Annotated in this window: 52 protein-coding genes, 1 pseudogene and 1 riboswitch (1 of these 54 cut by a window edge); of the genes and pseudogenes, 18 read left to right on the top strand and 35 right to left on the bottom strand. The window is 44.5% G+C overall.

The features are described from left to right. Positions 1 to 615 precede the first annotated feature (615 nt). From ACJJIK_RS02205 to ACJJIK_RS02145, 13 genes are all read right to left on the bottom strand, one after another. Positions 616 to 972 carry an energy transducer TonB gene (locus tag ACJJIK_RS02205; RefSeq protein ID WP_444896929.1) on the bottom strand — a complete coding sequence of 119 codons (357 nt, stop codon included), beginning with the start codon at positions 970 to 972 and terminating at the stop codon, positions 616 to 618. A 63-nt stretch (positions 973 to 1,035) separates the two neighbouring features. Then, complete coding sequence (locus ACJJIK_RS02200) at positions 1,036 to 1,434, bottom strand: hypothetical protein (protein WP_444944057.1); 399 nt, start codon at positions 1,432 to 1,434, stop codon at positions 1,036 to 1,038. 84 nt (positions 1,435 to 1,518) lie between these two features. Further along, positions 1,519 to 2,727: an IS91 family transposase gene (locus ACJJIK_RS02195; protein ID WP_444944056.1), complete on the bottom strand. Its 1,209-nt coding sequence runs from the start codon at positions 2,725 to 2,727 to the stop codon at positions 1,519 to 1,521. Between the two features lie 130 nt (positions 2,728 to 2,857). Further along, complete coding sequence (locus tag ACJJIK_RS02190) at positions 2,858 to 3,280, bottom strand: hypothetical protein (RefSeq protein ID WP_444944055.1); 423 nt, start codon at positions 3,278 to 3,280, stop codon at positions 2,858 to 2,860. A gap of 462 nt (positions 3,281 to 3,742) precedes the next feature. Continuing rightward, positions 3,743 to 3,988 carry a hypothetical protein gene (locus ACJJIK_RS02185; RefSeq protein WP_444896931.1) on the bottom strand — a complete coding sequence of 82 codons (246 nt, stop codon included), beginning with the start codon at positions 3,986 to 3,988 and terminating at the stop codon, positions 3,743 to 3,745. A gap of 402 nt (positions 3,989 to 4,390) precedes the next feature. Then, a complete protein-coding gene (locus ACJJIK_RS02180; protein WP_444942768.1) occupies positions 4,391 to 4,870 on the bottom strand; it encodes a hypothetical protein in 480 nt (159 codons plus the stop codon). A 118-nt stretch (positions 4,871 to 4,988) separates the two neighbouring features. Continuing rightward, on the bottom strand, positions 4,989 to 5,261 hold the full coding sequence (locus ACJJIK_RS02175; protein ID WP_444944054.1) for a hypothetical protein: 273 nt from the start codon (positions 5,259 to 5,261) through the stop codon (positions 4,989 to 4,991). Between the two features lie 414 nt (positions 5,262 to 5,675). Then, positions 5,676 to 6,902, bottom strand: a complete 1,227-nt coding sequence (locus ACJJIK_RS02170) for a hypothetical protein (protein WP_282933772.1) — start codon at positions 6,900 to 6,902, stop codon at positions 5,676 to 5,678. 94 nt (positions 6,903 to 6,996) lie between these two features. Further along, complete coding sequence (locus tag ACJJIK_RS02165) at positions 6,997 to 7,392, bottom strand: hypothetical protein (protein ID WP_444944053.1); 396 nt, start codon at positions 7,390 to 7,392, stop codon at positions 6,997 to 6,999. 127 nt (positions 7,393 to 7,519) lie between these two features. Then, the gene (locus ACJJIK_RS02160) at positions 7,520 to 8,038 is read right to left on the bottom strand and encodes a hypothetical protein (protein WP_444944052.1); all 519 of its coding nucleotides are present in this window, start codon (positions 8,036 to 8,038) and stop codon (positions 7,520 to 7,522) included. Between the two features lie 293 nt (positions 8,039 to 8,331). Further along, positions 8,332 to 8,652 carry a hypothetical protein gene (locus ACJJIK_RS02155; RefSeq protein WP_444909960.1) on the bottom strand — a complete coding sequence of 107 codons (321 nt, stop codon included), beginning with the start codon at positions 8,650 to 8,652 and terminating at the stop codon, positions 8,332 to 8,334. 102 nt (positions 8,653 to 8,754) lie between these two features. Further along, entirely contained in the window at positions 8,755 to 9,618 is an 864-nt protein-coding gene (locus ACJJIK_RS02150) for an abortive infection family protein (protein ID WP_444944051.1), read from the bottom strand. A 1,262-nt stretch (positions 9,619 to 10,880) separates the two neighbouring features. Continuing rightward, complete coding sequence (locus tag ACJJIK_RS02145) at positions 10,881 to 11,285, bottom strand: secondary thiamine-phosphate synthase enzyme YjbQ (protein WP_444944050.1); 405 nt, start codon at positions 11,283 to 11,285, stop codon at positions 10,881 to 10,883. A 53-nt stretch (positions 11,286 to 11,338) separates the two neighbouring features. Here ACJJIK_RS02145 and trmA point away from each other — a divergent pair, with 53 nt between their 5' ends. The 3 genes from trmA (at position 11,339) to ACJJIK_RS02130 (ending at position 17,533) form a co-directional block, all read left to right on the top strand. Then, positions 11,339 to 12,430, top strand: coding sequence for a tRNA (uridine(54)-C5)-methyltransferase TrmA (gene trmA, locus ACJJIK_RS02140; protein WP_444944049.1), 1,092 nt, complete (start codon positions 11,339 to 11,341; stop codon positions 12,428 to 12,430). A gap of 2,097 nt (positions 12,431 to 14,527) precedes the next feature. Next, positions 14,528 to 16,255 (top strand): S8 family peptidase, encoded by a 1,728-nt coding sequence (locus ACJJIK_RS02135; RefSeq protein WP_444944048.1) that lies wholly within the window; start codon positions 14,528 to 14,530, stop codon positions 16,253 to 16,255. Positions 16,256 to 16,546: 291 nt separating this feature from the next. Then, complete coding sequence (locus ACJJIK_RS02130; protein ID WP_444944047.1) at positions 16,547 to 17,533, top strand: transposase; 987 nt, start codon at positions 16,547 to 16,549, stop codon at positions 17,531 to 17,533. Between the two features lie 208 nt (positions 17,534 to 17,741). Here ACJJIK_RS02130 and ACJJIK_RS02125 read toward each other — a convergent pair whose 3' ends face one another. Then, positions 17,742 to 18,533, bottom strand: coding sequence for a hypothetical protein (locus tag ACJJIK_RS02125; RefSeq protein ID WP_444944046.1), 792 nt, complete (start codon positions 18,531 to 18,533; stop codon positions 17,742 to 17,744). A gap of 817 nt (positions 18,534 to 19,350) precedes the next feature. Here ACJJIK_RS02125 and ACJJIK_RS02120 point away from each other — a divergent pair. Continuing rightward, the gene (locus ACJJIK_RS02120; RefSeq protein ID WP_444944045.1) at positions 19,351 to 20,187 is read left to right on the top strand and encodes a transposase; all 837 of its coding nucleotides are present in this window, start codon (positions 19,351 to 19,353) and stop codon (positions 20,185 to 20,187) included. A gap of 608 nt (positions 20,188 to 20,795) precedes the next feature. Here the strand turns inward: ACJJIK_RS02120 and ACJJIK_RS02115 are convergent. Then, a complete protein-coding gene (locus ACJJIK_RS02115; protein ID WP_444944044.1) occupies positions 20,796 to 22,175 on the bottom strand; it encodes a hypothetical protein in 1,380 nt (459 codons plus the stop codon). Between the two features lie 783 nt (positions 22,176 to 22,958). Then, on the bottom strand, positions 22,959 to 23,552 hold the full coding sequence (locus tag ACJJIK_RS02110) for a hypothetical protein (protein ID WP_444944043.1): 594 nt from the start codon (positions 23,550 to 23,552) through the stop codon (positions 22,959 to 22,961). Between the two features lie 858 nt (positions 23,553 to 24,410). Here ACJJIK_RS02110 and ACJJIK_RS02105 point away from each other — a divergent pair. Further along, the gene (locus ACJJIK_RS02105; RefSeq protein WP_444944042.1) at positions 24,411 to 25,391 is read left to right on the top strand and encodes a LysR family transcriptional regulator; all 981 of its coding nucleotides are present in this window, start codon (positions 24,411 to 24,413) and stop codon (positions 25,389 to 25,391) included. A gap of 959 nt (positions 25,392 to 26,350) precedes the next feature. Further along, a complete protein-coding gene (locus ACJJIK_RS02100) occupies positions 26,351 to 27,748 on the top strand; it encodes a serine/threonine-protein kinase (RefSeq protein ID WP_444944041.1) in 1,398 nt (465 codons plus the stop codon). Between the two features lie 381 nt (positions 27,749 to 28,129). Here the strand turns inward: ACJJIK_RS02100 and ACJJIK_RS02095 are convergent, their stop codons facing one another. The 15 genes and pseudogenes from ACJJIK_RS02095 to ACJJIK_RS02025 all read right to left on the bottom strand — a co-directional run bounded on the left by ACJJIK_RS02095 (position 28,130) and on the right by ACJJIK_RS02025 (position 43,953). Beyond that, positions 28,130 to 29,101: an FHA domain-containing protein gene (locus ACJJIK_RS02095; protein ID WP_444944040.1), complete on the bottom strand. Its 972-nt coding sequence runs from the start codon at positions 29,099 to 29,101 to the stop codon at positions 28,130 to 28,132. Between the two features lie 436 nt (positions 29,102 to 29,537). Then, positions 29,538 to 30,041: pseudogene (locus ACJJIK_RS02090) on the bottom strand (IS30 family transposase); the annotation flags it as partial. Between the two features lie 620 nt (positions 30,042 to 30,661). After that, positions 30,662 to 31,489, bottom strand: coding sequence for a hypothetical protein (locus tag ACJJIK_RS02085; RefSeq protein ID WP_444944039.1), 828 nt, complete (start codon positions 31,487 to 31,489; stop codon positions 30,662 to 30,664). Next, the gene (locus tag ACJJIK_RS02080) at positions 31,486 to 31,875 is read right to left on the bottom strand and encodes a DUF4280 domain-containing protein (protein WP_444944038.1); all 390 of its coding nucleotides are present in this window, start codon (positions 31,873 to 31,875) and stop codon (positions 31,486 to 31,488) included. Before ACJJIK_RS02080 ends, ACJJIK_RS02085 begins: the two co-directional genes overlap by 4 nt. A 3-nt stretch (positions 31,876 to 31,878) precedes the next feature. Further along, complete coding sequence (locus tag ACJJIK_RS02075) at positions 31,879 to 33,543, bottom strand: hypothetical protein (protein ID WP_444944037.1); 1,665 nt, start codon at positions 33,541 to 33,543, stop codon at positions 31,879 to 31,881. Between the two features lie 75 nt (positions 33,544 to 33,618). Further along, positions 33,619 to 34,626, bottom strand: coding sequence for a type VI secretion system protein IglI family protein (locus tag ACJJIK_RS02070; RefSeq protein WP_444944036.1), 1,008 nt, complete (start codon positions 34,624 to 34,626; stop codon positions 33,619 to 33,621). After that, entirely contained in the window at positions 34,608 to 35,507 is a 900-nt protein-coding gene (locus tag ACJJIK_RS02065) for a hypothetical protein (protein ID WP_444944035.1), read from the bottom strand. Before ACJJIK_RS02065 ends, ACJJIK_RS02070 begins: the two co-directional genes overlap by 19 nt. Continuing rightward, positions 35,507 to 36,211 carry a DotU family type IV/VI secretion system protein gene (locus tag ACJJIK_RS02060; RefSeq protein ID WP_444944034.1) on the bottom strand — a complete coding sequence of 235 codons (705 nt, stop codon included), beginning with the start codon at positions 36,209 to 36,211 and terminating at the stop codon, positions 35,507 to 35,509. The genes ACJJIK_RS02065 and ACJJIK_RS02060 overlap by 1 nt, the downstream gene beginning before the upstream one ends. Positions 36,212 to 36,231: 20 nt before the next feature. Next, complete coding sequence (locus ACJJIK_RS02055; RefSeq protein ID WP_444944033.1) at positions 36,232 to 37,851, bottom strand: type VI secretion system baseplate subunit TssF; 1,620 nt, start codon at positions 37,849 to 37,851, stop codon at positions 36,232 to 36,234. A 26-nt stretch (positions 37,852 to 37,877) separates the two neighbouring features. Continuing rightward, positions 37,878 to 38,267, bottom strand: coding sequence for a hypothetical protein (locus tag ACJJIK_RS02050; protein ID WP_444944032.1), 390 nt, complete (start codon positions 38,265 to 38,267; stop codon positions 37,878 to 37,880). Positions 38,268 to 38,317: 50 nt separating this feature from the next. Next, complete coding sequence (gene tssK, locus ACJJIK_RS02045) at positions 38,318 to 39,640, bottom strand: type VI secretion system baseplate subunit TssK (protein ID WP_444944031.1); 1,323 nt, start codon at positions 39,638 to 39,640, stop codon at positions 38,318 to 38,320. A gap of 174 nt (positions 39,641 to 39,814) precedes the next feature. Beyond that, a complete protein-coding gene (locus tag ACJJIK_RS02040; protein ID WP_444944030.1) occupies positions 39,815 to 40,441 on the bottom strand; it encodes a hypothetical protein in 627 nt (208 codons plus the stop codon). 55 nt (positions 40,442 to 40,496) lie between these two features. Further along, positions 40,497 to 42,386, bottom strand: a complete 1,890-nt coding sequence (gene tssC, locus ACJJIK_RS02035; RefSeq protein ID WP_444944029.1) for a type VI secretion system contractile sheath large subunit — start codon at positions 42,384 to 42,386, stop codon at positions 40,497 to 40,499. Continuing rightward, positions 42,383 to 42,910 carry a type VI secretion system contractile sheath small subunit gene (tssB, locus tag ACJJIK_RS02030; RefSeq protein WP_444944028.1) on the bottom strand — a complete coding sequence of 176 codons (528 nt, stop codon included), beginning with the start codon at positions 42,908 to 42,910 and terminating at the stop codon, positions 42,383 to 42,385. The genes tssC and tssB overlap by 4 nt, the downstream gene beginning before the upstream one ends. 407 nt (positions 42,911 to 43,317) lie before the next feature. Then, positions 43,318 to 43,953, bottom strand: coding sequence for a hypothetical protein (locus tag ACJJIK_RS02025; RefSeq protein ID WP_444944027.1), 636 nt, complete (start codon positions 43,951 to 43,953; stop codon positions 43,318 to 43,320). Between the two features lie 447 nt (positions 43,954 to 44,400). Further along, a riboswitch (TPP riboswitch) is annotated at positions 44,401 to 44,516 on the top strand. A 55-nt stretch (positions 44,517 to 44,571) separates the two neighbouring features. On the opposite strand from ACJJIK_RS02025, the gene ACJJIK_RS02020 reads away from it, so the two are divergent. From ACJJIK_RS02020 to ACJJIK_RS01995, 6 genes are all read left to right on the top strand, one after another. Continuing rightward, positions 44,572 to 46,713 carry a TonB-dependent receptor gene (locus tag ACJJIK_RS02020; RefSeq protein WP_444944026.1) on the top strand — a complete coding sequence of 714 codons (2,142 nt, stop codon included), beginning with the start codon at positions 44,572 to 44,574 and terminating at the stop codon, positions 46,711 to 46,713. 60 nt (positions 46,714 to 46,773) lie between these two features. Then, positions 46,774 to 47,037: a hypothetical protein gene (locus ACJJIK_RS02015; RefSeq protein ID WP_444944025.1), complete on the top strand. Its 264-nt coding sequence runs from the start codon at positions 46,774 to 46,776 to the stop codon at positions 47,035 to 47,037. Then, a complete protein-coding gene (gene pnuC, locus ACJJIK_RS02010) occupies positions 47,030 to 47,695 on the top strand; it encodes a nicotinamide riboside transporter PnuC (RefSeq protein WP_444944024.1) in 666 nt (221 codons plus the stop codon). The genes ACJJIK_RS02015 and pnuC overlap by 8 nt, the downstream gene beginning before the upstream one ends. 7 nt (positions 47,696 to 47,702) lie before the next feature. Continuing rightward, the gene (locus tag ACJJIK_RS02005) at positions 47,703 to 48,584 is read left to right on the top strand and encodes a phosphotransferase (protein WP_444944023.1); all 882 of its coding nucleotides are present in this window, start codon (positions 47,703 to 47,705) and stop codon (positions 48,582 to 48,584) included. A 105-nt stretch (positions 48,585 to 48,689) separates the two neighbouring features. After that, complete coding sequence (locus ACJJIK_RS02000; RefSeq protein ID WP_444931396.1) at positions 48,690 to 49,151, top strand: nuclear transport factor 2 family protein; 462 nt, start codon at positions 48,690 to 48,692, stop codon at positions 49,149 to 49,151. A 159-nt stretch (positions 49,152 to 49,310) separates the two neighbouring features. Further along, entirely contained in the window at positions 49,311 to 49,754 is a 444-nt protein-coding gene (locus ACJJIK_RS01995) for a YtoQ family protein (protein ID WP_444944022.1), read from the top strand. Positions 49,755 to 49,803: 49 nt separating this feature from the next. Here ACJJIK_RS01995 and ACJJIK_RS01990 read toward each other — a convergent pair whose 3' ends face one another. Beyond that, positions 49,804 to 50,103 carry a hypothetical protein gene (locus ACJJIK_RS01990; protein ID WP_444944021.1) on the bottom strand — a complete coding sequence of 100 codons (300 nt, stop codon included), beginning with the start codon at positions 50,101 to 50,103 and terminating at the stop codon, positions 49,804 to 49,806. Between the two features lie 105 nt (positions 50,104 to 50,208). Here ACJJIK_RS01990 and ACJJIK_RS01985 point away from each other — a divergent pair, with 105 nt between their 5' ends. From ACJJIK_RS01985 to ACJJIK_RS01970, 4 genes are all read left to right on the top strand, one after another. Further along, positions 50,209 to 51,120 carry a LysR family transcriptional regulator gene (locus ACJJIK_RS01985; protein WP_444931399.1) on the top strand — a complete coding sequence of 304 codons (912 nt, stop codon included), beginning with the start codon at positions 50,209 to 50,211 and terminating at the stop codon, positions 51,118 to 51,120. 195 nt (positions 51,121 to 51,315) lie between these two features. Continuing rightward, positions 51,316 to 51,984, top strand: a complete 669-nt coding sequence (locus tag ACJJIK_RS01980; RefSeq protein WP_444944020.1) for a class I SAM-dependent methyltransferase — start codon at positions 51,316 to 51,318, stop codon at positions 51,982 to 51,984. A 24-nt stretch (positions 51,985 to 52,008) separates the two neighbouring features. Next, entirely contained in the window at positions 52,009 to 52,737 is a 729-nt protein-coding gene (locus ACJJIK_RS01975) for a hypothetical protein (protein WP_444944019.1), read from the top strand. Between the two features lie 41 nt (positions 52,738 to 52,778). Continuing rightward, positions 52,779 to 53,258: a low molecular weight protein-tyrosine-phosphatase gene (locus ACJJIK_RS01970; protein WP_444944018.1), complete on the top strand. Its 480-nt coding sequence runs from the start codon at positions 52,779 to 52,781 to the stop codon at positions 53,256 to 53,258. Between the two features lie 20 nt (positions 53,259 to 53,278). Here the strand turns inward: ACJJIK_RS01970 and ACJJIK_RS01965 are convergent, their stop codons facing one another. From ACJJIK_RS01965 to ACJJIK_RS01955, 3 genes are all read right to left on the bottom strand, one after another. Further along, positions 53,279 to 54,226 carry a DUF5996 family protein gene (locus tag ACJJIK_RS01965; RefSeq protein WP_444944017.1) on the bottom strand — a complete coding sequence of 316 codons (948 nt, stop codon included), beginning with the start codon at positions 54,224 to 54,226 and terminating at the stop codon, positions 53,279 to 53,281. A 194-nt stretch (positions 54,227 to 54,420) separates the two neighbouring features. Then, complete coding sequence (locus tag ACJJIK_RS01960; protein ID WP_444944016.1) at positions 54,421 to 55,416, bottom strand: zinc-dependent alcohol dehydrogenase family protein; 996 nt, start codon at positions 55,414 to 55,416, stop codon at positions 54,421 to 54,423. A gap of 278 nt (positions 55,417 to 55,694) precedes the next feature. After that, a complete protein-coding gene (locus tag ACJJIK_RS01955) occupies positions 55,695 to 56,459 on the bottom strand; it encodes a hypothetical protein (RefSeq protein ID WP_444944015.1) in 765 nt (254 codons plus the stop codon). A gap of 368 nt (positions 56,460 to 56,827) precedes the next feature. Between ACJJIK_RS01955 and ACJJIK_RS01950 the strand changes: the two genes are divergently transcribed. Then, the gene (locus ACJJIK_RS01950; RefSeq protein WP_444944014.1) at positions 56,828 to 57,514 is read left to right on the top strand and encodes a hypothetical protein; all 687 of its coding nucleotides are present in this window, start codon (positions 56,828 to 56,830) and stop codon (positions 57,512 to 57,514) included. 31 nt (positions 57,515 to 57,545) lie between these two features. Continuing rightward, positions 57,546 to 57,671: the 5' portion of a hypothetical protein gene (locus ACJJIK_RS01945; protein WP_444944013.1), read on the top strand. 27 nt of this gene lie beyond the right edge of the window; the window shows 126 of its 153 coding nt (coding positions 1-126); it begins with the start codon at positions 57,546 to 57,548; its stop codon lies beyond the right edge, outside the window.

Raw genomic sequence — 57,671 nt, 5'->3', positions numbered from 1 at the left:
GCTGGTCCGACTCCCAAGACACCATCGTTCGTCTCGCTTATTCAGCTACACTACCCTACCCATTCCTTTGGGAGTTACCTTGGGTCTCACAAGTTCTCATTACATCTCTGTATGCATGCCACGGCTTAAGAACTCCGCTAGGTCTCCACAATCTTGCCATTCAGGTAGCGAAAACAAATTCACTCCTGAGTCGATTGCTTTGTATGGACTTCGACCGCGTTACAAGCCTCGTCACCTAGAATTTGCATTTCGAAGCGATACCAGCACTTCAGGAGCGCGCACTCCCTGTGGCCTACATATTTCTCTGTCTACGCTTCACGTTGATTGTTCGCTCGTGCATCCTGCCTCTCAAATACTCCTAATTTAAAGCTCCGCACAACGCGCAAGACTCGATACTGGTGAGTGGCTAACTCTTACCAGGCTGGGACTTTCACCCAGCAAGATGCAACAAGCTTCGCTTGTCGCACTAACGCCGCCAGCAGGGGCAGCTTACCTTGTGCGCGTTTTGCGCAAAAATGGGAGCGCAGTGACCTGCGCAAAAAGTGCACAAGGTAAGCTGTCTCGCAGAGGGCCCAAAGGCCCGGAGCATCCTGCCTGGCTTTGTTAAATTTCGGACTACCTGGAGATCCAAAACTCAATTAGAGCTTTGGTTTTATTATCTGGGGTCAGAGAGCCAGGCTTGTATACCCATTTATTTACGGCACTTAGTGCAGCTTGATTGAATCCAGATTCGGGACTCGCATCTATTACTTTTGATGAAATCACCTTTCCTTGATCAGAGACTGTTACTTCCATTAGAACCCACCCTTCCACACCACGGCTGAGAAGGTCCTTAGGGTAGTATGGATTGACTTTAATTAACGGCTTATGAGTAATTTGTTGATTCGGAGCCGCAATAGGCGCAGGAATAATAGGATTGGACTTGCAACCAGCCAAAACCATAACAAATAGGAAAAATACTAAATATCTCATTGCAACTCCTAGAAATTTAACGCTTTTAGCACCAGCGCCGCAGGCGTCGGGTGCCTAAACTTGTTATACGGCTCCTGCGCTAGCTGCCTGGATCGGGCTCACAAGATCTGAGGGATCTTCATAGAAAATTACTTCTTGCAGGTCTGAATCAGTTTCAATTTTTACAACCCATCTAGCACCCATAAAGGCTATTTTCCACCAAAAACCTAATTTTTCTACTTTTACAGACTTGATGCTCTCGAGTGGAATGTCGATTCTTATTTCTTTTTCAAACATTGCCGCTGGGCAATCATTTGGGCTATAAGACCAATGAACGATCGATTCTCTATCTACATACAATGCACCTGGCCTCGAGCGAAAACATAGACCGTAATAAGCTCTGCTCGTACCAAAGCTGACATCTTCCGGAATATTTCGCTCTTCTTTCCATTGCCTAAATTTTTCTTTGCTCATTAATTTCAATGAAATTACTCCTTCACTTCATAGACGTATAACGCTAAGATAACCTGCACTGCAGGCGGCAAAAAAAATGACTTGGCATTGAGTTTAGGCCGAACTAAAGAGGCCCATTCCTGCAGTGTCTGGTTCATCGCCGTGTTGTACATTCCCGCCGGCACTATCTTGCCGAGCCGCCCCCTTTATAAAGGAAATTCCTTTTTTCGCCTTAGACCACATCCTGCCACTCAGTTTTGTGGGCTCGTGGCACTGACCACACTCTACCACCAGATCTTGGATTTGCAATCCAGCCGGGAGTGGTTGATCTTTCATTAAACCCACGAGATTGCTACATAGGTCATGCTTTTTCTTATTGCATCCAGCATATAATCCATAACCCCGTACCATATGCTTACCTATCGGGGGTATATGCTGCAAAACACGTCTTAAGAGCTCCTGAGGCTTTAACCGAAGTTGCTTACGTCGCTGGTCGCGGTGATCAAAATAACGAAACTCCACCCCCTTATGATCCACATTTAATATCTGCTTTGGCTTCAGCGGGCCACCTTTGATATAGCGTGAAAAATACAGCAGAACACCTCGACCATGCTCATATCGTTCCTGAATACGAACCGACCATTCTTTGCGATAGCAAGCTTTAAAGAGAATATCAAATTGGCCAGTTGACCAACTGGGAGGGAACTTGAGTAACCCGGCACGATACTGCTCTAATAAAAGCGCTTGGAACTTCCCTCTATAAAGACTCTTAACCACTCTCACAGGTAATAAATATTTACCTGTTTCTTTCCAACTTTCTCTTAAAGTCAAACCGCCAGCGGTTATCAGGCAGTGTATATGTGGATGTAAAGTTAACTGCCTCCCCCAAGTATGCAGAGCCATAAGCACCCCGGGGGTTACGCCGTGATAGTCCTTACTCGCCATCAATTCAAATAGCGTTTCTTTACTTGATAAAAAGAGTATATCTGTAAGCCTTTCTTCGTTGTATTGCCATAATTGCAGATACTCATGAGGAATAGTAAAGACCACATGAAAATGCTCCGTATCAAATAATTTACGACGCTGCTGATCAACCCACTGCAGCTGTTTTCGACCTGAACAGAGAGGACAGCTTCTGTGTCTGCAAGAATGATACTGTTCAGTTACATGGTTGTGCTTACAGCGATAATAACTGCTTCCCATCGCTTTTGTACGGCACTCCTGAATCGATGAGATAGCTTTCAAATTTTTTAGTGGTTGCGCAGTTTTAGATAAATAACCACTGTACGCAGAAAATATATTTTGCAATACCCGGTTATGCATTCTCTAAAACTCCTCTTATAATTTAAAAGTGGCACCACTCCCGCGCAGCGGGTTTGTGCAACGCCGCAAGCAAAGGCGAGCGCTTGCGCGAGTCCAGTAGCACGAAGTGCTACGATTTTGGCTTGCTTTGTTAGGCATTTTTACGGCCTTTAGTTAAATTTTGAAGAACCCATTTTGCCATGTTTTCGTCTTCTGGAAGCTCAAACTCTGCCTTTGGTAATATAGCCCCGTGATAATCTTCTATATCTTCAATGTCATTGTCCGTAATTTTAATGGACCAGTACCTATCAAATACGTTTTCCGAAATCAGCGATGCTTGGTAGATTTTCGAAATAAATGCAGCACCACCCCACTCATTCTTTATTTCAACTTGATGGGCATACTTTATTGCTACCAAATTGTTTTTTCTGTGAGATTCTTCGTTATGAGTATTATATCCAGATCTATAAATAGTGACTCTTGAAAGCTCTTCACGTAGGTAAGCGTCATCTGCGATATCTAATAATGCAGGTCGCGCATTTACCAAATAATACTCTGTAACACAAAATGACACAGATATCTCCCTTGATGCCTAACGCCGCCAACACGGGCCGAAATAGAGCAGCGAAGCTGCGGAATGTAGGTCCAGCCAGCTTTGCTGGCGAGCGTGCTTGGCTTTGTTATGGCTTTTAGCTAGAAGCATCCTCGAACCTTGGCTTGTATATGCGGGCGTGTTTGTTGATTTTTTTGAAGCACTTAATGTGACAGAAGAAACGCTGGAGATCTAGCTTGTCCGTGGGTTGATCAATGTTAGCGATAAGATCGACTGCACATGGATCTAGACCTCCTTGATTATCGATGTGCTCACCACATAGAAAGCATTGATATCCTTTATCGTCACTCATAGATATTTATTCTTTAGGGCCATAACGTTTAAAATAAATAGCATAAATAGATTGACTATACTGCGCGAAGCGCCAGCCAAGCTATTTATGTCCAAGCCCACTTGTGGGCAATTTTGATTTTGTTTGCTAGGTTACTTTAAACCTACAAAATAATTCCTATAGCAATAATGTAAAACATAGGCGGATACACAGGCGGGAACCGCAATAGAACTTAGCAGCTTGACCGCAAGACCTGTAGATGGAGTTAATAAAAATAGATTAACTAGCACACCCAGCCCTATTGCAAATAAAATTAACAATAAAGCAACACCAAACAATACAACTTTGCGCTCTACATCTGACTCACGCTTTTCAAACTCTTTGACGGCACTTTTCATTGATTCTCCTTAGTAACATAACGCCCGGCCTAAGTTTTATACACAAGTGAACCAGTGAAAATTACTACTCTGATAAGCTCTACAAGAGTATTGAGAGCTTCAACTCTATCTACTACAGGCAAGATCAGATACCTAAGTAGAGAGGGATACTGGTGATTGTTTAATCAATATGCGCTCTACTCCAGGGAAAGCGCTAGATTTAGCGTAAAACTCAAGCGCTTTTGGTCTTATAGACGGTTAAATTTCATTCATTCCAGTCGGGAAATTAGGCTATTTCTCTGTATGAGACTTTGAATAGGATTCAAATATGTGTATAAAACACAGCGCCCGGCTCTGCGGCTGGTAAAAGTGGAGGCGAAGCCGGAGCTTTTGCCAGTCCGACAGCAGCCGCTTGTTAGAAATTTACTCCGCCGAAACCTTTGCACTCAACTCACCTATTATTTCGCTGTACGGCTGATCAGATAGCTTCAACACTAAATCTTTAGCGATACACTCAAAAGTACTGTCATGGAAGAATATGATAAAGTGCCTAAAATCAGCATAGCTTGTATTTGGAAACGAATAGTTATTGAGATTTTCTAATTCTTTTACCCATTCCGAATTTTTCACTACGCAAATATCGTAACCAAAGTCTTTATACTTTGGGATACCCATAGCTGCCTCATCATTAGGGTAACCAAACTTACTGATTAGACAACCTTGAAATTCCACTATGGCGGTACCAGCATCGGCTGTGTAGAAGCCACCGTATGGACTTGGCTTATCGGTATCCTTCTGTGCATTGAAAGTAAGATAAGAACTGTATTCCGATTGCAGTAAAACAGCTCCAGAAACTGCCGCCTCTGGCCTTACGCCCAACTTTAATTCTTCAATACTCTCCATGACTACCTTTGATTTCTAACGCCGCGATGTGCGGCCGTAGTGTAGCTGCGAAGCAGCGAAACGGAGGTCCAGCCCCAGCTTACTGGGGCGACGCACCATTGCCTTGTTATACCATGCGCTAAAACTGTACATTCTTACTTTGAAAGAAAGATACGATATTTTTAGCCAGCTCAGTGTGATCGAAAGGCCCACCTCCACCAACAAGAACGACTTCCCCTTTCTCTTCGTAAGCCTTAGCTAAAGACCTTATCTCTGACTGCACATCATCAGACATCACGTCGTAGATACTCAGATCATCCTTTTCAATCATCTCATGGCTAGCCAATAGAGCGATTACTATAGGAGGCGCTTCATTATCAATTAGCCTTTCAAGGCTATCACTTAATTTCAACATCAATCTAGGAAGGCCTCATTTGGTTTGTATAACGCCGCTAGCAAGGGCAGCCGAAGCAACGCGTAGGCTGTCCAGCCCAGCCCCGGAGGGGTTGGGCGAGCTTGACTAGCCTGGTTATGGCTGACGCGCACTGAACCACCTACTTGCTCTCTACCAGCCAACTTTGGCTGGCCACTGCCCGATAAATTTAAAGGGAAAAATACCATACTTTCCCAACCGGTTAACTATCTGATTGGCACTCCATGATGGCGTAGCTGGCTTGCAGGGCTTGCTGACTTAAAACGATGGCACTGGAGCGAAACTGCGGTACCAAATTTCAGGAAAAATCTCAGAAAAAAGTGCTCAGATAGAGATTGATGCTTGCAGCAGCTACAGAACATCTAAAAATCGACCGCCACAATAACGCCGCATTCAGCGGCTTGTCCGCTGTAATGCTTTGTTAAACGCTTTACCGGCTAAATCTATCAACTTAGATGAGTTCGTTTTGATATTTTTTATAGTGGTGAATAAGGTTTTTCTATAAATAGATTCCTCTCTACCCCCAAACAACTCTCTGCTTGAATTTGAAACCTTGATGCCGATTAGTATTGAAAATACAAAAACAAGAATAACCCATCGCTTATTTTCTTTAGTAGATTTTCCATTAATTTTATTCTTAATCTCTTTAAATTTACTCCACTCTCTTGTGATAGTCGGCATTATAGCCTCTATAGAAAGTGCATACTTTGTATAAGGATTCACATCGCCTTTAAGTAAGCCGGGATGCCTGTTCAGATCAACACTTAATGAACTGCAATAGGCTGATGTTTTACAATTATTAGTATTGTATCGCTCGATTTCAGCCTTCAAGTTAACAGCACTGATATTCTGGTTTCTGGATAATGATAATATCTCATCAATATTTGGAGCCGAGGTAAGAGTGACCTCTACATCGTTCATGTTTCTATAGCGATCAATGTAATTTTTAGATTCTTCTGACCACAAACATAGATCCTGGTATTCTTTTTTCAGATTACCGGCACATCCGTTGTTTAGGCGTCTTAACTCGTTATCCAGTCTTGAAAGTGATGTATAAAGATTACTTTTTGCTTGTGAAAGCTCATTAGATGGGCCGACTGTGCTTTGATCGCTTACATAAAAAACAATTGCTGACACACCAAAAAGGTACCAAATATGGTCAAAGAAGCTTTTAAAACTCTTGCCTGCTCGGAATGCATGAAGAGTAATTGTTGCTATCGACCAGCTAAGCACGACTACAGTAATAGAGTTTATTAGAGCCCCTTCAGGCAAGCCCATTTGATCTGGACCACCTGATCCAATGGTAAACCTCTCTGGAACTACTGGTTCAACCGTATACACCCCAAAGCTATGCAATATGCATGGAGATAGCCAGGCCGCAAAGAGCGCAAGTGCAAACCTACTAGATAGTGCTACGGAGGAAATTACATTAACTAGGCATAGGAGCAATAGAAATAAAAAATAACCTCCTGAAATAATGTTTATTGTGCCCGGCAAATCAATATATGGGCCACTCCATATACTAGTTATTCCCAATGCCTGAAGGTTCTGTAATAAAGCGTAAGAGCCTGTCAAAGCAATGAAGTAAATGGGGGATAAGAAATCTAAGATTGCTTCCATAATTATCGTTTAACGCCTCAATAACCGGCAGCTGGAACGAAGCGAAGCGTAGAGTAAGCTGTCCGGCGCCGTAGGCGCGAAGTTGATTGAATTGTTATATTTTTGCACGCAGCTCACCACTAAAAGAAACCACCGCACCAACCACCACTTCAAGTGAAATTTCTAATTCTACGTGTATGCTACCAACCTCACTGATAGCACATACAATATCTCCCTCAGAATCGATAGATTCTACTACCCCACATATCTCAGTGCCATTTTTACTTGGTAGTTGACGAATATAATGGGAAGCAAATTCTGACTGCTGGCTTATCTCATTAACGAAACAAATCGACACTGGCAGTGAAATAAGATCGCCAACAATAAAAGGCCTTTCCTCAGGGTTACTTACACTTAATTGTGAAACATCCTGGATGCTACAGCCACTCAGGGTCAGAAATGTTTCGTAAGTACCAATTTTTACATTTTCAATACGTGCTTCGATATTCATAGGGAAATATAACGCCGTTGACACAGGCCGGAGTATGTAGCACAGCTTTTGCGTGTTTTTGCAAAAGGTGTGACGCTTACGGAGGTCCAGCCCGAAGGGCGATTGTGCTCAACCTTGTTATACGCTGCTAAGCCCATACAAACCATCCGATGACTACACCTAGGATTAAACACCCAAACCCTACTTTTACGGCCATGTTACGTTCGGCCCGATCTTCCAGTATTGCACCTTGTATATATAGGTTTAAGGCTTTGTTGGCTACTTCAGACCCCGGAAACTCCTTGTAAAAATCAAGCAGAGACTTCTGCACTTTTGGCACCCACGATGATGGGTGATCATCGTCAGGGCTGTAATCAAGAGCAGTTAGAATGGATGGGGCCTGAGTTTTTGCAAGCTCTCCAACTTCCTTAGCCTTGTCGTAATACTTAGATACATCCATATTTAAATTTTCGTATAACGCCGCTAGCAAGGGCAGCCGAAGCAACGCGTAGGCTGTCCAGCCCAGCCCCGAAGGGGTTGGGCGAGCTTGCCTAGCCTGGTTATGGTTGGCGCGCTCGGGACCGACTACCAGCACTTTGCCAGCCATAGTTTGGCTGGCCGCTGCCCAATATTTACGAGGAAAGAATACCGCACTTTCCCTAACCAATTCCTATCTTACTGGCACTCTACGAAATTGCACCGGACTGCCTCTTTTTACAACACCCGAGCGAACACTCTAGGAGCGAAACTGCTTGAATAGCAATCAGAAAAATTGCTCAACACCGGATGCTATTTAGTAGCACTAAACCTTCAGTTACCACGGAAAATCAATAAAACCGACCGCCACAATAACGCTAAGCTAACCGGCAGCGAGTGCGAAGCACGCTTTTGGCTGTCCGACTCCGGCCGCTTGCGGCCGGAGTGTAGTTGAGCGCCTTGTTAAGCCTGGCACGAAGCTCGCTATTCACCATGAAACTGTTCCCACGCTTCAGATTCAAGATCACCACAATCTGATACTAAATTTCCAGACTCGTCATATACCTTAAATCTATGTTGAGTACCGCCTATGCTTCCAGAGCCATCAAGCCCCAATAGCAAGGAATAGAAGGTATCAGTAAGAACACCATCTAGGACTGATACCATCAGCTTCTGCTGGTTTGGATTTAGCTCCATATTCTTGATTATGGAAGCCACCTCAGTTTCTTCACTGCCGGAGGTATAAAGTTTCAGGAGATCTTCTTTCTCGATCTTCCAGCGTTTTACAAACTCTTTGGCATCCATACTTTTTCTCTGAGGGCTTAACGCCGCGCTCAGCCGGGGCTAACTTTGTGCGCTTTATGCGCGAAAATGGGAGCGAAGCGACCGCGCATAAAGTGCGCAAAGTTAGACGTCGGCCTGCAGCGCATTGTTAGCATTGTACGCTCCGCGCCTCTCATCCCATGTTTCTAGCACAAATAGCGCAATTGTGTGAGCTGAATGAACTGCCAAGCGAGCATGACGCGGCTTTACGTTATATAGTTTTCTTCCCTGACCATGCGCGGAACTCGCATGTGTTCGGAACGCCCCGATTCCATCCACAACAGACAGGATGCCAGATAAAATTTTCTTTAAGTCATCATCTTGTACGAGGTTTGGATCAAATCCTAGGTCACCACGCACCACCTTCCATACATTTTGTAAATCTTGCTTATTTGGTGCGGGCAGGCCTTCATCCGAAATGTAGGTTTTAAATATTGACTCTAGAATATTGCAAGCGGCGGAAACTGCCTCTCTGGGCTCGGAATTTACATTTGCTAATGCGCGAGTAAATTCTGCATCAATAGCAGGAATATCTCTTCCTTCAATAAGTTGGGCCAATGATCTGCTAGGTGCAGATCGTCCATCTGAAATATAGCCGCCTGAGATATAAGTTAGATTACACCGCGATAAAATAGACTCGAGCTTATCTTTGAATGCGTTCTTCGGATCAAGACTAGGTAGAGGTGAGCCAAACAAAACTACTGGTTCCTGAGGGTCAGGAATTTCCATATGGCTTTCAATTAGCTTCCCAAGTACAGCCAGCGGATCGCCAGACTCTTTATTAATTCTCCGCAACCAAGATTGCGTTTTGACAGATTTCGAACCTTCAGGAGGTTCTCCTGGAGCATCGGCGTGAAGAAACAAGTTATCCAAGCTGGCATGAGTCTCTAGATCCGGCAAGTGCTCTGACAACACAGCAATAATAGGTGCTGGTATTTCTTTTCTCATCTAAAGTCCGATCCTGATTCGAATGCTAACGCCGCTAGCAAGGGCAGCCGAAGCAACGCGTAGGCTGTCCAGCCCAGCCCCGAAGGGGTTGGGCGAGCTTGCCTAGCCTGGTTATGGTTGGCGCGCTCGGGACCGACTACCAGCACTTTGCCAGCCATAGTTTGGCTGGCCGCTGCCCAATATTTACGAGGAAAGAATACCGCACTTTCCCCAACCAATTCCTATTTTACTGGCACTCCACGAAATTGCAGCGGGCTGCCCACCTCTACCACACTTGAGCAAATACCCTAGGAACGAAACTGCTTGCATAGCAACCAGTAAAAAGGGCTCAATACCGGCTGCAATTTAGTGGCACTAAAGCTTCAGTTACTACGAAAAATCAATGAAGCCGACCGCCACAATAACATTTATATAGTGGTCATCATGACTACTATTATCCTGATTACTATCTCAGAATCAATTTTTCCGCCAAAGCCAAAATATTACTTTAAAATCATAAAGTTAAGCCCACCTGGCTCGATCGTACAAAATACAAAAATGATCACTTTGACTACTATCCTGCTTTTTATATCAACCTGCAACTCTTTGATTTGAAAGTTATTTTTCTATACTCCTTCGCGGTTACATAAATAACGGTCAGGATGACCAAAAATCCATAAGCTAGCGCTCACAAACCTTTGCGGGGCTGTTAGGGGTTCGAGGCTAGTGTGACCAGGGTCTAATAGGGAAAGAAGGAAGGATTTGGCTGGCAGCCCCAAAATTAATGCTTGATAACGAGGGCCAAACTATACCCAAGGAGCTGCCTTTTCAGCTGAGCTGCCACTCAGAACTTTGTACCTACTCCTCTGCACTCCCAAGGGAATATTTTCGCACCAAACTTCTATCTACCTTGAGAAAGATACGCCATTTATACGACATTGATACTTAAATCAGCCCCTCTTTTTGGAGGGCCTTCATGAACCAATAATTTAGCTATCTTCTCCCAAGAATAGGGGAAATCTGCTGCTGAACTCTGATACAAAAAGAGCAAGACTTAACTATCCAGCACCTAACCTTGCGAGGCATAATCTTAAACACCCGCAAGCTCACCGCTCCACTGACGCTTTGCATCCCACACAGGCATAAAACGCGCCCAAACCGTAAAGCAAGACAAACCCAGGTTGCCGGAAGGAATCGCCAGGCCATTGATCTACCAGCGCTGCCAGAGGCAGATGTAACGATCCCATTGCAGCGGCTATAGGCGGCCAATACCCCGCTATACTTCAGATATGTAGGATAACGTGCCGGCTACCGTGGTGATAGCGGTGCTCCCACAGATAGACCCCCTGCCAAGTACCCAGCATTAGGCGCCCTTTTTGCACCGGGATGGACAAGCTGGTCGCGGTGAGGCTGGATTTGATATGGGCTGGCATATCGTCCGGCCCCTCCAGAGTGTGGGTGTAAAGGGGGTCATTTTCCGGTACCAGCCGGTTGAGCCAGCTCTCCAGATCGCGGCGGGCACTGGGGTCGGCATTCTCCTGGATCAATAGACTCGCGGAGGTGTGCTGTATAAAAAGTGTACACAAGCCCTCATCGGGGGCCTGCTCGCTGACCCAGTCAGCTACACTGCCGGTAAACTCGTGAAGCCCCTGCCCATGAACCGGAATTTTTATCTCACCTATTGCCATACACTTTCCTATATAATTCGCGCCCGCTTTTTGTACTGACACCGCATTGTAATATGGCACTGTACCGCGTTAACACTGACGACTACCCACAACAGCTTCAAAACAAGGCCGAGCGCCTGCGAGAGGCTTATAGCAAGTTCACTGACTTGGAGCCGGAGCTCTTTCCCTCTCCGCCCATCCACTACCGACTGCGCGCCGAGTTCAAGGTGTGGCATGAGGGAGGTGTAGCCAATTACGCCATGTACCGCCAGGGTGAGTACAAAAAGCCCTTTATCATCGATGAGTTTACCGTCGGCTCCGAGCTGATGAACCAGCTGATGCCGAAGGTGCTGGCTGCTGTCAATAATAGCGAAGTCCTGCGCAAGCGCCTGTTCTCCGCCGAGTTTCTCACCACGCTAAGTGGCGATGCGTTGATTACACTGATCTACCACAAGAAGCTGGATGAAGCCTGGGAGCAGGAGGCCAAAGCCCTGCAAACACAGCTGGGATTCCCGATTCTAGGCCGCTCGCGCAAGCAGAAAGTGGTTTTAGAGCGAGATTTCGTTACCGAAAAGCTGGATATCGACGGGAAGACCTACCAGTACAAGCAGGTAGAGGGCAGCTTTACCCAGCCCAACGGAGAGATCTGCCGCTCCATGATCCAGTGGGCGAGGAGTGCCTGTGGTGATAGCGATAGCGACCTGCTGGAACTCTACTGCGGCAATGGCAACTTCACCATCCCGCTCAGCGAGAAGTTCCGCAAGGTCCTGGCCACTGAAATCTCCAAAGTGTCAGTAAATTCGGCCCAGGAGAATATTGCCAACAATCAGATCACCAATCTGGATATTGTGCGCCTATCCAGTGAAGAGTTCACCCAGGCTATCGACAAAGTGCGTCCGTTCCGCCGACTTGCGGATATAGACCTGGATAGTTACGACTTCTCCACAGTCTTAGTCGACCCTCCCCGAGCAGGGCTAGATGAAGACACCTGTACGATGGTCGCCCGCTTCCCGAGAATCCTGTATATCTCCTGCAACCCAGAGACCCAGCTGGAAAACCTGGAGTCACTGACTAAAACCCATCGTATTGAGCGCTTCGCTCTGTTCGACCAGTTCCCCTATACAGACCATACTGAAACTGGGTTATTGTTGGTGAAGAAGTCATAGTTTCAATTATTCCTGTACCCCACCCCGGCATGCCGATAATTCGGCATGCCGGGTGCTTGTAAATGAGCCGCTCTCCACTAAGCGAACCTGCGATCCAAATTAAGGGCCCCACAGCCCCGACAGTGTTTTATAAAAGTTTCCGCTATCCCCAAGGGCTCCTGGCAGCAAAAACAGCATCCCTCTCTCATAGTCAAATGATTAGCAAAATTTTTGCTGTAGAGCATGGGCAACTTAAGTTCCCTTCTCAGCGCTTTTACTAAACTTGCAGTAATACGCCCCTCAGGAAAATCCCCCGTAATTTTTTGAATGTTCGACAGGGCCTTAGCAGTAAGCTCCCAAACTTCACCACAGTGGTCACAGGAAATTACCATGTCCCAATTTACTCCGCCTTTCCAAAGATACAATTATTTTAGTCCCAAAGGCTGAAGTATTTTTTTCATCTGCTTAAAGGAAAGGCGATAAAGCAGTGAAGGGAACAGTCTTTCCTGCCACCACAGCAGCTTAAGCTTTGCTGGCACAACCAAGATTTCTTTGTTCTTGGCAATCTGAAACAAAACTTTTCTGAAAAAACATCAGAACCTGCATTCAAATCTGAACTGCAATCTTCCAATACACGGCCGAGTCTTTTCTAAGCGGAAACACATATAAATAAAGACACGAAAACAAGCATATTGGATTTTATTAGGTTTGTTTTCATATCAAAGCTGCGTGAAATTGGTAGATATTTATCGATATTTTGGCCGCAATTGAGCAAACCTGAACAGATTAAAGAACGAAAAGACCAAGAGAACCAAGAATTTTCTAAAAGACCTATTCTCTTAAAGGGAAACGATAGCGTGATATAAAAGCAAGTAAAGTCAGGAATAAATACCCCCAAATCTCTATCCGTTCACTGTAAAGAGATTTATTTGCGCATCAAACAGAAACAGGGAATTAGCACCTGAATTGGTACACCGATCAAGGGGCCACTTCACTGCATATTTTCTTGTGACCAATACTTCTGCTAACAACCGCAAGATGAAATGATGGAATAGGACATTAAACCGCTCTTTACGCTATGCTTTTGTGCGTGCGTGTAGATACTCCAACCCCGAAGATCCTACGGCTATGCTCTAAGTCGCAGTCAGGTCCGGCATAGAACGCCATTTCCTATGATTAGCCCCCTTCGCTCCACCGACCCCGCCATGCGGCACTTTCTTAGTTAGCACTTTGTTCACCGGGTTCAACGCCTCTATGGATCTATCTGACTTCCTGAAGGCGTAAATGCCCACTCTTTGCCTAGCTGGTTTCACCAGACCCAAACCGTGCAGGATGGGCACGAATCATCCGCAGGGTCTCCCGAGTTCCACTCAAAGGACACCTGTACACGCATCCGGCCAACAGGCCCCGGAGATCGATGTGGGTACTCACAACCCCTGCTGCCCTCCCCCGTCAACACTTAATCCTAGCCATTACCGAATAACGCCCATAACTCGGGACCTCAGCTACTTGCTAGGCCGTACCCGATATAGGGCTTTCACCTCCAACCTTTTACCGATTTATCTCCACGCACTGGGTGTTCAGAGTTTACCCCTCCCGTTAATTGCTTTACTGGCTTCACCGATCAACCCATACCGGACACACACAAAGAGTACAATGAGAGTATTGAAATCATATTAAGAACGAGTTGCAGAATGGTAAATTCAATAATTATTAATTTGAAATTCCAAAAATCTGACTTCTCAAAAAAAAATAGTCGCAAAAAACTCAATCCGTTACAGATAAAACTATTTCAAAGTTAAAAAACATAGACACTCCTTGAAAAACAAACCTGCCCACAAAAAAAATAACAACTTGATTTTCATCAGTTTTTAAAGAATTTGACGCAACTTACCACCCTATACTTACAAACAGCATGAGGACAATTATTTTTAAATCGTTTTTATTGTGTGGCAGATTGAAAATATAGTGCTAGCTTTCTCTAAGTGGCTGGCAAACACTTAGTCATTATTAGTCCCGCAACTATCCCATCATTTTGCCAACACAGACCAACTTGGGAGCTTCTGACTTATCAGCCTTTGACTGCCAGTTGAATAAATACAATTTCGGAGAAAAACCATGAGAAAGCCAATACTCAACTATGCATTACGCAAAACTACGTTAGTCAGCTTACTTTCGATCTTGTGCACAGCATCTTTTTTATCCCACGCAGAAGAGGAAGCTAGCTCAATAACAACTGATCGCATCATCATAAAATATAAAGACAACGCCAAGGTCGGTCGGGCGGCCACTATGGCGAAAGAAACCGTAGATAAAGCTTCTCGCAGAGTCGGCCATAAATTGCAACATTTACGCCGCACAGCGAGCGGGGCTCAGGTAATGCGCCTGGAGGAACGCAAAAGCAAAGCGGAATTAGATCAAATTCTCAGCCGTATAAAACAGGACCCGGATGTAGCATACGCAGAGCCAGATCTGATCATGCGTGCCATGGCCACACCCAATGACACCAGCTATCTCAATCAATGGCACTATTACGAATCTACCGGCGGCATAAACTTGCCAGCAGCCTGGGATATCACCCAGGGTGAGGGAGCAGTCATTGCAGTACTCGATACCGGCTACCGCCCCCACCCTGATTTGATAGACAACCTGTTACCTGGCTACGACATGATTTGGGACACTTTTGTCTCAGTAGATGGCGATGGCCGAGACAGCGACGCCACAGATCCCGGCGACTGGTATACCGATAAAGCCTGTGGTGATGACCCAGATATCCCCTCGGAAAGTGACAGCAGCTGGCACGGCACTCATGTAGCCGGCACCATCGCCGGAGTCACCAACAATAATATGGGCATTGCTGGTGTCGCTTACAAAGCTAAAATCGTCCCTGTTCGGGTGCTTGGCCGTTGCGGCGGCTACAGCTCAGATATTGCTGACGGAATAATCTGGGGCGCAGGAGGCACAGTAGATGGCCTTCCAACCAACCCCTATCCGGCCCAAGTCATAAACATGAGCCTAGGTGGTTACGGCAGCTGCGGCGCCACCTACCAAAATGCCATCGATACCGCTCGGAACCTTGGAGCAACCGTGGTTGTTGCAGCAGGCAATAGTAGCAGTAATGCAAGGTTATATTCACCCGCAAGCTGCGATGGTGTTGTCACCATTGCAGCAACGAGTCGCAGTGGTGGTCGCTCCTATTATTCCAACTACGGTAATGTGGTGGATGTCGCCGCGCCAGGCGGTGCCCAGAGTTACTACGACGACCCCAATGGCATCCTATCCACTCACAACAGCGGGGCTACAGACCCGGAGAGTGATAGCTACTTTTACAGCCAGGGCACCAGCATGGCTGCACCCCATGTAGCTGGAGTGGCAGCCCTACTCTACTCAGCGGACCCTAGCCTCACCCCAGATGAAGTCGAAACTATTCTTACCGACTCCGCCCGTAGTTTTCCCTCATCATGTAGTGGTTGCGGCGCGGGTATTGTTGATGCCGCAGCGGCTGTCGCTATGGCCAATGGTGGCGGGGGCGGAAGTGAGCCCGGTACCGGGTGGGTAGAAAGCAACCTATCCGGCAGCGCTGGAAACTGGCAAAGTTTCACTATTGATGTGGAAGCAGGGGCATCCGCTTTAAACATTCAGATGTCTGGCGGCACAGGGGATGCCGACCTCTATGTACGCTACGGTTCCTCCCCAACTTCTCGCCAATTTGATTGTCGCCCCTACCTTTGGGGCAATGATGAAGAGTGCACTTTTAGCAGTCCAGCTTCAGGCACCTGGTATATCAGAGTCTACGGCTATGAATCCTATAGTGGCGTAACCCTGGAAGCAGAAACTACGCCTTAACGTTGCTCGCAGCGATCAACACAAAGAAACCGGCAAATGCCGGTTTCTTTGTGTGAAAAGTCAGGCCGAAACTAAGCCGATTCCGCGCGCCTCCAATAGCAACAACAATAACTTATGGCTGGAGCGCACCCAGCCTTTACAAGCTGCCTAGCAACTAAACACGCCCGCCTATTCTGCGCCTATTCTGGATGGACACCCACCAAAATCGGCGCTTCAACCCACAGAGATATTGACATTGCAGAAACTGCGGGATACAAAGACTGTATAAATATACACGTAGCATTCAAATCGATGCCCCTACCCCGCAGCGCGCAAGTCTCACTAGACACTACGCCTTACTATCACTGCGTCTCCCGCTGTGTTAGGCGAGCGTTTCTGTGTGGTAAAGATAAGGAATCTGGCAATAACTATGAGCATCGCCGCGAGTGGATTGAGTCCAAAATGCACGACCTGGCTTCAATCTTTGCTCTTGATATCGCCGCCTATGCTGTAATGAGCAACCACTACCATATCGTGCTTTATATCGATAAAGAAAAAGCGCTGAATTGGCCTGATAGCGAAGTTATTCTCCGCTGGCAAAAACTGTTCAAAGCTTCCAACTTATCCCTACGCTATCTTCAAGGGGACAGCCTCGATCAAAGTGAAATGAGAAAACTAAAGGAAGTCATCGCTCTATGGAGAGACCGCTTGATGGATCTGAGCTGGTTTATGCGCTGTTTGAATGAGTCTATCGCTCGTCAAGCCAATGTCGAAGACTGTTGTACAGGCCGTTTCTGGGAAGGCCGCTTCAAGTCCCAGGCTTTACTGGATGAAAAAGCGCTTGCCGCCTGCATGGCTTATGTTGATCTCAATCCTATCCGGGCCAATATGGCAAAAGCGCCTGAAGATTCCAGTCATACCTCGATTCAACGGCGTATTCGTGCAGCAATCACAGGCGAGCAGCCCAAAGAGCTACTGCCACTGGTAGGCGGTGAGCGCCTGAATATGCCTAAAGGCTTGCCCTTTCAATTGGATCACTATTTGCAGCTTGTGGACTGGAGTGGCCGACATTTAGATCCCAGAAAACGGGGTTGTATTGCCGAGAAGACGCCTCCCATCCTAGAGCGGCTTGGTATCCCGCCCAAGCATTGGCTATATTTAAACCGCAATTTTGAAAGTCGCTTTAAAGGCTTGGTGGGTTCAGTAGAAGCAGTGCAACAAGCCTGTAACCAACTTAATAAACGCTGGGTACACGGAATAAACGACTGCCGCCACTTCCTCTCAGCTGGCCCCTGTTAATCTAGCCCTACTCCAAATCCTCTGCCTATCGCGTGCTGATTTTTATTCTAAAGCAAACTTTTTCGGATCTTGAAAAGAGAATTCCCAGTGTTTCTCACCTCTTGCGTCTAGATCAGAGGTAATGCCACTCCAGAATTTACACTTGTCATATAACTGATATCTCTTTCCAGTCTATGGGTGTCCGGCATCATAATTGTTTCAAATTTATCTAGAAAATATTTTGCTTGGCAATTTCATACCATGGAAATAACACCTTATTTTCGCTCATCTTATTTTCGCTCATCTCGGAAATATCCTGGTATATGAGGTGGATAACACCGTCTTTAAGTTTACCGATCACAGTTGCACGCCGCATATCAGCACTATATTTAGGTGATTTATCCCGGAATATTTTTAACCTTGATCCAGGACGTCTGTTAGCATCTGACTGTTTTCTTATTATAGATCCATAGTGAGTAACTTTACCATACTGATTAACCTCATTAGGGCGCACCTGGGCCTCAGCCCAGCCATTTAAGGTTTTGAAATTGCGCCCACTTAATGGACAAAGTAAATCACAACCTTTTGGATAGCGTTTTTGTATTTCGCGCTTAACGGCGAGCTCGGCATAACTCCCATTAATATGAAATATTTCACACTCTTCTTTACTAAACCCAACTATACAACCAGATAAAGTTGCTGTTATAAACCAATAATCTTCGTTCCCATTCAGTTTATGAGTTGTGAATTCACCTTCACTCCAAGGTAGCCAGTGAACTTTTTTTGTTTTATATGATTTATTAGTAGTTACTATCCTATATTTCTTTTTCTCGTCATAATCCTCAATAGTAACAGAAAGCAATCCAGCTTTAGTTTTGAGCCCATTGATATCAACGGTGTAGGCTCTGGTTTCTGGACGATGTCGATCATAATCCAACCAACTCCCATTGGGAGGGGGGCAATCACGAAAATCTAAGTTCCTATCGAGCATACAAAACACGCTCTCCAACTCATCCCACATATATCGCTCCTTTAATCATATATTTTAGCCTCAGGAGTTAAATACCAAACCAACTATCAATAATGTATATTTGCTGCACTTTTCTTAAATCTCTTTAAATTTTACTCAAAAATCTAAAGACTTTATACTCCAGCATAGAATACTCAGCCACCTCTAGATCAAAACTTCCAGAATTAATAATCCCCACCAAACAATAAATATAAAGTGCATGCTTACTGAAAACACATACAGAATATATTGCAGGGTATAAACATTCGCTATTCTAGCCAACTACAATAGCTCTTCCAACATATACCACCTAGAACGGTAATATTTTCATTGTTTTATTCCCTTAAGGCCGCCTCACCAAAACCCCTTAAAAACCCTCCATTAACTATTAAAGAGAAAACAAAAATTATATCGCTATAAAATAAACTCCACGACCAAAATTTACACTTCACTCCACAAAAAAGACATTACAAAGCGTTACAAAACATTTCAATAAAAAAGCCAGTAACAGAAAACCCAAACCGCACAACGCAGGCAGATAAAAACAAAAATTCAAATAAACCAGCCGAACAGCCACAAGCAACTAAACACGCCTATTCTGGACACCACCAAAGTCGGCGCTTTAAGCCACAAAGATATTGACATTGCAGATACTGCGGAATACAAACACCGTATAACTATACACATAACACTCAAATCGATGCCCCTACCCTGCAACGCCCAAGTCTCACACTGCGTCTCCCGCTGTGTTAGGCGAGCGTTTCTGTGTGGTAAAGATAAGGAATCTGGCAATAACTATGAGCATCGCCGCGAGTGGATTGAGTCCAAAATGCACGACCTGGCTTCAATCTTTGCTCTTGATATCGCCGCCTATGCTGTAATGAGCAACCACTACCATATCGTGCTTTATATCGATAAAGAAAAAGCGCTGAATTGGCCTGATAGCGAAGTTATTCTCCGCTGGCAAAAACTGTTCAAAGCTTCCAACTTATCCCTACGCTATCTTCAAGGGGACAGCCTCGATCAAAGTGAAATGAGAAAACTAAAGGAAGTCATCGCTCTATGGAGAGACCGCTTGATGGATCTGAGCTGGTTTATGCGCTGTTTGAATGAGTCTATCGCTCGTCAAGCCAATGTCGAAGACTGTTGTACAGGCCGTTTCTGGGAAGGCCGCTTCAAGTCCCAGGCTTTACTGGATGAAAAAGCGCTTGCCGCCTGCATGGCTTATGTTGATCTCAATCCTATCCGGGCCAATATGGCAAAAGCGCCTGAAGATTCCAGTCATACCTCGATTCAACGGCGTATTCGTGCAGCAATCACAGGCGAGCAGCCCAAAGAGCTACTGCCACTGGTAGGCGGTGAGCGCCTGAATATGCCTAAAGGCTTGCCCTTTCAATTGGATCACTATTTGCAGCTTGTGGACTGGAGTGGCCGACATTTAGATCCCAGAAAACGGGGTTGTATTGCCGAGAAGACGCCTCCCATCCTAGAGCGGCTTGGTATCCCGCCCAAGCATTGGCTATATTTAAACCGCAATTTTGAAAGTCGCTTTAAAGGCCTGGTGGGTTCAGTAGAAGCAGTGCAACAAGCCTGTAACCAACTTAATAAACGCTGGGTACACGGCATAAACAACTGCCGCCACTTCCTCTCAGCTGGCCCCTGTTAATCTAGCCCTACTCCAAATCCTCTGCCTTTCGCGTGCTGATTTTTATTCTAAAGCAAACTTTTTCGGATCTTGAAAAGAAAATTTCCAGTGTTTCTCACCTCTTGCGCCTAGATCAGAGGTGATGCCACTCTAGAATTTACACTTGTTATATAAATGGAATCTGTTTCCAATCTATGAACCAATCTATGGGTGTCCAGCAATAACCATCTCTAGTCTGTAGCCAACTTAATAAACGCTGGGTACACGGCATAAGCAACTGCCGCCACTTCCTCTCAGCTGGCCCGTGTTAATCTAGCCCTACTCTAAACCCTCTACCTTCCGTGTGCTGGTTTTTATCCCAATACAAACTTTCTCGGATCTTGGATGCGAATCCTCGGTGTTTCTCACCTCTTGCGTCTAGATCAGAAGTAATGCCACCCCAGAATTTACACTTGTCATATAAGTAGAATCTCTTTCCAATATATGGGCGTCCTGAATCATCCCTGAATCAACACTTGTCATATAATAGAATCTCTTTCCAATCTATGGGTGTCCAGAATTTGTCTTATGTAACTGGCTTCTCTTTCCAATCTATGGGTGTCCGGAATAATTAATTTATTAATAAATTATTAATTGTAATCAGAGTCAGAGTCATCAGAGTCAGAAATGTGTGGACGAGCATTATTGCCACGACGTCTACGTTTATTATCAGGCCTTGCATTCGAAGATGAACAACTACTAGAGCTAGGATGTCTACGCTTCCCATTGGGCATTGCATTAAAAGGTTCAAGTACCAATTCTTCTACACTAGAGTCAGCTCCATTACAGTCGTCTGCCATACAAGTGACACGCGAACTGATTCCTTCACTTGATTGCTTAGGTTCTAAATAAGGAACTTTAACATCTCCATTTTTTGGAACCAAATTCACCAGCATCCCTAAGTGGTCTGTAAACACAGCACACTTCATAATTTTTACACCCTCATCTGCCTTTTTCCTCTCCATCCGACGTTTAGATTTGTATTTGGCCAAATAAGTTACGTAGTTGAGCTCAGCTTTGCAAGTGGATATTTGATATACCCCAACATCATAAGGCTTTTCTCTATTGCAATTTGTTTTTCCAGTGGCTTCATTTCCACTCTCCCCCAATACCTTCGAACCTGTATCTCTAACACAAGGCGCATAAGTGATAGGAGTGCCTCCAGACTTGCCCGTTAGCCATGTATGAGTACAATCAGACTGCGGCTGGTTTGTATCACCTATAACTAGGTCGGGATGAACCTGTTCCGTATCAATCTTATGCTTTTTTGTATAAAATGGTTTGGTTTTTTTCTTTTCTCTAGCCAATTCATTTGGAACATGGACAAATGAAATTGTCGTTTTAAACTTATCACTTTGAGATTTGGATTCCTCTGCTTGCACCACCACACAACTTGCATGAGTGTCTGCTTTAATATTTTTAGTTGGACGGGTGACAGTAAGTTTAAAACCTTTCTTGTGCAAAATTAAAAATGCATGCCTACTTTCCTTTGGGGTGCAAAGATTATCCGCCACCTCATAACTATTTAAAATATCTCCTGATATAAATTTATCAGCTAGCACACAAGGAATCTCACCAAGACAAATTATATCCGGCTCCTTTTTATATATTCTTTTTGAGTGACCTATCATCCTTTTCAATGCATCATTAATCAACCCAACAAATACATCTACCAAACGTGTTTCAACCTGTAACCCCTCATCAAATGCACTCACATCGGAGCTAAATGATGCCTCACTATCATTATCACCACCCCCACCACCAACCTTTAAATTATGTTTTTTCACATACTCAATTGCTTTTGATAAAGTATTACCCTTGCCCCGGCTCACCATTTTTTCCCCCGACGAATTAAAATCTACACTTCCGCCATTTGAGCACAATGACTGATAAAATAGTATCGGCATAAAAAATCTCTCACTTGAAATTAATTGCAAATCAAAAATACACAAAATGTACAAATCACTCAATTACAGAGCATTCTTATTTATTGCAAAAAATTCACAGAAATTACAGGGAATTACACAGACCCTTTAAACCTTAAAACCAGCTCAAGAAAGGCAAACTCTTGCCTCATATAAATCGGCGTTTTAAACAACAAAAACATTCACACAGCAGAAATAGCCTTCAGCAAGCATTTTTGCATACGGAGATAAAACATAAAAATAACTATGGATCACTATCGCAAGTGCGATTAAGTGAATCCTCACCCCTAATTACTTTAGAGCATTAACCGTTTTCAATGAAACTCATTTGAGACTTACAGTATTCATACGCCAAATAACTGCAAAAAAATTACAAACCGTTACAAAACATTTCAATAAAAAAACCACCCACAAAAAACACAACAACAGAAAACCCAACCCCCACCAAGCACCCAGATAAAAACCAAAAAAAAGAAACCAGCCGAACGGCCACAAGAGCGGCGGAATACTCACCTAAAAGCAATACCCCAACCCAAAAAAGCAGAAATGGAAAGAAGAGAAAACGAGAACCTCACAACCCGGACTTGCGCTTCCTCCTCCCCTTAAGCCAAACTGAAATAGCCACCAATGCAGACATCAATAACATTATTCCCCCAAACTAGTTAGAACCACCATTCCAAAACCAATCAAACCTATCCCCAGTAGCTTCCGGCCCCAGGCTGAAATCCCAGAACCAGAAACTATAAAAATATAATGAAAAAGCATCCAGTGGCAATACATTTCTACCAGTAGCCTAACATCAAATATTTACCACCCCAATCCACTTATCTAGTCACAGTCATAGGCAATCCCACGCCCATAAATCTCAGACACCGAATATTGGTAATCCCCCTCAGAGGCAACAATTTTAATTCGATCAGTTGCAAAGGTAGGGATAGAGTCGATTGAGTTTCGTGTTGTTACGCCCCACTGGTTAGTGGGCCCCGCTTCCCAGGCGCTCTGCCAGGTATCATTTTCATCAAGGTAATAAACGGTATAAATATCGCTGTTATCTGCCTGAATCTTGAGCTGGATAATTAAGTAGGTTCTATCCAGAGTAATGATAATTTCGTTATTACTGGATTCGGCAACACGGGCATCCCACCAAATAGTATCTTGGCTCCACGGGTGCTTTTCAGAGAAGTAGGCATCGTCAGTCAGGGTGCTCGCTGCAGGTAGTGGTGTACTAAACCAGGAGCCATCGTCAGTACCGGGAGGAAGTGTTGATGTCACACCAAATGTACCCACAAGCCATACAGGCTGCTCGTAAAGGACATTCTTATATCCCTCATTAGTACACTCTGCTGCCATTCCAGCGAGTGAACACAAAGCCAGGGCTGTAGCCAGTGCAAGATGGCAAGTGGGCTTGAAAAGCTTGGTCATAATAAATCCCTCTGTGGACTATCTATTCGGAAAAGAAAATTTAAGAAACGATCAAGCTGGAACCACTCATTTATAGAAACAATATTGACTATTAGCTGCACTTATTAAGCGAATAATTTTTCCGGAGTAAGCAGGTGGAACCCAACTAGGATTCTCACTACTATACCTTTTAAAACTTCTCGTCATTATTCGATCAACACACCTAAAAATTAGTCACCAAGATTTGCCTTTGAGTAAAAACCAGCCTTATTACTGCCCTACACCCTGGAATTCTCCTGGCAAAGTTGACCTGTCGCAGTAGAGGTTTACATTTTCAGGGTAGAAGCCGCTGCATAGTTGCGTCAATTCATTATTTTGTAAATTACAATTTCGCTCAGGGGAATTTACTGCACGAACGGCGTACCCAAGAGCGCACCTGCGGAGCAGGGAGCCCCTACCAGAAAGCTCAAATTTTATTTATTAACACTAGGTGAAATCGATATTTTTCGACGTTGAGTATGCGTAGTAAACACCAACTTCCCCTTATATTCACCAATTTCCAATGAGGCCTTAGCACATCACCCTCTTGTTAAAAGTTTATTGAATAATTATTATTTTTTCTTTGCTTTACATATGCATATTCATTCGACCAAGCATCTAAGCAAAAATTTCGCAACTTCATTTTGGCGCCTAAATATGGTATCGTTACCCTGCGCAGGTTGCAGCTATCCCCTTTCCACCCGTTATTCTATTGCTGGTAGATGTTAGGCGGGGTCAGTATTTAGGTGTCCACTTTATTTGTTGGAGGAGCGCTTGTTGTGCCCGGAATACAGAGAAAGTTAAAACCTGTATGATGTTCTAACTCAATGGAATTTAAGTATGAAACGGAACCTTAGATCGATAGATCTCAATTTGTTACCGGTATTTGAAGCCATTATGGAAAATGGTCAGCTCGGCAAAGCGGGGGAATGTATTGGCATGAGCCCTCCAGCAATGAGCGCTGCCTTACAACGTTTGCGACACACCATCGGGGATGAGCTGTTTATACGCAAACGTACCGGTTTTACGCCTACCCCAAGGGCAGAGCGACTTCATGCAACTGTCAGTGAGGCACTAAATCAAATACGGGAAGAAATTGAAGAGAAAATTAACTTTGATCCCACCGTAGAGAGACGAAATTTCAACATCATTGGTGGAGACTATGCAGAAATTATTTTCCTGGGCAACCTGCTCAGGCACCTTGAATCGATAGCACCCAATATCACCATTGAGATTTCACCATTAGAGGTTGGTGGCCTGGAATCAAAGATGAAACACGGCGCGGTAGATTTCGCTCTATATTACCAGCCGGTGGACTCCAAGGAGCTACAGGCGGAACACATAGCCTCAGACCGCCTTGTAGTGGTCGCCAAGAATGATCATCCCCGGGTTAGGCTGAATATTACCAGGGAACAGTTCAACGCTGAAAAGCATGTTACCTTACATCAAAATAAAATGGGGTTGACCCATTTGGAAAATCATATGGGGGAATGGGGGAACAGCCAATCGGGGAAATCAGAAGCTCAGGCTGATCAGTTGGGGCGGAAAGTTGCCGTGCGGGTCTCTCACTTCCAGAATATGATCCCGGTAATCTTGAATACAGACTACCTCTGCACCATGCCCGAAGGTATGGCGCAACTCTTTGCCAGGAACAACCCCATCCAGATTCTCCCTTTCCCCAGCCCTATTGACCCACTGGAAATTTATTTGGTGTGGCCCAAGATCTGTAATAGTGACATAGTACACCGTTGGTTTCGCCAGCAACTAAAAATCTCCTGTAACCTCCATAAAGAGCCGCTTACCACCGATCTTGCCAGCTAGGGGCTGGCTGGTCACTACTATAAAAGTGCCGTAGTGGCCACCTATCTTCGAGTCTTTGAGTGAGCCATTTAAAAAACCACTAATCAAAAAATACTCAACCTTACCACTATAGAACCTGTAGAATTTGTCATTCTGGAAGGCAGTAATGGTCAATTTTTTGATGCTAGCTTTATTATCTGTCGAGCGTTTTATTAATTTACTTGGATCAAAAAATGGCAGCCCTAAGAACTTCATACAGTAGTTTTGCATCTTTACTACCTGAAGGAAAGCGCTGTCCCAGCATCTGAGGACCAAGGGTACCGCTTGGGAAGCATCCATACTGAAAATGCTCTACTTGGGCAGGGATTTGTATCTTATGTCTTTAAACTTCCAACGTTATTATAAGCTGTATAACACGCGTCTAGCCCATATAAACATCGGGATGAAATTATTGCCAACCGATAAAGCATTATTTGACTGCCACTACTTCGCACCCTAAACCAGCGATGCCATCCCTGTCGGCTGCCGTAGCCCCCTGAAATCCGTCTTATCCCTCCAAAATTCCTTAGTAGCGCCAGGACTAGCGAATACTTGCCTCTCAATCTCCATGCCAAAATTCAAATAATTTGGAATTAGATGAATTCAGGATTATGAAATTAAAACATACAAAATTTTGAATTGACGCTGAAGTGCAACATTTATTAAATTCACAATACCTAGGAAAAACAGTTAGGGTAGCCCGAAGGCAACAATAAAATAGTTATCATTTACACGGGGTAAATTCAACAGCTCGCAATAGCGATAAGATTTAATACAAGTAAACCCATAAATTCCCCAATCCTCCTCTCATTCAATGGAGATAGCAACCCTTATAGACCAAAGAGCTTGGGGCCCAACTCAATCAAGGAGAACCGCGCATAAGTTTTAACCCCTTCAAATTATAATACAAATAAATTTTACGCTATTAGATTATTTGACTCATGAATATAAAACAACTTCCGCTAGACCACACCCGCTATGATTTGATTGAGTTTCTCGGTAAAGGCGGGGAAGGAAGTGTGTTTAAAGCATATGACAAACACTTGAGGCGCAATGTAGCCATAAAAATTATTCAGTTCGATACATCAGCAACCTTGCTGGAAGCACAAGCCATAGCAAAGTGTGACAGCCCCCATGTGATAAAAATTTTCGATGTATTACATAATGATCGATATGTAGTCATTATTATGGAGCTTATTGACACCAGTCAACCTGTCACCACCCAGTCCATCTCAATGATGACAAGGACTGAGTTTCTGCATTTTATTCTGCAGGTTTTAGAAGCCCTTCAAGCAATACATAAACAGGGGTTGCTACACTTGGACTTAAAACCCAGTAACCTCTTGATAACACCAGAAAATCAGGTGAAAGTTGTCGATTTTGGTGTTTCCGAGAAACTCTGTACAGAACATATAAAATATAAAAGAGCCCAAACTACCAAAGGATCATGGGAGTGTCTCACTCCAGAACAAATTTTGGGGCAACCTGTAGAGGAATCTACTGATATCTTTGCTGTTGGGCTTCTAATATATGTTTACCTTTTTAAATGCCATCCATTTTTGGTGCATGACAGCCTGGAAGAAACCCGTAAAAACATATTATATGCAACTCCACCGATGCTACACAGTGTATCCAAGTTAACTACTTGTGACCTTACTTGCCTGGCAAGATACATGCTATCAAAAAAATCTAAATCAAGGCCATCATTACAGTCCGCCAGAAATACAATAAAAACACTACTAAACATTCAACTACGGCGTGAAGCGCTAATCGCAACACAGCAAATAGCCACCTACAAGCCCAAATGTAAGCGGCCAAGCTTAAAGATAATGGGAGGTTTACTGGTAAGTATCATGACCATAGGATTTTGTATGTTGATTCCAGAAAAACAGCCCCCTATCTACAGCACACTCATAATTCCGCCAGTGCAAATCAATAGTACTGATAACCTGCTTCAAGGTCCTAAATTAAGTACCTACTTGTTAATATCTGATATTATACTAGATGAAATAACAAAAGTAGTACTTCTGGACCCAAAGCGAAAATTGGCAGCTAAAAAAGAGTGGCGAGAAGTATCAACTTTGAACACAAAACCCACAAAGCTCGATATTGATGAAATCATTATAAGTGAATTGAACTGCGATGGAAGACTGTGCAATATTTCTCTGTCCATTTACCTTCAAGAAGAACAAGGTATTACAAAAACATCCACAAAAACCATATCAACCGATGATATTTACTCAATTGGAAGGACCGTAGAATATATGCTTACACACGACCTGAAACTAAACACAGAAAATATAAAAGAATATATGCCGCAAAAAGATATCACCATATAAGATATGTCACATGGTGAATTCCTGAAAGCAAATCCGCCATAAATAGATCCCTGATGGTAACATATCACCCAAAAGGCATTAAAAACATATAAGCAATAAGAAAAGCCTTACAAGGACAACTGTATAAATTGGATTTCGGACAATCCAATAACATCAGAACCTCTAATAAATCTCAACACAAATGGATGAAGTTAAAGTTAAGAAACAGATAATATCTAGTGTTGTTAAAGTGTAAGGAAAGAATATACTGCCTAGTGCTACAATATAGTTGAGCAGCAATTGCGAATTAACCGCGACATATCCACATCATATCTCCGGTCAGTATATTCTTTCCTTCTGTTCCGGTATTAACATTTTGGCATCCGAGAAAAATAATTTACCTTAACCAAATCCTGAACACATAGGCGAAGCTATGGATCCATCAATATTGGGCAGGTGTTCAACCAGATCCTCGCCTTTTTGAATAGATACCCTGCATGGTCTCAACCTTAACTCTCCCTGGCGCCGATCTATGGGCGGGTGCTTGATACCCGCCCGCTCAAATGCAGTTCTACAGCGATATATTAGAATATTCAGATAAGCAGCTTCAATCCTTAGCTCACGAAGCAGTAAATCGGTAGCTATCCAGCCACTGTCTCTTAGAGGAAAGCCACTATTACCATCACTAATCAGTCGACGAGCCAAGATAACTAATAGTTGATGGTGTACTTTATACCCCATATCCTTTTCAATTTTTCGGTTGGAGGTAACGAGCTGAACATTCTCCTCATTTAAACTGACACCAAAAAATAAATGCAGATCATCTTTGGTGTCTTGAATCTGATATACTTGGGTCTCCAACACCATATCATTAGGATAAAATACCCAGGGCTGCCCTGAGAAGTAAAGTCTATCCCCTCCCCTCAATGGCTTAACTAACTCGCCCTGCTCTATAAACCAGTGAAATGAGTCTTCCTCCCTGGTTATCAAAAGCTCAGGATGCCTTTCATTCGGGAGCGCATTACATTTATCCAACTCAATATATTGCTCACCGCCATTGAATAATAATACCGATGATGGGCTGGATGTATCCTCCAAAGTCCAATTGTTTCCCTGATCCCCAGGGAATGAAATACTATCCCCCTCCTTCAGGCGAGTGCCTCCAGCAGATAACTTGGCACCATTTAAATAGGTTCCATTCCTACTTTCATCGTAGAGATACCAAGCCGAATTCTGATAACGAATAACACACTGTAGACGTGAGCAAAGCGGGCAGTATAGGGCTGTATCACAAGATTCAGCATCCCTCCCCATTGAGTGAATTGATTTCAAATAAATTCTCTGCTTAGTTTTAGAGTTAACTAATAGTCCCATGATCCCCCCAAAATTATGATTGATATAGCTGAAACCACTATGGAGTTAAAAACAATGGCTAGATACATAAAATCCAGACATTAAACAACCGACAAAATAGCTCTAGCAAATAAACTAGTGAGAAAACCTAAACCACCAACCAATAAATAGGTGCTATTGGAAGAATTCAACTACCAAAATTAAATCACTGGCACGATTCAGAACAGTTTCTATTTAGGCCCACCTTCATCTAATATTATGTCGACCCCCTAAAACTAGCCATACAGCAAGTATAGGATACCAAGCAGGAATTCAGCAAGAAAATATTCTATAGAATAGTGATTTTTGTATGAAATATTTTCGCAACTCATGCATTCGACTTTATTTGATTTCAATTGTAACCTCTTGTAACCTGTATTCAGCTCTGAAGTGCGGCAGCCGTATATTCTCCCATGACTTATTTCGAGGTTTTATAGCCCAACATCTTTCTCGAACGATTATTTAGGCACTCAATAGTTGCTTCGATATCTGCTTGGTCCACAAGCTTGAAATCAGTTTGTTTTGGAAAGTGCTGACGCAGCAGGCCATTAGTATTCTCATTTAGGCCTCTCTCCCAAGATGAATACGGATGCGCAAAATAGACCTTCGTATCCAGAGCCTCACTAATCTTCTCGTGCAGAGCAAACTCTTTGTCGTTATCGGCGGTAATCGTGTGTACGAAGTCCCTGTATGGCTCAAGTAATACAATAGTTGCTTGAGCAACTAACTCTGCTGTCTTGCATTCAACCTGTTGAGAGAGGGTAAATTTGCTCTTGCGATCTACAATGGTGACCAGAGCACCGCTATGGCCTTTACCTATAACGGTATCAATTTCCCAGTCTCCGATGCGCGATTTATCATCGACAACCTGTGGCCGCTCTTCAATACTGATGGCGTTCTTGATGTGTCCTCGAGTTGACTTTTGACTCCAATCACTTTTATTTAGCGCCCAAATCTGACATCGTTGCTCTTCGGTCAGCTCATCACTTAATCTCTTGGCGGAGAAGAGGCGGCAGATGTTACCTTCAGCTGACTGTTCTTTTCCAGATGATTAACTGATGCACTTCAGAGTTGGATACAGGTAAGTAGTACGGAAGGTACGCACCATGAATTCAATCAAGGAATAGTTGGGCACTCTGCAGCTGGCACTTCTTTTAAGTGCCTCGAAAGGAAAGATTTCCATACCCTCGTGGCCTTATAAGGTATAGAGAAGATTTTTATATTGTAGGGATGTGTTTACGGTGCACCTTAAATACCACGCATTCGCTTCTTTTGGCCCGGTGGGCATTAGGACGTGCCAAGCATTGAAGCAGAACTTAAACAAGCATAAGAAACAAGCCCCAAACCAAAGCAAGTATTTCGAGCGCACAATTCATATTGCTACTGGCATACTTCATACTCAGATCGGCAAGCTAAAAATGGTTGGCCGTCGACATTTTTTCTTCCAAATAAATCATATATTCTTCAGTCTTAAACTTTTATAAAAAATGCCGAACAGCCTATGGAGACTAACAATAAATACCGTTTCAGGACTCCGCTGGCTTAACAAGCCAAGTCAATATCAACTCTCCGACCAAATATTACCACCAAACCCTCTAATAGATCACACACTTCCTTTTTTCTCTCCGATACTGAATTAGAGAAATCTAATAAATCAGAGAACCTCTCAGAACTAACATCAGGGAGTTGGTGCAAACTAGACTGAACCAAACTTAACAACTCAAGATCAAAAGAAGATGGATCAGTAACACTCCAAAACACCTCACTATTAAATAACTGAGTGTGAACGGTAGAATACCCCTTTATCACATCCATATTATGCACCAATATGTGCACCTCAAGCTTTTTCCCCCATGGAGAAACCTCAGAGGAAAGACTGACAATATCGTGTAGATATTTTTCTAACTCCCCATCCTGCATTGACTGTAGATGTAACACATTGAATGTTAATAATAGTCTTGGTGCAGGTAAAAACCATGCCCCTCGTAGTCGCTGCAATTGCCACTTAATCTTCGGTAATACATTGCCAATGAAATCTGCTGGGACCGACACAGGCTCGAGGCTCTCCAGGGGGAAATTCTTCTTGATATACTCATTCACAATAATATCTTTAGGCTGTGAATGTCCTATCAACAGTAATTTTCGAACAAAATGACGCCGGGATTGAAAAATTGAATAAACAGCATATCCAATAAGAAATAGGGCAATTATGCAGGCAAAGATAACCGCTATAAGGCTCAAGTGGCTCAGTAAGTTGGCTGTGATTTCAGCATCCCAGTGTAACACGAGCCTTATGATCAAGAATGTTACTGCACAAAGTAAAAATACAACTCCCAGTACAATACAACCAGTTAACATAGAACGATTCATAACACGGCCTCCACTTTCATTTGTCCAGCTTGCTGTATTGAAATTACACCACCCCACATACAAGCTAGTTTACTGTCATTCGTGAGTATGGGAATATTTGCCAGGGACACACTAGGATCACCTTTTGCCCACGGCGATAAAATAGATGGAATACAAGGCATCGGTGTCAAAGCACCCATGGCCGCTGCAGTGGCTGATGCAGTTGCAGGAAAGGACATTGAACTACAGGGTCCAAACGGCATAATATTTTTTAACGGGATACTATCTCGTATAGTTGCCGCAGGCATTGATAGTAATACTCTATTTTCTGGCGTCACCGCCAATGTACTGGGTGCCGCACCAAACGAACACTTGAGTACAGCACCGGCACAAACACACTGTGGCATAGTTTATTCCTCACAAGTTTGTAAAATTAAGGTTCCTTCTTTCATCTGAAGCAGTTCAGTATCTTTTCCCTTGGTTCTTTTAATATGAAGTTCTGGCTTACCCTGTTGATAAATATGCTTAACAGAGGTCTGGTCAGTGTCATTTTTTCCAAAAAGGAGATGATTCCCCTGAGTGTCCGGGGTTAAACGGCTATGCCGACCCCAATCAAGCACCCTCACAATTACAGCTTGATAAAGGTCCATTGCAACAAGTACTCGCGTATCTCTATATAGAGGGAAATAAAGGTGAGGATTTGCATTGTCCGTTTCAAATAGAACTCTAATTGTCTGGTCAAACAAAGGAATGTAGACCTGGTATTCAAACTGCTCGGTATTCTTATTCTTTTGCAAATCATAAGTAAGTTCACTATTTGATCCAATTCCACTCACTACTTTCCCTTCAACATAAAATGAGCTTGATGGTGTTTGAATATCTGGCATATGGATCTTAGGACTTTCGGCTTGCTCTGCATAAAATGTATAGCTTAAACGATATGTAGCATTATCTGTAATCTCAGCTTTCTTTCTAGAGCCATCAGTTTGCTCTGCAGAAATTTTGACTCGATAGCAGCAGTATTTTCTTCCTGAGTAGAGCAAATTTTGTCCCCAAGCTTTGGGCTCAACAGAAAATTCACAACCAGGAAAGTACGTCTCTAGGGGCCACTGGCTAAAAGCGCCATGAAGCTCAACTCCATGTTCTTTAAACCGTTTTTCATCTACTTTTTTCAATTCATCAAACTTTTTCTTCAGCGGCTCCCGATACAGAAAATCTTTACGTACGCCTTTCAGTGAAGTTGGTACGTTAAACAATTTACGATCTGATCCAATAGCTATACCATTCAGCATCTGCAAATTATGTCTAGGTGTTTCAGGCCAGTAGCTTCTAAGCGCCGTCACTTCGTTAGGCAGAAATGCCTTACTGCTCCTAGGTTCTGGTTTGTGGTCAGAAATTTTATAGGTGTGGGTGCTATAATCATATAGCCAAACCCCAAAAATGGAGTCTATGTAAGACATAAGGAAATCGTAAAAGCTGACAGAGTGGAATCCACCTGTACTCTGGCATTGATATGGATAAGTAAGGCCCAGTCCCAAAGTAATCATGGGTAAAACTTCTGCCAATTTTTCATACTTAAAATCTACCGACAAAATACCAAATAGCTGCTGCTCTATAACTTTACGCATACTTTTATTGGTATATAATTCACAGGGAAAGTGCTGCTTCCAAAGTACAAAGGCAGGATCAGAAAAATTAACTGTGTAATTACGAACCAGCACAGGCTGCCCTTCCAGAACTTCATTTCGCCGCTCAGCAACCGACTTCTCGGTCACCAACCCTTTAATTTTTATGGGTTCAACTTTTGACCCAAACTTGAAAACTGGAATAATTGAAATGTCAATCCAGATTGGGGCCTCAGATGAAAATGATTCAATTAAGGTATCTTGCTTAAAGTCAACGTCATAAGAAAATGATAGACTTCCTTTAAATCCATACACCTCTAGATCAGCATGAAATGAATCGATGGAAGTCCCGGACAGCTTCTCTACTCTCCCTTCGATTTTTAGAGTTGCCTCTATCAACAGGAGATCTGGATCACCATATTCTTTCTTTTCGATTGTCGATGCCAGCACATTTGCCTCCCTTTACCTGCTTGATATAGATAAATCGAACCAAATACAGGTAAGATTTATCTACTCTAACCAACGCTATTGATACACATCATCGGATTCATCTTCATAGTGCTCCAGTCTTTGAGAAGTTATCCTTGCCGGAATCACCGATAGGTTTTTAAAACTCTCCCTGTCCACCATATAACACTGCTGTAACGCTTGCCATTGACTCTCTTCATGCTCTGCAATATACCCTGCATAAACGTCCGCATTTCTTGCAATAATTTCGGTATAGTTTCGAAACAAGTCAGGGAAATACACAAGGGGATTAAAATTTGCAAGAGAATAACGAATATCTTCAACAACAATCGCAGCCTTATATTCCTCTCTGCTTTCACTTAAGTTTTTAAGAAGCGAAATTTTTTCCAACAACTCGGTAAGGTAATATGACGCCCCGCTCACAAGATCCACAGGAGGCGTACCAGAATCTGAGGTGGAAGAAGGCATCTGTCTTTCACCAACTTCCTCACCATTCGGGCAGTCTTGTACACCCTTATTTTTGGACTCCACCTCAGACAATAACGGCAAGTACAACTCTATAATTGAACTTATAGACTTAAATGAAGAAGTAAAATCTTCATTCTTGGATATTCGTTCTTGTAACTTTTCTAACAGCTCACAAATAGAAGAGATTATTTCTTCATCGCCATCAATGGAGGGAGGGAAACGTTCCAACCTTTTGGCCAATTTTTTACAAAACACCGCTAGACATTCGTAAAAATTATTGACAATTTTTTTCTCTGATCCCTTATTGAACTCATGATCCTCAAGAAATCCGTCCACTAAAGAGTAGGTAACTTCCAATATATCTAAATGAACCTCCTGCTTGGAGAGGACCCAGGAAGAGTATAGATAGTAGAAAACAATTCGGACATCGTAGATATCGTCGGGAATAATCTCATCACAAAGATCAACAATTGCTGAGAAATTACCTTTAACCCAATCGCCTGATATTTTGTCAAAGTATTCATCCAAAGTTAGGCTAGACAATTCATCGACAATACAAGCATTTTCTCTAAGGTATTCTAAGGCTGGATTTGACATACCCGGCTCCAGCTGGACTCGTCAGGCTTGGACTTATATGTATTACTTACCCCTTCGTAAATATTGATATATTTTAGTTCGCCGGTATCACTTATTATTGAGTCTCTACCTATAAGGCTATCCCCACCCAGAACAAAACCTGAATATCTAGAGTATTCTAATAACCTGACACTAACTGATAACTCCATGCCGCTGATTATTGGAAGGATATACCTATTTAGCCTCTTTTTTATTTCGTTCTGCCAATCAAAATTAGCTCTATAATTTTTTGCTTTGTGTCTCAACACAACACTTTGGGCCTGAGTTAAAGTCCTCCTCCATCCTCCCAGGGAGACAACCTGAGGGTCAAGACCCTCTCCAAAGACTACATCATTACACCTTTTGTTAATTGTTTGATTTGCGGAGCTCAACCCAACATAGAATTCTGGGAAAACAATTGAAAAGACCCAGTGAAAAGTTGCACTACAACGATACTTTTCCAAAGATAAGTGATACCTTGCTGTAGTTCTCCAATCTTTAAAAAGTGCAGTATTGATGCTTGGATAGGCAGAAGCAATGTAGTCCACTATAATAAAGTGATCCAAAAGACCAAGAACTTTTTCAGTTGCCTCGTTAACGCCTCTATATTTCTCAAGCTTTTTGATCCAGCGCGATGGCAGAACAGTCTGAGCGCCCAGCAAACCAAAATTAACTATAATGTCAACTCCGTCATCATGTATGACAACGTCTTCAACTATACGCTCTTGCGAGGTCAGGCTACTATTGCCTATAAACATAATATCTTTGCTGGAAAAACCTTTGTAATCCAACAGCTGGAGTAAAGCAAGCAAATCAAACTCACTTAACCTAGCTCTGATACTATTATTTAATATCCAGGACATTAGATTACTCCATAAGCACCAGAACGTTTACGTCGCTTCCTGTAAGGCTTTAGATTCCAGCTATTTTCTGAATTTTCTTTTTGGGGAGTCCCTTTAAAGTCTGGCCCCACAGGTGCCGTATATTCTGCAACCTCAATTTTATCGCCATGCACATCATCTACACTATTGGGGTAATATTCCTCCAAGGCAATCACTTTAGAATACTCATTTCTTTGAACTATCGATTTTATGCGTCTTTGCAGACGCTCGGAGACTTCTTTAAGCCTGCTTTCTGAATCAAAATGTTTCCCTTTGTAGCCAGATAGCAGACAGAAATAGAGGGTTTCTAACACCTCAATGCTCGGAGAGGTTTTAGCCAGCTCCTGCTCAACAAGGTCAAAAAAGTATACTCCTCCATTATTTATCCCGCCTTTTGACTCTTGTAGTAGCTTCCAGTCATTTATCGATTGCTTGCTTTCCACTCGAACAATTTCATCAGTATGGATAGCCAAGACAGTAATAATATCCCTGACAATATTGGATGCCAACAGCGCCATCAAACTACGTTCACAGCTAGCTAAATCTAAGAGCAAACTTTCAAATAGAGCTAAACGCTCACCGCCCTTATCTAGGTTACTTTTATACTCCTCTGCATTGCCACTCTCCAATCGTGTTTCCCTTGCCTGTACAAAAGTATAAATTGAATTCCATTGCTCTATATTCATATCCACACCGACTAATAAATTTAAGTAACAATTTTATGATCCAAGTCATGCCGACCAACAACACAAAAATCACCACTGAGCTTTACAGGAAGATCGGTCACCCAAATCTGCAGAATCCTTTCCACTTGATCCAGAAAATCCAAAACTAGTGGGCGAAGATATTCCTCTATGCTCTTGAAGCCTAATATATAATGAATACCAGACTTTACCCTGCCACTACTGTCGGTAAAGTCCTTATCAACATCACGTAGAGAATCCAATAATATCCGCACTGGCTTATACTCACCTTTCCATACACTCCCGAGAGAATCCAGCAATAAAAGTAGATCTTGTAGTTCGAGGCGAACTTTATTCTTAATAGCTGACAACATAATATTTTGCTCTGCTGTCAACTCAGTCATTGGCTGGTAGGGGCTTATAGGGTTCCGTACATTCGGTAGTACACCTGAAGAAACGCCACTTATATCCCGATCATAAAAACGGGTCTTTAGGGGCTTCCAAAGATGGTTGCTAAATTGGGGGGAATGCCAAAGAGCTTCAGCCACCACTTGCTCTGGCATATCAAATGCATTCGGCATTCGCAAGTTTATTTCATACAATCCAGTTTTCGTATTTTTTGACAAATCGTAAGTCTCAACATCTTCACTAACAAAGCTAGGATTAATGGCAATACGATCACTTCCATTAAGTTTAAAAATACCTTCAACTTTATAAAGTTCAAGCTCATCACTTGCATTTGGCGCCAAGATAGGGTGTTGAGACTTTGTACCATCCACTAATATAATCTCTGAATCCTCATACTGGGAATTTTCCGCAGGCACTACATTGAGCTGGAGGAGATCCTTACTGAGTCTTACATTTTTTGGCCATTCAGCTTCCATTAGAATTATAATTCTTCCATCACTCCACTCCTCAGGTGCTTGATTGAACTCTATTTTCATAAAGGAATGAAGTTGTGGCATTTGAAAGTACTGACGCATTTCATACAAAGGATTTACATTGTCTTCTTGAACTTTGCCAAAGGAAATCCTGCATTCATACCTCTTCCCGTTACTTAGCTCCAGAAAAATTCGGGTTTCTGGGTCACTTACAGCATTTTTGAACCTTAGATTCTCCCCCCAATCTTCACCGGCATTAATATAAAAATTAAGCTCTTTCAACGCGCCCGGAACAGATGTCGTATTTTGAAGTTCGATTTCAAATTTAGAGCCAACCAGGCCTTCCCTCTTCAATGATAAATTTGAAATTTTTACCGGGTATATGGTGTGACTACACTGGGTTCTAAATAACGCTTGTTGATTATCTTCACTACTAACCACGACCATTGTTCCAGGAGCAATATCCGTCGGCTCGTAAATTTGATAACCATCAAATTTAAAAAGACCAAGTGCAGGTAAAGGCGACGCTAAAAACGGATATATTTGACTGAACAATCTCTGATACAGGGATGCGACTGCATTCTCACCAGAAATTCTATTTTTTGCCATCAACAGTGCCACTGATTCAACCAGCTGCTTTATCTCCTGACTGCATTCATTTAAGGATATATGGGAGTAACGCTGAGTATAACTATCCTTAAAGTCCTGAACATAGGCAACGTCATCACTCACGGCTTGAATCAACTTGCTATTTAGTTCCATATCGAACCCAGACCCCCAATTATTTTCTATTGCAGCTTAATCATTGAACCTGAAATATTAACATTTGTATTTGCAGAGACATTTACAGAACCAGATCCTATATTCATTTTCTGGCCCGACTTAATAGATGTCGTTTTCCCTGACTCAATATCACAGGAACTATCACTTTTCATTAAGGTACTTTTACTGGCCTTACACTCGATGGTTTCTGCAGTTAACTTAAACTTCTTACAGTCAATATAAACCGACTCAGGTTTTTGTTCTATTTTACTGGTATCCGAAGATCCTTTACTGGTTGTTGTAATCGAGTCCTTATTGATTTCTATTTTATGGACTATCTTGCCCGACTGATTATCAACAGTTATAACAACACCGTCTTTCTTATTTAATTCTATGCGACAGAATAGAGCCCCCATACCCACTCCTATAGCTGTATATACTTTTCACCACAATAAAACTTAAACAATCAATTTACATCCAGCCCTTCAGGGAGCTTACGATACAAGTAAAAATTCATTAATTTAAAAGTGTTCTGTGCATAGAAACCCACACTTCCATCCCGGTGTAGATATCTCCGCTCTGCCTCTTGACCCAACCTGAAACACTGCACTTCGCGGCCGAACTCATACCCAAAGCCCGGGTTTTTCAGGTGCTCAAGGTTAACCCCCTCAAGCGCATAACTATTTACATCCTTTAACCGATCTATACTGGTAATCACTGGTGTATTGGTGTGATCTATTGGAGGCTGGCTATTTAGGTCCACAACAAAATAAAGCACTTCTGATTCTGTTAGGGATGCAGGTAGTGGAACCGAATAAATACCATCTTTGAGTACAAATTCATAAAGTTGGCTTTCACAGTTTTCTACTTTCATCCTCATATTCAGCTGATTTATAAGATACTCGAAAGAACCAGCCAAGTCTCTGTGTCGGTAGGGTTGAGGATCACGCTCCGGCCACTCGCCTCGATATAGCATTAGGTCAGTTAGCAGAGCATGAAGTGACTCAAAAAGGTAGTATGGATGTAACCTCAACTCTCCATCTTTCGTTTTCGATATGTTTAAATTTTCAAGCAGTCTTATATTAGATTGTATTGCATGCAGGCACTGTTTTATGCTGTATAACATTGATTTAGGTAAATTTCTTGCCCCAAACTCCTGGCGCAGATCAGACCTAAAACGGAGCATTACTGTGAGAAGTTGCTGCAACATGTCCAGCATATAGGGACTATTTCCAACTTGTAAAAGTGGGGGAACATATCTCGGTGAAACTTTCCATCCATCATCAAATGGTTTTTCAAAATTCCCTAAGCAACCACTTTCCATCAGGTCATGATCATCCAACAAATATTCATATTCTCTAGGCAGGACCTGCTCACACGATAGGACAATTTTTAGAAAACGGCGATTTATAGCGTCCACTTTTGGCGTAAGTGTTTTGACTGTTTGCAACTTATCAAGAGGGCGTTCTTGTAGGATATGATATATAACAGTAGGTTGAGAAGCCTGCTTCAATTCAACAGGTGGAGTTAAAAGTAGCGAGTTGCCTGGATAATTAACCAGTTCGCCTTTTTTTGTCACTAGCTTTAGAGTAGATAGACTTAAAATGGCTTCGTTAGATAGAAGACTGGTGTCCCATTCAATACTGCTTATTCCATAGCTGGGTAAGCCTGCCAGCTCTTGACGTCCAGAAGCTTCAGCAACTAAGGACTTTTCTTGGGCCATCAAATGCTCTGGCAAAAGTGCTTGCCCCACTTCCCACTTTACGGGCGCCTGGCTGTCTTGAGACATGACATATCCTCGCAGTATAAATACTAATGTTTTCTGGTTTGTAGTTCATTGCCAGCCAATTATCTTGGCTCAGCAATTAATCAGACATTGATTTTTAGATACGTAGCGGTATATAAAATACATATACCGCACGCACCCCGCCCATCAGGTCAAGAGCATTACCTCTATTTATTATTAACTTCCCCCCGTATCTGTTTTCACGCCCCAAGGCTTGACATATTTAGCACTTTCACTCACCGCCAGATGGAATTGCTGTGCCGTAGGTTTGGGGCTGATTTCTATACACACTCGAAATAACTCTGGTGTTTGAATAATGTCAGTAGATTCCTGAGCAACGTCTATCGCTAACTCAGTGGTATCAGAAGATCCGTTGTAGACTTTCTTGATTTCACCTTTGTTATAGTTTGCATTGGTATGCATTGCTTTAAAATACTTTCCAGCTACCGGATCATATCTTGCGCAGAAGAGTTCGAAATCAACATCAGTACATTCCATATCTCGCTTTCGCAGTAGATCTAGAATGGTTCTATTTTCATAGCTTGTATAAAATGATATCTCTATTGGATCTGCGTATCCGCCCGAGTAGTAAACTGACTCAAGAATTCCTGCAGTCTTGGATATCTTCTCAACAGAACCCGCATCTGAACCACCATCTATTCCACAAAAATCTGGAACTTCAATATTTTGCTCAAGAGTCTTTTTCCCAACAATCATTTTTGTCATATGACCATATGGGGATTGATCATCTTTTGCAGCATTGAAGCCTTGTAACACACTTAAATTATGAACTTCAGCAGCCATTTTCGCCTCCAGGTTTACTCTATTTTCTATTGATTCAGACTTTAATAAAATTTAGTTAAGTCCTTACATCCAGACTCAACTCCACATCCATTCCTTCAAATTGCCTATGGGGCATTACAGAAATTTTACTGCTGTACCACCCCACTAACCCTTCCTGCTCTTCTGTTTCTACTTTTATTGATTTAAATGGGTAGTAACGAAGAGTCAAATCATCTGGATTGACAACGGTTGTAACGTACTGCGACAGCCAGTTTTCAATCGATGAATTAATATAGTCTTCAGTCGCAGTGCTACCTATATTATCCCGCATAATACATTTGATATAATGAGCAATTCTTGTAACTGACATCGTGTAGGATAAATTAGCAACCAACTGGGAATTTTGGGAGTCGATTGGATCCTTAAATTTCTTGGTTTTCTTAATGGATTGACTACTAAAGAAACAAGCATTTGAAGATCCCTTTTTATATATCAGGGGGATAAATCCAGCATTAGAGAACTGCAACTCTTTATAATCTGGAATGGTTATTTCTATTGGTGATTTTACCTCCTGCTGCCCGTTCAGTTTAAAATAGTGGCGAGGAAGATATTCGACGGTACCGCCCCCTCTGGGCCCCCGAATATATTGGCACCAACCTGTTTCAGTAAAAGAACGAATCATATTTTTACAAAATAGGAAGGCTGCATTACACCAGAGGTAATCTTTGTGCCCCTCCGCAACATCTATTTTTTCTTCAAATCCAAATCCACCAGTATTTGCTTCAGGCTCGTAAGGTGCACGAAGCAAGAACTTGGGCAATGTCAACCCTATATATGCGGCTTCTTCGGAGTTTCTAAATTGATTCCATTTTTCAAATCTTGGGTGGTTAAGATGTGCTTCCAAATCTTTGATTTCAGACAATTCTTTGATGTCATTGCAAGCAAAGAAGCTTGGACCTACCGATGATACAAAGGGCGCATGGCTAGCCGCTGCAACCTTACCCATTGTACTTAGGAATCGACGATCAGAATCATTATTATCAAACTCATATAACCCCATGATTGAGCCGTAGGGAGACCCACCATATTGGTCATATTCAGAAACATAGATCTTTTTAAAAACTTCACTATTTGTTAGATCCATGGAATTGTTTTGCAGATCATCTCGAAGTTCTTCTTTGGTACAATCAAGGATATCGATCATGACATTAGCACTCCAATCGGTGCTTTCTACCAGACCTTGCAATCCCATCCAATTGGATTCTAACGCTTTAAAATTATCATTATGGATAATTGTATTGACATGCTGATTTATCTTCTCATCTATATCAGCGCAGGCATTGGAGACCTTTTGACGTATATTTGCCATTGCTAAACCATCATCGTCATTAGCCGGCAAAATATCATTAAACAGTGCAGTTGCCATACACCCCAGGAAGTAGTCTGCTGCCTGCTCATTGTCGTTTAAAATAAGACCTTTATTTGTCTTTAGCAAGTCAGTAAGAAACACTTCTTGCTTGTGTATTTTCCTGGCTTTTTTTACAGCTTTTTTTGCCTCATCTCGTGCAGCCACTTCCAGCTCCACCACGCCATCCGGGTTGCTGTCATATTCCTCAAACGCCGTAAATGCACCCTTAAGATTTGGCTCAAGAGACTGTAGTGTTGAATTTAGAGCATTGGTCATACTTTTATCCAAAAGATCTGTATGCTGCCCTACAAACTCCTGAACAGACTTACATTTTTCACTCACCTCATCAATACATCCCTTGACCTGTTCGAAACTATCTCCCTCATCGTAGCTTTTTACTCTTTCGGAAATAGATGTAAGTTGCTCTTTTAACTCTCTCGACTTCTGGATTCGGACCTTTTTATCTAAAAGCGACTCAATTGTTTCTGGCATGTAATTTAAACTGGAGCCTAAATCCACCACATGCTCATTGGGCACTGTAAGAACATTTGAACTCATCCTTCACCTCCTTCAACTTGTGGCTGGTGGCTGATTAGATTTGCCGGCAAAGTGCTATCTTCTCCGTAACTGGACTCCAGGGCGCCTTTGAGTGCATCGATTGCCTCCCTATTATTTATTAAGCTTTTAAGGGCATCGCGGAACTTGGCACTATTATTAATACTGGAAAGAAGGGTGTTAAGCGCCCTTTTTGAGCGAACCATATCATTAAGCGACGAAATGTTTTTGCAAACATTAAATGGGTGAAATGAATCAACATCCTTTATAGGTATTGTGTGTATTCTTTCATCTGCATCGGTTACGCTCACCTGGACATTCATTTTATCTATCACAGGATTTATATTATTGCCTTTAAAGCTTATAATTTTACGGTCTGCAAGGGGAAGCTTGCTTCCATTTGGCCCAGAAAAATCTCCCATTATTAGTATTCTTAATGGAAGCTCAAGGTCCTCAGGTTGCCCATTGATTTCAGTCTTATACCGCAGTGTCATCCTTGACTTTGGAATAGTGTCCTGTATTGCCATTATCGCCTCCACGATTTCATATTGTCAGTCTTTTGTGCCCTACCCCGGGAATCACACAAGTAAATTACCGGTTTAAATTTATTGTGCTCAACACAGCCGAAACTGTCGATTACAGGCCGTAGCTTTCCGTTTCATTTAATTTTGGAAAATTACAAAATATTACAATATTTACGCAATTGATTTTTCAAATGCAAAAACCACATCACTAAATATTTATGTCATTTACAGGAATGAGCCGGTTAGGGCTGTGAATTTAAAGAATAGCTAAATTGACTTGTGGGACGTGAAGGTGACATGGAGACCGGCTATGTTAGTAAGAGAATATATATCAGGAAGGATAGCAACTGTTGGATAAGTATTATACTTAAAACATATCCAGGTACGTAATGGGTGTATATTTTGACATTTTATAAGTTCTGGATATCTACTTCGTGAATTGCCGTAAACCCTACACTCAACACTCTACTCCAATTTGTAGTAAACGCTGATATCGAACCATATACTTCTCTTGCCATATCTTCATGTGTTTTAAACTGCTTTTGCCCACAGATAGGATCAAACATACAGCATGGCGATAACCACCTTAGCCAGCGGCGTCCTTTACAATTCTTAAGCTTTACCACAATCACATGTTCTACACGTTTATATTCTTCAGAAGCCCCAGATATGTTTAAGAGTAGAAAATCATAGCTACAATCTACTGCAGCATTAAAATGACACAATAATGCACCCTCATTAACATAAATTCGCTCAAGCGTAGAAAAATTGCAAAAGTTATTTAGAGGAGAACATGTTTCATGTAAATTTTTTGAATATGATCTATATAAATTTACATATTCCTGCATGCAAATGCCTACTCCATCTTCACAGCTTCTTGTTTGACATCTTGAATTACCACATACATTCTTCATCCAAATACAACAATTCGCCCACATTCTGGCGACTGAATCAAAATTCACCGGCTGATGTAATACTTGAATACTGCTTGTGTTCTCTATGGAGTCTTTACTCTCCTCTTTCAGCTGGCTATTTATAAGCATCATATATTTTCCCTCTTAAAGCTCCTCTCAGCCTTAATTACACTGGCATATTTGCTCTTCCGATCAACACTCCTCACCTTATAAGTATGCAGTTTATGTCTACGAATATCGATTACAATGGATATTAAGGTCTTTCAAAGAATTTGTTTAAATTACAAAATATTACAAACTGAAATCTATTATGGGCGCTGACTCAGCAATCACACTTCCATTTCACTTGATAAGAAGCTCCTTCTGGAAAAAACTTGACTAACAATAACCAATTTCTCTAGAGAGGAAAAACGAAGAGAATAACCCACTCGCGCCCACCTAAGGTATGAATGCCGTTTAAAGGTGCAAATATGTGTATTCATTCTTTCCTATTGGAATTGGGTACTTCCGTAATGACAGTTTAAGGCACCTACCCATAGCCAATGACTGGATCTATCAGTTTCTGCTATCATCGCGCCCGCAAAACCTAAGGGGTGGCCTTGCCTGAGATGTCTGGAGACCAAATTGGTCTATCGCGACAAACCCTTGAACCTGATCCGGTTAATACCGGCGTAGGAATAGGTAGACACCACAAAACCTCCCCACGTCGCACTCCGGGTCTCTTTCATCGCCGTTATTCGAGAGAGAACCATGAAGAAACAGTTTCCCACCCACCCGATTGCCTGGTCTGTCAGCCTCGCCAGTAGCCTGTTCGCCGGTATCGCCACGGCCAATACCGCAAACACAGGGCTGGAAGAAGTCGTCGTTACGGCACAGTTGCGGGAAACCAGCCTTTTGGAGCTGCCTTCCAGTGTTACCGTTCTGGATCAAAGCGCGATCGACGCGCGGGGCGCTGCCAATCTGGACCAACTTTTGAACATGGCGCCCAATGTGAACTTTTCTTCCGGCGCCTCTAGAGGACGGTTCGTACAGATTCGCGGTATCGGTGAACGCAGCCAGTTTATCGATCCAGTAAACCCCTCGGTTGGCCTGATCATCGATGGCATCGACTTTACCGGCCTGGGGCTCGCAGCCAGCACCCTGGATATCGATCAGGTGGAAATCCTGCGCGGCCCACAGGGCACAGTGTACGGCGCCAATGCTCTGGCCGGTCTGATCAATATGACCAGCGGCGCACCTACCCGCGAATCAACCACCAAGGTATCCGCCGAGATAAGCGAATACAATGGACAGAGCCTGTCCGCCACTACTGCGGGTTCTTTAAGCGATACCCTTGGCTATCGACTTGCAGCCAGCAAACGCAAGTCCGATGGCTATACGGAGAATGAGTATCTCGACCGCGATGACACCAACAATATTGATGAGTCCGTGCTGCGCGGTAAGCTGGCTTACTCCCCCTCCGAGGATGTAAAGCTGGGCGTTACCCTCTTCTATATCGACGTTGACAACGGCTACGATGCATTCTCCCTGTATAACACCCGCGAAACCCTGTCGGACCAACCCGGCTGGGATCGCCAGGAGACCTTTGCCGGCGTACTGACTGCCCAGTGGTCAGGTAGTGAGAGCGTTACCCTGGAGGGCACCCTCAGTCTCGCCGATTCAGATACTGAATACGGTTTCGATGAGGACTGGACCTATGCCGGCTTCCACCCCTGGGAATACAGCTCCACCGATAATTACCTGCGCGATAAGGACAATATCAGCATTGACCTGCGCGCACTCTCTACCGACGAGTCCAAGCTATTCTGGGATCGCAGTCACTGGGTTGTGGGCCTCTATGGGCGCAAGGAGCGCGAGGAACTGAACCGCAACCAGAGCTTCCGCAGCGACTTTGATACTGAAAATTCTGCAATCTACGGCCAGCTCTCAACGGAGATTATCTCAAGCATCAATTTGATCACCGGCCTGAGACTGGAAAGACGGGAAGCCGACTACTCTGACTCCTACAGCATCGAAGCGGACAATGGAGAAAACCTGTGGGGCGGAAATATCTCCCTGCAATACCATTACGCCGACAACACCCTGCTCTACGCTACCGTTTCCCGAGGCTATAAGGCCGGCGGCGTAAACGGCAGAATCATCTCAGAGTCCGCCAGTAACACAGAGATCAGCAGCGATATGTTCGAGTTCGATACCGAACATATGCTCAACTATGAGTTAGGAGTTAAAGGCAGCTGGCTGGATAATCGCCTGCAAGCACAGGTTGCCGCTTTCTACCAGGACCGAGATGACGTTCAGGCCAAGGTTTCTATCTTTAACCCTGCCGACTACTCATTTAGTGACTACCTTGCCAATGCTGCCGGCGGAAGCACAGTGGGTCTCGAAGTAGAATTGAACTACCAGGCCAGCGACGCCCTGCGCTTTTTCGCCTCAGCGGGCTGGCTGAATGCAGAATTTAAAGACTACGAGAGCAGTTCCCATGTCGATGCCCGCGATGACTACGCAGGAACGGTGTTGGCTGCGGTCGATCTGGATGGCCGCGATATCGCTCATGCGCCTAACTATCAGTTCTTCACCGGTGCAGAAATCGATCTGCTTCCCAACCTGATCCTGCGATTAGAGCTGGAGGGCAAAGACGAGTTCTACTTCTCAAATAGCCACGACGAAAAGTCCACCGCCTACGAGCTGGTCAATGCCCGCTTGACCTACCGGGGAGATAACTGGGATGTTTCCCTGTGGGGCAGAAACCTGACTGACGAAGATTACTATGTGCGCGGGTTCTACTTCAGCAACCAATACGGCAATAACCCGGAGAATTACTACGCGCCGGAACCCTACTATCAGTATGGTGAACCCCGAATTGCCGGAGTAACGGGCACCTACACCTTCTAATCACTCAGTGACTTTGGGGCAGCTTTTTGCTGCTCCAGAACTCTCACCAAGAGGGGAATTATGCAGCTCTCTGTCGAAATTAGTATGTATCCGCTAAAAGACGAGTACATCCCAGCCATTCAGGCATTTATCGCGCAGTTAAATAGCCACCCGGGACTCAGGGTAATCACCAATACCATGAGCACTCAGGTATTTGGCGATTACGATCTGCTGATGGACGTGCTCAAGCTGGAAATGCGCAAATCCTACCAACAGTTTGGCCGCGCCATTTTTGTATGCAAATTTATCGACGGCGATCTGGCCCCGGGGGAAGTAGATGTTTGAGCAGAATATCAGTAGTGCGATTAGCGCTTCCCTTGCCGCTATGTCTCTCTGGGAGGTAGCCGCAGTCATTTTGGCCCTGGCCTATTTACTCCTGGCCATGAGGGAAAAAATCAGTTGCTGGTATGCCGCCTTTGCCAGCACGGCGATCTATCTGTTTTTGTTTTGGGACGTCAGCCTGTTAATGGAATCCGCATTGCAGGTTTTCTATCTGATTATGGCGGTTTATGGCTGGTGGCAATGGCGAAACCACCGCGACCGGCAAGACAATTTAAAAATCCACCGCTGGAGTGCAAAAACCCACGGGATGGTTATTGGCACCACTCTGGTACTGACATTGCTAATCGGCTACCTGCTGGAGCGCAATACCAGTGCCGCCCTCCCCTACCTGGATTCATTCACTACACTGGGGGCGGTCGTCACCACCTATATGGTCACCCGCAAGGTGCTGGAGAACTGGCTCTACTGGATTGTCGTAGACGGGGCCTCAATCTATCTCTATCTGGACAGAGAACTCTACCTCACCGCCGTATTGTTTATGCTGTACCTGGTGCTGGTTGTGATTGGCTTTTTCCAGTGGCTCACCATTTACCAAAAAGAGAAACTAGAGAAAGCGCTGATCTCTACTCCCGCGCCACAAACAAGCGCAGCCATTCAGTGACCGATTGATGAATCAGGCACTGAGCAGCATTATTCCCAACGATTGGCAGCGCTGGAGCAAGGCCCGCCCCACTGTGGTCCGGGCCCTAACCGGGGGGCTGACCAATAGCGCTTTTCTGCTTGAGTCCGCCGGTCAGCGAATGGTGCTGCGGATAAATTCGAGTATCAGCGAGCAGCTCAATCTCGATAGAGCTGCTGAGCAGCAGGCTCTGCACTCGGCCACAGTTTCCGGCAGTTGCGCCCCCTTGATTTACTGCGATCCCCTCTACAAATACTTGGTCACTGGCTTTGTCGAGGGCACGCCCTGGGACAAAAATACTCCCCGCAGCCTGGAGAGAGTTGCCGACTTATTGCGCCGTATACACAGCGCCCCAGCCATTGACGCTCAACTGGATATCAGAGAAAAAATCTCCAGCTACAGGCCATTTATCGATCGGCGAGCCAGTTTTTTCCAACTGCTCGACACACTGCAAGAGAGGCTAGCGCCATTAATTAGTAGGACCTATCAGTTCAGTGATGGCTATCACCTGTGCCACAACGACCTGAGCGGCGGTAACTTGATTGAGCGCCCCTCGGGCAGGCTGTATGCCATCGACTGGGAATATGCGGCAATGGGCGATAGATTCTATGATCTCGCGGTTCTAGTAGAGGAACACAGCTTGGATCTGGCTGCACAAAATCAATTACTGGAATGCTACCTCAACCGCACGGTGACACCTAAAGACAATCAACGCCTACAGCTGTGGCAATTTATCTACGGCTACCTCTGCGTTCTCTGGCACGGGGTACAGTGGAGCAACCAAACCGAGAGGTCTTCAGAACAGAGGGAATATATTGTGAGAAAGGCCCAACAGTTACTGGATAGTGTATCCGCTCACGGCCTGAAATAAGTGATCCCAGCAGATCCCCCTGCTCAGGCTGCCACTAAAGCAGCAAAGTAGCAGCGCACTCAGTTAAAATAGCGCCCAAGCTAATATAACCACAGAGGTACCCCGGTGATCAGAAAGTTTGTTGCAATCGCACTCACCTTACTCGCAATCAACGTACAGGCCGCAGCAAAGCCTGAGGGATTTAAAACCATCGACGGGCTCTTTGCAGCACTTTCAAACCTTGATCAGCAGGCGATGAGAAATGGCGTTAGCGATGATTTTATTCTCCTTGAGCACGGTGAGGTCTGGGACATTGAAGACCTTATCGCGGTAATGAAACCCTCTAAATTAAAGAGAACCAACTACTTCAGCATTATCAGCTTTGAAGAGAGCGACAACCTGCTGACCATCAACTACTGGACCAAGGCCAGCTTTGAATCCAAAGAGGGCAACAAAGAAGCGGTATGGCTGGAAAGTGCCATTGTTAAGAAAATCGATGGCCAGTGGCTGGTAACTCAACTGCACTCAACCCGACTACCCGCCGGCAAGTCTCCAGAAAATGTCGAGTTTGAACAGCAAGTACTGTAAAGAACTCCCTATCCGGGCCCTACTCATCGGGCCCGGGTTTCAATAGCAGCCGCTAGATTTCCCCCTCCTCACTCGCTCGACAGCCAGATTTCAGAGCTTCAAGGTGCTAATATGTGACTCTAAACCATATATTAGTTTCCAATTCTGTAGGGCCACTCTATGAAGCTTAAGGTTTACCTCTCTGGCGAAATCCACTCCGATTGGCGCGCTCAAATCATCGAAGGCTGCCAAAAAGAGGGGCTGGATATCGCCTTCTCTTCCGCCGTTACCCACCATGATGCCAGCGATGCCGCTGGAGATGGCCTGGGCGAGGAGCAAAAGGCTTTCTGGCGGGATCACAAGTCCGCCAAAGTCAATGCCATCCGCATCAAGCACCTTATTGAAAATTGCGACCTGGCGGTGATTCGTTTTGGCGAAAAATATAAACAGTGGAACGCCGCCTTTGATGCCGGCTTCTGTGCCGCCCTGGGCAAGTCCTATATCACTCTCCACGATGAGTCACTGGTACACGCACTGAAAGAGGTGGACGGTGCCGCTCAGGCCTGGGCACAAACACCGGCACAGGTTGTCGACATCCTGAAATACTTAACCACTCAGGCCTAAAGAACAGGCCGAACAATCCGGCAGGCCCCTATTCGGTCGGTGCCTGCCACTAAAAACCGTAATTAAGAACCCCGGCATAGTTCGGTCGGTAGGTTTCCTCGATTTGCGCTTGGTGCAGCAGCTCACCGCCGCGATTAATCGCATAGATTTCCGCACCGCAGTGCTTGCAGAACCCCCTCTCTTGTAAAGCGCCCTCTTTAAAGTGATATTTTTGCAGTGAATTTTCAGGATCACGAATATGGAGCCTGCCTGCCATATCCGTGTGCGCCCCTTGCGCCTCAGCTGCCAGGGGGGAATCTACAAGCCGGTTGAAATGAATCGCTCCACAGTGGCAAGTTAATGGATTCATAGCGTTATCTCCCTGGTCGATTAGTACGGGCGGGAGTTTACTATTTACTTTAATTTAACAAAGGGGGTATATTGAAAATATCTTTTAGTTTTAAGGAAACAATCCGTGCGCAGAGAATACGACAAATACCACTTAATCAATGTATTTTGCAGTGTCGTTGACCACGGGTCTTTAAGCAAAGCCGCCAAGCATTTGGGCCTGTCCACCCCCACGGTCAGTAAGACCCTCGCCCAACTTGAGCAGGCCCTGGGGCAGGTATTGCTCAATCGCACCACCCGGGCGATCGCAGTCACTGACGCCGGTAGGATTACCTATCAGAAAGGGCAAAAAATCATCAATTCCTTTACCGAGCTGGAAGACCAGGTTGCAGAGGCGGCAACGCTCACCCGGGGAAAGTTAAAAATCACTTTTCCGGAAACCCTGGGCTTAAAGGTATTCAGCCATATTTGCAATGACTTTCAAAAAACCTTTCCCGACTTTAGCCTGGAGCTTATCTTCAGCCCCTATCATCTGGATTTAATCGAAGATGATATCGATATTGCATTTCGGGTCTGGGAGACACTGCCCGACTGCCAGTTTTACGCACAACCGCTATTCAGTATCCGCCCTATTTTTATCGCCGCACCGGCCTACCTGGAAAAACACGGCTATCCAAATACGATTGCCGAACTCAGCCAACACAATATCATGCTGACCCGCCTCGACGGCCTGGAAGATGGCTGGTCAATCGATGGGAAGTTCTACCCATTCAGTGGAAATTTAATTTCCAATAAAACATTTCATACCCGCGCTGCGGCATTAAACGGGAATGGCATTGCCAAGCTGCCCTCCTACTTTTGCCAAAGGGATATTAAAAAAGGCCGACTTGTCGAGGTTCTACCGGAACTGGAGCGCAAAGACAAAACTGTCGGCGCCCTGTATAAGGTGAAGCGAAAAGACTCCAGGAAAATTGATGTATTTTTAAACTTTGCACAAGAGCGCTTGCAGGAGTACGACTTTAGCCTGTTTGAAGAGTGAGGATATGCCAAGAAAAAACTCTATACTGATCAGACAAGCAATGTGAAACACTCAGCTGTTTAGCATTCTCCCAAGTGGTACCATCGAACAATAATAAGCGACTTGCCACTTGGGTCGAAAGAGTGAATGCACTGTGGATACACTCCCTCTCCTTTTTTGGTAAAGCCGCACAACAGCCATAAACTGGAGATTGAAGTGACAATCACTAAAGAGGTCGAGCAGGGCCAAGCTGTCTATTCCAAACCCGTACTTTGGCTTTATGACATGTGGGTTCTGGGTATATCAAACCGCTTTATTTGGAAGTGCCCAACCCCTGGAATATTAGAGCACTTCAATCGAAATATATCCTCCAACCACTTGGATGTAGGTGTCGGAACAGGCTATTTTATCGACAACTGCCACTTCCCCTCCGACAAAGTCCGCCTTGCCCTAATGGACCTGAACCAAAACAGCCTGGATATCTCAGCGCAAAGAGTGGCCCGATATAACCCCACCCAGTTCCGCTGCAATGTCCTGGATAAAATCACCTTAGAAGCTGAAAATTTTGATTCAATTTCCTTAAATTATCTATTCCACTGCCTTCCCGGTAAGCTGACAGATAAGCTGGTCGCGCTGGATAATGTTGCAACTCTGCTATCAGATTCGGGTACCGTATTTGGGTCAACTATCCTGTCCGAGGGAGTGCCGAGAAGTGGGGCAGCCAAGAAATTAATGGCTATCTACAATAAGAAAGGCATATTTTCCAATACTCAGGATTGTGAAGAGGACCTCAATACATTCCTTGCCAGTCGATTTAGGGAGTACAAAATAGAAATTCGTGGATGTGTAGCACTATTCAGCGCGCGGCACAAAATTACTGGATAAAGTGTTTACAGGGCACTAGTGTAGATGAAATTCTCGTTTAAGTTGGGGCTGAAAAACCTGCTGATATTCGTTATCTTGCCAACTTTAGCAGCAGCTCCAAATTACTGCCTGGGTCTACATTTCAGTGTATTTGAAGATAAGTTCGAATGCCCAGATATTCACAATTCTTTAGACTGTGCACGGTCACTCGAAAGTGAACTGAGTGATCAAATCAAGTATATCAGGCGGATACAACCAGGGCACCTGGCTATAACTCTGAATGGCGGAAAGTCACTAGCGTACACAGACACCCTTCCCGCTGATAGTCCCGCAGAACACATAGCCTACTCTGCTATTGATCAAATAACTGATAACCTACTACTGATACATCAACAGTTCTGGGAGGCGCACGCCTATATTTTGCTAGACTTAAGCAACGGTAGTGAGCTTCCTATCGCCGGCTACCCTTTGCTGTCTCCACACGGTGGTTACCTTTTTGTTGCAGAACAAGACCTGGATGCCGGTTTTAATGAAAATGCCTTGCAAGTATACCGGCTATCTGAAAACACCTTGGATCTACTATACGAGCTAAAGCCTGAAAACTGGGGGCCCGATCAAGCTTACTGGACGACAGAAAATACCGTTTCTCTCACAAAAAAGCAGCTTAACCCCAACTACTTTTCAAATAAAAATCAGCCATTTTATATTGAGACTAAAACTGTGCTTTCTATCGCCCCTGACAGCCAAGGTGTAAACATTCAATATTTTGATTAAAATGTCCCCCTTTAATTTATCCAAAGTGTCTTGGAGCTATTTTGACAGCTAACTCAGAACTCTCGGTATTATTTGTTTGCCTGGGCAATATTTGCCGCTCGCCGCTCGCCGAAGCCGTGTTCCGCAGCAAGGCTCAGCAGGCGGGCATCCCGGTTTGCGTCGATTCGGCAGGCATTATCAGCTACCATGCGGGCAAACGACCAGACTCACGAACCTTAGCCGTTGGTGAAGAGAAGGGATACTCATTTGAAAATAGCTGCGCCCGCCAAGTCACCAGTGCCGACTTCACAAAGTATGATTATATCTTTGCCATGGACAAAGATAATCTGCAAGCACTGAAATCCCTACAACCCGCCTCATCACAGGCCCAACTAAGATTGTTTTTATCCGTATTGCAAGATAGTGATATCGCTGAAGTACCCGACCCTTACTATGGTGGCATAGAAGGGTTTCAGCATATTCTCAAGCTTATAGAACAGGCATCGGACGCCTTTATCGAACAGCTTAAAACCCAACAGTAAGTGAAAATCCCCTGCAACGCCTAGCGGGCCTGCGGGGGGAAGCGCGCCTCCAAAGCAGGCCTATCCCACATTCCCTTATCTGCCGCAGCCTCATAAGTACTCTGCAAAAAGCTTAACAGCATCTCATCTGGTGAACCTGCACTCCTCACAGCCTCATAAGGCAACAAAAACTCTCCCAAATCCTCAGAGTAATAGGCGGGAGCGGGCACAACTTTTACTGCGGCAAACCCCTGGGGCTCGGGGTAGGCGTATGAATAGAAGCAGGCGCCATCGACACCGCCACCACCGGGCCAAAAACCGGCACTACTCACCTCGTGAGAGTAAGCTTCCCGGGCTACCCAATCGGGAAAGTGTGGAATACCTCCCGGGTGCGGGGGCGCCTCCCGGCCGGAAAAACGGGTAAGTGCCAAATCAAAGCTTCCCCAAAAAAGCTGGATTGGACTGCACTTGCCAACAAAACCGCCGCGAAATTCGGTAAAAACCCGCTGAATCTGTACCAGTGCCTGCCACAGCTGCGCCGCGTATTCAGGATCGTATTCGTAATTATCCTGATCTCGCTCAAAGGGGAGCGCATCTGCCACTTCGGATGGCATAGTGTTGATCTCAACCGGAATGCCCAGTTGCTTGAGCGCCGCCATCACCTCCCAATAGAAATCAGAGACCGTGCGGGACTTCAAAGGCAATACCCACTCTCCCCCATCTGTACTCAAAAGCTTGAGTAGGTGGTGATAGAAATCAAAGCTTATGGAAAAGGATCGCCCACTATGGGGGATAAGCGGCGTATCTATTCCCCTGGCGGTGATATTGAAAGGGACATGCCAAGAGTGATTTATCCAGGGAGTTTGCACCAGGCGAATCTTACCAATAACCTGCATCCACATATGCAGGGTCGCTATGGTATTCACCGATTCAGCGTAGGGTAGTTCTGGCCAATCTTGACTCCCAGAACGATTCTTCGACTTGCTCACCAACTGTGCTCCAACTGCCAATGATTGGCCCAAGAGGCTGGGAATAAAAGTTTCTCGTTAAGATACCTGTAAATATCAAGGCTGACAGCAAGGGTAGCATTTAGGGGATAGGGCTCCAGACAAATGACGGAGCGGTCTTCGGAAGTGCCGCTCATATCGGCAACACTTCCAGGGAAGTAGCAGTTAAGACTTCATCACACCGCCAGACTGTCACCGACAACAATTACTTTGCCGTCACGGCCCCCCGACGCCGCTACTCGAACCGCCTCTTTGATTTCAGTAAGAGGGTATGTGCCATGTACAGAGGTGGATAACTTACCTTCTGCTACTAACTGAGTGATAGTGGTAAAAACTTCTTGCTGCCGCTCGGGGGATGCCGAGCCGAACCATTTGGCCAACCAAAAGCCGCGCACCGTAATATCTTTGAAGATAATCATTCCTGGCGCAATCACACAGGGTTCCCCACTGAGCGCACCATAATTCACTAAAGTGGCGCCATTCGATAGGGCTTCCCCCATACGGGCAGTGGCCATACCGCCAACCGCATCAATCCCCAGCTTAATCTCAGCACCGCCGGTCGCTTCCGCCACCCGTTTACCCAAATGCTCACCATCAAGCAAAACGACATCCGCACCGGCGGCTTTCATCGGCTCAAGCAGAGATTCCCGGCGAACAATATTAACTACTTTTAGCCCGCGCAATTTGGCTAGAGTTGTCAGGTAAGACCCCACACCCGAGTTTGCAGCGTTCTGTATGACCCAATCCCCCTCTTTGAGGTCGACAAACTCGCTCAGCAATAAATAGGCGGTTGGCGGGTTAATCGTCAACATGGAAAGTTGCAGTGGATCGACATTGTTCGGCAGCGGGATCAGTCCCTGTGCATTGGCCACCATATGCGTGGCCCAGGTACCACTACCCACTGGCAGGAGGACCACCTGGCCGATCTCCGGGGCCGTCACCTTGGGGCCCAGCTTCACGACCTTGGCCACGCCCTCATTCCCCCCGACCGCCGGCAGCGGCGGTAACATCCCATATTCACCGGTCAAGGTAAGGACATCTGAAGGGTTAATTGGGGCTGCCAGCATTTCCAACAACACCTGCCCCTCTTGAAGTTCAGGGGTGTCAAAGGACACCGCCTCAATAACCTCTTGCGGCACTGGTCCACGCTCTTGATATTCCGCCTTTAACATATCGCCATATCCTTTTTCGGTTAATTATGAATAACGCCCCACACAGCACAATATATACCGCTACCACTGGGGCCTGAATTTAATCCGACAGAGGGCAGTCTACGCCTGCCCGCCGATAGATCAAGCCAGTTAAACGATCATATCTGGATCTATCAAGAGGACCCCTGAGTAATTCCGCAATACCTCTAACTTGCAGAGCAGTTCTCAGTCAAGGCGCGGCTCTACAGGCAGGAATGCCTAACCCCCTCTAGATATCGCCACGGTTCAGGCGATTAGCCTCAGGTCAACCAGTTATAGATAAAACCGAAAAGCCAGGTGACAGCGGCAATAGTCGCTAGCAGATAGGCAGTAAAAATACACAAGCTGGAATAAACATAAGCGCTTTTGTGCTCCACTCTACCAACCGCAACCTTAAGCGCCGGATTTGTAACGGCCAAAACAGGGTCTGGTGCTGTCACGGAAGCTACAAGCGTGTAATTTTTACCCTTTTTTGTAGTAAATATATGCAGCAGTTTACCGGCCTTTTTTCCCCAGAAACCCGAAGTTGTATCCCCACTGCTACCCGATGCAAGCGTCGCGCCCTCCTCGTAGATTACCCATTCAATCGCCAACGCCTCAGAGTATTTTGTGCAGGTTTCTCTCCTGAGCGGCTTGATACCCAAGCGACTGTTAAGCTCGCTGGAATCCAGTGCCCTTTCCGCTTCCAAGCTTAATTCATGGGGCGCATTTAATTGGGAGCGAAATTTAACTTCATATCTCTTCTTTTTCGTCATATCCACAGGGTGCTCAAACACCACCCAGCGATACTTCATATAGGAGATAACTGCATAGATCAATATGAACACGGCGAGAAAAAGCAGAACCAGGGATACTTTTGTCGTTAACAACATGTGTTTTATCCGAACATCCATATGTCTACAAATAAGAAGCCTGTAATCATCCAGCAATCCGAGCATACTTACAGGGAAATATTTACGAAACCTCAGGGGCAACTCCCACTCATAACCACCCCGTAAAGCCCCAACTCGAACCAGATATGACACTAAGACTCTGCCTGGAACAATCTGTCTCTACAACCCCGCCTACACTATTCTAATTCTTTCAAATAATACCTATCGGAAGATTGCCGTATAGAAAAACGTACCAATTAAGAGTAGAGTCCTGGGGAGCCTCTGATTTAAGCACCTGGATAGCCCAAGGATGTATGACAAAAGAATTACAATTGACCCCCTACCTCCTCAAGAGTGGCCCCTAGCCCACTCATCTCAAGCACTGCCCAAGCCCACCGTGCTTTTTAGCTCACAGGGTTTAGCCCGGGGCAGCGCTAGAAATCACCTGCAAACCCGCTCAATAAATCACGACTTCCCCCAACAATAAAACTCGCATTACCGTGCAGGACAGGAGAATAATAATGGGACTCTGCATCGACTCCAGCAATAACACTTTCATCACCCAAGTAAGAGCAGCCCTGCATACGCTTGTCGGTGGCGTGGGTACTGCCCTTACCTATACGCCGGAGAGATATAGAACCGGCAGCCGCTATGTGCTACGGGTTACCGAGGGAACTGGTATTTTAAATGCGGCCGGTTTAAGGGCGAACAGCACCACCCTGCTGCGCCGATTAATCGCCAGTCGCCACGATACCCGAATTACCGAGCACCACGCCCTCGGCTTTCGCCCCGACCAGTGGCTGATGGATCAAGTGTGGAGCGGCTTCAAGAGCTACCTTCCCCTGGTCAGCTCAGACAAAGGGTTTATGGCCAAAGTGATGAGCAGTGGCTCCAGTGGGCTTGTTATGTGGAACAATAGTCTCCTCCAAACTGCTAATCTACTCAATAACGGCACCGTAGTGATGGGAAATTGCCCAAGCTATATCACGCTCGCCCACGAGCTGGTTCACGCTGATCGCTGCAATCGCGGCCGCTACCTATCCGGCAGTGCCAACTCGACTTTTCTGGCTGATGAACGCCAGGCCCCGACCGGCAGCGCTCCATATGCAAGGTGCCCCTCTGACCATGGCCCGCATCGCCAATGGCGGCCTCAATATTGTTTACAACAATATGACGATCCCCAATCGCAACAATCTGATTTCAACTAGAGCCAGCGGCTGGATTTGGGTGGGAGGATCTATGGAGCTGCGCGAAGAAATTGCCACTGTGGGCCTCAGCGATGACCATGGCAACGTCCCCGCTGACCCACTGGCCATCAATGAGAATATGATTCGGGCAGAGCATGGCGTAGCGCAGCGGATGAAG

It is taken from the genome of Microbulbifer regidiadema (SeqCode), from assembly GCF_052466995.1.
This window is presented reverse-complemented; position numbering and strand designations above follow the sequence as displayed.

What these genes read in the sequence shown, in the direction of transcription:
- ACJJIK_RS02195 (WP_444944056.1), bottom strand. Translation starts at nt 2,727, where the DNA reads ATGCATAACCGGGTATTGCAAAATATATTTTCTGCGTACAGTGGTTAT.
- ACJJIK_RS02150 (WP_444944051.1), bottom strand. Translation starts at nt 9,618, where the DNA reads ATGAGAAAAGAAATACCAGCACCTATTATTGCTGTGTTGTCAGAGCAC.
- ACJJIK_RS02065 (WP_444944035.1), bottom strand. Translation starts at nt 35,507, where the DNA reads ATGTCCTGGATATTAAATAATAGTATCAGAGCTAGGTTAAGTGAGTTT.
- pnuC (WP_444944024.1), top strand. Translation starts at nt 47,030, where the DNA reads ATGTTTGAGCAGAATATCAGTAGTGCGATTAGCGCTTCCCTTGCCGCT.
- ACJJIK_RS02110 (WP_444944043.1), bottom strand. Translation starts at nt 23,552, where the DNA reads ATGACCAAGCTTTTCAAGCCCACTTGCCATCTTGCACTGGCTACAGCC.
- ACJJIK_RS02135 (WP_444944048.1), top strand. Translation starts at nt 14,528, where the DNA reads ATGAGAAAGCCAATACTCAACTATGCATTACGCAAAACTACGTTAGTC.
- tssK (WP_444944031.1), bottom strand. Translation starts at nt 39,640, where the DNA reads ATGTCTCAAGACAGCCAGGCGCCCGTAAAGTGGGAAGTGGGGCAAGCA.
- ACJJIK_RS02155 (WP_444909960.1), bottom strand. Translation starts at nt 8,652, where the DNA reads ATGGATGCCAAAGAGTTTGTAAAACGCTGGAAGATCGAGAAAGAAGAT.
- ACJJIK_RS02015 (WP_444944025.1), top strand. Translation starts at nt 46,774, where the DNA reads ATGCAGCTCTCTGTCGAAATTAGTATGTATCCGCTAAAAGACGAGTAC.
- ACJJIK_RS01950 (WP_444944014.1), top strand. Translation starts at nt 56,828, where the DNA reads ATGGGACTCTGCATCGACTCCAGCAATAACACTTTCATCACCCAAGTA.
- ACJJIK_RS02170 (WP_282933772.1), bottom strand. Translation starts at nt 6,902, where the DNA reads ATGGAAGCAATCTTAGATTTCTTATCCCCCATTTACTTCATTGCTTTG.
- trmA (WP_444944049.1), top strand. Translation starts at nt 11,339, where the DNA reads ATGGCACTGTACCGCGTTAACACTGACGACTACCCACAACAGCTTCAA.
- tssC (WP_444944029.1), bottom strand. Translation starts at nt 42,386, where the DNA reads ATGAGTTCAAATGTTCTTACAGTGCCCAATGAGCATGTGGTGGATTTA.
- ACJJIK_RS02055 (WP_444944033.1), bottom strand. Translation starts at nt 37,851, where the DNA reads ATGGAACTAAATAGCAAGTTGATTCAAGCCGTGAGTGATGACGTTGCC.
- ACJJIK_RS02120 (WP_444944045.1), top strand. Translation starts at nt 19,351, where the DNA reads ATGCACGACCTGGCTTCAATCTTTGCTCTTGATATCGCCGCCTATGCT.
- ACJJIK_RS02145 (WP_444944050.1), bottom strand. Translation starts at nt 11,285, where the DNA reads ATGGCAATAGGTGAGATAAAAATTCCGGTTCATGGGCAGGGGCTTCAC.
- ACJJIK_RS02095 (WP_444944040.1), bottom strand. Translation starts at nt 29,101, where the DNA reads ATGGGACTATTAGTTAACTCTAAAACTAAGCAGAGAATTTATTTGAAA.
- ACJJIK_RS02050 (WP_444944032.1), bottom strand. Translation starts at nt 38,267, where the DNA reads ATGGGGGCTCTATTCTGTCGCATAGAATTAAATAAGAAAGACGGTGTT.
- ACJJIK_RS01995 (WP_444944022.1), top strand. Translation starts at nt 49,311, where the DNA reads ATGAAGCTTAAGGTTTACCTCTCTGGCGAAATCCACTCCGATTGGCGC.
- ACJJIK_RS02060 (WP_444944034.1), bottom strand. Translation starts at nt 36,211, where the DNA reads ATGAATATAGAGCAATGGAATTCAATTTATACTTTTGTACAGGCAAGG.
- ACJJIK_RS02185 (WP_444896931.1), bottom strand. Translation starts at nt 3,988, where the DNA reads ATGAAAAGTGCCGTCAAAGAGTTTGAAAAGCGTGAGTCAGATGTAGAG.
- ACJJIK_RS01975 (WP_444944019.1), top strand. Translation starts at nt 52,009, where the DNA reads ATGAAATTCTCGTTTAAGTTGGGGCTGAAAAACCTGCTGATATTCGTT.
- ACJJIK_RS02165 (WP_444944053.1), bottom strand. Translation starts at nt 7,392, where the DNA reads ATGAATATCGAAGCACGTATTGAAAATGTAAAAATTGGTACTTACGAA.
- ACJJIK_RS02080 (WP_444944038.1), bottom strand. Translation starts at nt 31,875, where the DNA reads ATGCCACAGTGTGTTTGTGCCGGTGCTGTACTCAAGTGTTCGTTTGGT.
- ACJJIK_RS02025 (WP_444944027.1), bottom strand. Translation starts at nt 43,953, where the DNA reads ATGATGCTTATAAATAGCCAGCTGAAAGAGGAGAGTAAAGACTCCATA.
- ACJJIK_RS02085 (WP_444944039.1), bottom strand. Translation starts at nt 31,489, where the DNA reads ATGAATCGTTCTATGTTAACTGGTTGTATTGTACTGGGAGTTGTATTT.
- ACJJIK_RS02020 (WP_444944026.1), top strand. Translation starts at nt 44,572, where the DNA reads ATGAAGAAACAGTTTCCCACCCACCCGATTGCCTGGTCTGTCAGCCTC.
- ACJJIK_RS01990 (WP_444944021.1), bottom strand. Translation starts at nt 50,103, where the DNA reads ATGAATCCATTAACTTGCCACTGTGGAGCGATTCATTTCAACCGGCTT.
- ACJJIK_RS02070 (WP_444944036.1), bottom strand. Translation starts at nt 34,626, where the DNA reads ATGTCAAATCCAGCCTTAGAATACCTTAGAGAAAATGCTTGTATTGTC.
- ACJJIK_RS02130 (WP_444944047.1), top strand. Translation starts at nt 16,547, where the DNA reads ATGCCCCTACCCCGCAGCGCGCAAGTCTCACTAGACACTACGCCTTAC.
- ACJJIK_RS01960 (WP_444944016.1), bottom strand. Translation starts at nt 55,416, where the DNA reads ATGTTAAAGGCGGAATATCAAGAGCGTGGACCAGTGCCGCAAGAGGTT.
- ACJJIK_RS02125 (WP_444944046.1), bottom strand. Translation starts at nt 18,533, where the DNA reads ATGTGGGATGAGTTGGAGAGCGTGTTTTGTATGCTCGATAGGAACTTA.
- ACJJIK_RS02040 (WP_444944030.1), bottom strand. Translation starts at nt 40,441, where the DNA reads ATGGCTGCTGAAGTTCATAATTTAAGTGTGTTACAAGGCTTCAATGCT.
- tssB (WP_444944028.1), bottom strand. Translation starts at nt 42,910, where the DNA reads ATGGCAATACAGGACACTATTCCAAAGTCAAGGATGACACTGCGGTAT.
- ACJJIK_RS02205 (WP_444896929.1), bottom strand. Translation starts at nt 972, where the DNA reads ATGAGATATTTAGTATTTTTCCTATTTGTTATGGTTTTGGCTGGTTGC.
- ACJJIK_RS02180 (WP_444942768.1), bottom strand. Translation starts at nt 4,870, where the DNA reads ATGGAGAGTATTGAAGAATTAAAGTTGGGCGTAAGGCCAGAGGCGGCA.
- ACJJIK_RS02005 (WP_444944023.1), top strand. Translation starts at nt 47,703, where the DNA reads ATGAATCAGGCACTGAGCAGCATTATTCCCAACGATTGGCAGCGCTGG.
- ACJJIK_RS02100 (WP_444944041.1), top strand. Translation starts at nt 26,351, where the DNA reads ATGAATATAAAACAACTTCCGCTAGACCACACCCGCTATGATTTGATT.
- ACJJIK_RS02105 (WP_444944042.1), top strand. Translation starts at nt 24,411, where the DNA reads ATGAAACGGAACCTTAGATCGATAGATCTCAATTTGTTACCGGTATTT.